At 65.1% G+C, this 55,494-nt stretch carries 58 protein-coding genes and 1 tRNA gene (2 of these 59 cut by a window edge); 37 read left to right on the top strand and 22 right to left on the bottom strand.

What is annotated here, in order from left to right; all coding sequences use genetic code 11:
• The 9 genes from P2PM1_RS10275 to P2PM1_RS10315 all read left to right on the top strand — a co-directional run.
• Positions 1 to 148 carry the 3' portion of a L,D-transpeptidase family protein gene (locus P2PM1_RS10275; RefSeq protein ID WP_186390074.1) on the top strand. 1,136 nt of this gene lie to the left of the window's left edge, so 148 of the gene's 1,284 nt are visible here — the last part of the coding sequence; its start codon lies beyond the left edge, outside the window; it ends in the stop codon at positions 146 to 148.
• Between the two features lie 157 nt (positions 149 to 305).
• Positions 306 to 509 carry a hypothetical protein gene (locus tag P2PM1_RS10280; RefSeq protein ID WP_208985235.1) on the top strand — a complete coding sequence of 68 codons (204 nt, stop codon included), beginning with the start codon at positions 306 to 308 and terminating at the stop codon, positions 507 to 509.
• Between the two features lie 231 nt (positions 510 to 740).
• The gene (gene glyA / locus P2PM1_RS10285) at positions 741 to 2,051 is read left to right on the top strand and encodes a serine hydroxymethyltransferase (RefSeq protein WP_208985245.1); all 1,311 of its coding nucleotides are present in this window, start codon (positions 741 to 743) and stop codon (positions 2,049 to 2,051) included.
• An 88-nt stretch (positions 2,052 to 2,139) separates the two neighbouring features.
• Positions 2,140 to 2,616 (top strand): transcriptional regulator NrdR, encoded by a 477-nt coding sequence (gene nrdR, locus P2PM1_RS10290; RefSeq protein WP_186395779.1) that lies wholly within the window; start codon positions 2,140 to 2,142, stop codon positions 2,614 to 2,616.
• Between the two features lie 50 nt (positions 2,617 to 2,666).
• Entirely contained in the window at positions 2,667 to 3,761 is a 1,095-nt protein-coding gene (gene ribD / locus P2PM1_RS10295) for a bifunctional diaminohydroxyphosphoribosylaminopyrimidine deaminase/5-amino-6-(5-phosphoribosylamino)uracil reductase RibD (RefSeq protein WP_208985236.1), read from the top strand.
• 1 nt (position 3,762) lies between these two features.
• On the top strand, positions 3,763 to 4,365 hold the full coding sequence (locus P2PM1_RS10300; protein ID WP_186395777.1) for a riboflavin synthase: 603 nt from the start codon (positions 3,763 to 3,765) through the stop codon (positions 4,363 to 4,365).
• A gap of 205 nt (positions 4,366 to 4,570) precedes the next feature.
• Positions 4,571 to 5,017, top strand: coding sequence for a 6,7-dimethyl-8-ribityllumazine synthase (gene ribH, locus P2PM1_RS10305; RefSeq protein ID WP_186389562.1), 447 nt, complete (start codon positions 4,571 to 4,573; stop codon positions 5,015 to 5,017).
• Position 5,018: 1 nt separating this feature from the next.
• A complete protein-coding gene (gene nusB, locus P2PM1_RS10310; RefSeq protein WP_186395776.1) occupies positions 5,019 to 5,546 on the top strand; it encodes a transcription antitermination factor NusB in 528 nt (175 codons plus the stop codon).
• 395 nt (positions 5,547 to 5,941) lie between these two features.
• A complete protein-coding gene (locus tag P2PM1_RS10315; RefSeq protein ID WP_186389560.1) occupies positions 5,942 to 8,077 on the top strand; it encodes a sodium-translocating pyrophosphatase in 2,136 nt (711 codons plus the stop codon).
• A gap of 115 nt (positions 8,078 to 8,192) precedes the next feature.
• Here the strand turns inward: P2PM1_RS10315 and P2PM1_RS10320 are convergent, their stop codons facing one another.
• On the bottom strand, positions 8,193 to 8,630 hold the full coding sequence (locus P2PM1_RS10320; protein WP_186389559.1) for an outer membrane protein assembly factor BamE: 438 nt from the start codon (positions 8,628 to 8,630) through the stop codon (positions 8,193 to 8,195).
• Positions 8,631 to 8,741: 111 nt separating this feature from the next.
• On the opposite strand from P2PM1_RS10320, the gene P2PM1_RS10325 reads away from it, so the two are divergent.
• The 6 genes from P2PM1_RS10325 to P2PM1_RS10350 all read left to right on the top strand — a co-directional run bounded on the left by P2PM1_RS10325 (position 8,742) and on the right by P2PM1_RS10350 (position 13,428).
• Complete coding sequence (locus P2PM1_RS10325) at positions 8,742 to 9,311, top strand: ubiquinol-cytochrome C chaperone family protein (protein WP_244301462.1); 570 nt, start codon at positions 8,742 to 8,744, stop codon at positions 9,309 to 9,311.
• A gap of 18 nt (positions 9,312 to 9,329) precedes the next feature.
• Positions 9,330 to 9,887, top strand: a complete 558-nt coding sequence (locus tag P2PM1_RS10330) for a DUF177 domain-containing protein (RefSeq protein ID WP_186398992.1) — start codon at positions 9,330 to 9,332, stop codon at positions 9,885 to 9,887.
• 313 nt (positions 9,888 to 10,200) lie between these two features.
• Positions 10,201 to 11,262, top strand: a complete 1,062-nt coding sequence (plsX, locus tag P2PM1_RS10335) for a phosphate acyltransferase PlsX (RefSeq protein ID WP_186389556.1) — start codon at positions 10,201 to 10,203, stop codon at positions 11,260 to 11,262.
• Positions 11,259 to 12,236 carry a beta-ketoacyl-ACP synthase III gene (locus tag P2PM1_RS10340; protein WP_186398993.1) on the top strand — a complete coding sequence of 326 codons (978 nt, stop codon included), beginning with the start codon at positions 11,259 to 11,261 and terminating at the stop codon, positions 12,234 to 12,236. Before plsX ends, P2PM1_RS10340 begins: the two co-directional genes overlap by 4 nt.
• Before the next feature lie 169 nt (positions 12,237 to 12,405).
• Positions 12,406 to 12,726 (top strand): integration host factor subunit alpha, encoded by a 321-nt coding sequence (locus tag P2PM1_RS10345; protein WP_186389554.1) that lies wholly within the window; start codon positions 12,406 to 12,408, stop codon positions 12,724 to 12,726.
• A 33-nt stretch (positions 12,727 to 12,759) separates the two neighbouring features.
• The gene (locus P2PM1_RS10350; RefSeq protein ID WP_186389553.1) at positions 12,760 to 13,428 is read left to right on the top strand and encodes a MerR family transcriptional regulator; all 669 of its coding nucleotides are present in this window, start codon (positions 12,760 to 12,762) and stop codon (positions 13,426 to 13,428) included.
• Positions 13,429 to 13,468: 40 nt separating this feature from the next.
• Here P2PM1_RS10350 and P2PM1_RS10355 read toward each other — a convergent pair whose 3' ends face one another.
• The 12 genes from P2PM1_RS10355 to P2PM1_RS10410 all read right to left on the bottom strand — a co-directional run bounded on the left by P2PM1_RS10355 (position 13,469) and on the right by P2PM1_RS10410 (position 24,665).
• On the bottom strand, positions 13,469 to 14,104 hold the full coding sequence (locus tag P2PM1_RS10355; protein WP_186389552.1) for a cytochrome c: 636 nt from the start codon (positions 14,102 to 14,104) through the stop codon (positions 13,469 to 13,471).
• Positions 14,105 to 14,106: 2 nt separating this feature from the next.
• The gene (locus tag P2PM1_RS10360) at positions 14,107 to 15,360 is read right to left on the bottom strand and encodes a sorbosone dehydrogenase family protein (protein ID WP_186389551.1); all 1,254 of its coding nucleotides are present in this window, start codon (positions 15,358 to 15,360) and stop codon (positions 14,107 to 14,109) included.
• A 236-nt stretch (positions 15,361 to 15,596) separates the two neighbouring features.
• The gene (locus tag P2PM1_RS10365) at positions 15,597 to 17,168 is read right to left on the bottom strand and encodes a GMC family oxidoreductase (RefSeq protein ID WP_186398994.1); all 1,572 of its coding nucleotides are present in this window, start codon (positions 17,166 to 17,168) and stop codon (positions 15,597 to 15,599) included.
• Between the two features lie 14 nt (positions 17,169 to 17,182).
• Positions 17,183 to 17,707: a Twin-arginine translocation pathway signal gene (locus P2PM1_RS10370; RefSeq protein WP_186398995.1), complete on the bottom strand. Its 525-nt coding sequence runs from the start codon at positions 17,705 to 17,707 to the stop codon at positions 17,183 to 17,185.
• A gap of 30 nt (positions 17,708 to 17,737) precedes the next feature.
• Positions 17,738 to 18,133, bottom strand: coding sequence for a VOC family protein (locus P2PM1_RS10375; RefSeq protein WP_186389548.1), 396 nt, complete (start codon positions 18,131 to 18,133; stop codon positions 17,738 to 17,740).
• A 167-nt stretch (positions 18,134 to 18,300) separates the two neighbouring features.
• Positions 18,301 to 18,591 (bottom strand): ribbon-helix-helix domain-containing protein, encoded by a 291-nt coding sequence (locus P2PM1_RS10380; protein WP_186398996.1) that lies wholly within the window; start codon positions 18,589 to 18,591, stop codon positions 18,301 to 18,303.
• Positions 18,592 to 18,740: 149 nt separating this feature from the next.
• Positions 18,741 to 19,631 (bottom strand): DUF930 domain-containing protein, encoded by an 891-nt coding sequence (locus P2PM1_RS10385; RefSeq protein ID WP_186398997.1) that lies wholly within the window; start codon positions 19,629 to 19,631, stop codon positions 18,741 to 18,743.
• Between the two features lie 119 nt (positions 19,632 to 19,750).
• Positions 19,751 to 19,827: transfer RNA gene (locus P2PM1_RS10390), tRNA-Pro, on the bottom strand.
• A gap of 70 nt (positions 19,828 to 19,897) precedes the next feature.
• Positions 19,898 to 21,190 (bottom strand): O-antigen ligase, encoded by a 1,293-nt coding sequence (locus tag P2PM1_RS10395; RefSeq protein ID WP_186398998.1) that lies wholly within the window; start codon positions 21,188 to 21,190, stop codon positions 19,898 to 19,900.
• Positions 21,187 to 22,728 carry an undecaprenyl-phosphate glucose phosphotransferase gene (locus P2PM1_RS10400; protein WP_244301463.1) on the bottom strand — a complete coding sequence of 514 codons (1,542 nt, stop codon included), beginning with the start codon at positions 22,726 to 22,728 and terminating at the stop codon, positions 21,187 to 21,189. Before P2PM1_RS10400 ends, P2PM1_RS10395 begins: the two co-directional genes overlap by 4 nt.
• Positions 22,729 to 22,742: 14 nt before the next feature.
• Positions 22,743 to 23,981 carry a glycosyltransferase gene (locus tag P2PM1_RS10405; protein ID WP_186398999.1) on the bottom strand — a complete coding sequence of 413 codons (1,239 nt, stop codon included), beginning with the start codon at positions 23,979 to 23,981 and terminating at the stop codon, positions 22,743 to 22,745.
• Between the two features lie 126 nt (positions 23,982 to 24,107).
• Complete coding sequence (locus P2PM1_RS10410) at positions 24,108 to 24,665, bottom strand: polysaccharide biosynthesis/export family protein (protein ID WP_186389543.1); 558 nt, start codon at positions 24,663 to 24,665, stop codon at positions 24,108 to 24,110.
• A 158-nt stretch (positions 24,666 to 24,823) separates the two neighbouring features.
• Between P2PM1_RS10410 and P2PM1_RS10415 the strand changes: the two genes are divergently transcribed.
• Positions 24,824 to 27,046: an exopolysaccharide transport family protein gene (locus P2PM1_RS10415; protein WP_186399000.1), complete on the top strand. Its 2,223-nt coding sequence runs from the start codon at positions 24,824 to 24,826 to the stop codon at positions 27,044 to 27,046.
• 83 nt (positions 27,047 to 27,129) lie between these two features.
• Here P2PM1_RS10415 and P2PM1_RS10420 read toward each other — a convergent pair whose 3' ends face one another.
• Positions 27,130 to 28,344, bottom strand: a complete 1,215-nt coding sequence (locus tag P2PM1_RS10420) for a GNAT family N-acetyltransferase (protein ID WP_186389542.1) — start codon at positions 28,342 to 28,344, stop codon at positions 27,130 to 27,132.
• Between the two features lie 587 nt (positions 28,345 to 28,931).
• Here P2PM1_RS10420 and P2PM1_RS10425 point away from each other — a divergent pair.
• Complete coding sequence (locus tag P2PM1_RS10425; RefSeq protein ID WP_186399001.1) at positions 28,932 to 29,135, top strand: hypothetical protein; 204 nt, start codon at positions 28,932 to 28,934, stop codon at positions 29,133 to 29,135.
• Here P2PM1_RS10425 and P2PM1_RS10430 read toward each other — a convergent pair.
• Positions 29,110 to 29,340, bottom strand: coding sequence for a DUF2842 domain-containing protein (locus tag P2PM1_RS10430; RefSeq protein WP_186399002.1), 231 nt, complete (start codon positions 29,338 to 29,340; stop codon positions 29,110 to 29,112). The genes P2PM1_RS10425 and P2PM1_RS10430 overlap by 26 nt on opposite strands.
• A 208-nt stretch (positions 29,341 to 29,548) precedes the next feature.
• Here P2PM1_RS10430 and P2PM1_RS10435 point away from each other — a divergent pair, with 208 nt between their 5' ends.
• The gene (locus P2PM1_RS10435; RefSeq protein WP_186399003.1) at positions 29,549 to 30,655 is read left to right on the top strand and encodes a COX15/CtaA family protein; all 1,107 of its coding nucleotides are present in this window, start codon (positions 29,549 to 29,551) and stop codon (positions 30,653 to 30,655) included.
• A 70-nt stretch (positions 30,656 to 30,725) separates the two neighbouring features.
• On the opposite strand, the gene P2PM1_RS10440 is transcribed toward P2PM1_RS10435, so the two are convergent.
• From P2PM1_RS10440 to P2PM1_RS10455, 4 genes are all read right to left on the bottom strand, one after another.
• Positions 30,726 to 32,009 (bottom strand): O-acetylhomoserine aminocarboxypropyltransferase, encoded by a 1,284-nt coding sequence (locus tag P2PM1_RS10440; RefSeq protein WP_186399004.1) that lies wholly within the window; start codon positions 32,007 to 32,009, stop codon positions 30,726 to 30,728.
• 124 nt (positions 32,010 to 32,133) lie between these two features.
• The gene (locus P2PM1_RS10445) at positions 32,134 to 32,316 is read right to left on the bottom strand and encodes a hypothetical protein (RefSeq protein ID WP_186389537.1); all 183 of its coding nucleotides are present in this window, start codon (positions 32,314 to 32,316) and stop codon (positions 32,134 to 32,136) included.
• A 52-nt stretch (positions 32,317 to 32,368) separates the two neighbouring features.
• Entirely contained in the window at positions 32,369 to 32,890 is a 522-nt protein-coding gene (locus tag P2PM1_RS10450; RefSeq protein ID WP_186399068.1) for a CoA-binding protein, read from the bottom strand.
• Between the two features lie 17 nt (positions 32,891 to 32,907).
• Positions 32,908 to 33,738 (bottom strand): enoyl-CoA hydratase, encoded by an 831-nt coding sequence (locus tag P2PM1_RS10455; protein WP_186399005.1) that lies wholly within the window; start codon positions 33,736 to 33,738, stop codon positions 32,908 to 32,910.
• A 160-nt stretch (positions 33,739 to 33,898) separates the two neighbouring features.
• Between P2PM1_RS10455 and P2PM1_RS10460 the strand changes: the two genes are divergently transcribed.
• The 3 genes from P2PM1_RS10460 (at position 33,899) to rpsI (ending at position 35,488) form a co-directional block, all read left to right on the top strand.
• Positions 33,899 to 34,312, top strand: a complete 414-nt coding sequence (locus tag P2PM1_RS10460; RefSeq protein ID WP_186399006.1) for a PaaI family thioesterase — start codon at positions 33,899 to 33,901, stop codon at positions 34,310 to 34,312.
• Positions 34,313 to 34,540: 228 nt separating this feature from the next.
• Positions 34,541 to 35,008: a 50S ribosomal protein L13 gene (rplM, locus tag P2PM1_RS10465; protein ID WP_120268039.1), complete on the top strand. Its 468-nt coding sequence runs from the start codon at positions 34,541 to 34,543 to the stop codon at positions 35,006 to 35,008.
• 3 nt (positions 35,009 to 35,011) lie between these two features.
• Positions 35,012 to 35,488 carry a 30S ribosomal protein S9 gene (rpsI, locus tag P2PM1_RS10470; RefSeq protein WP_186389534.1) on the top strand — a complete coding sequence of 159 codons (477 nt, stop codon included), beginning with the start codon at positions 35,012 to 35,014 and terminating at the stop codon, positions 35,486 to 35,488.
• 67 nt (positions 35,489 to 35,555) lie between these two features.
• Here the strand turns inward: rpsI and P2PM1_RS10475 are convergent, their stop codons facing one another.
• Complete coding sequence (locus P2PM1_RS10475) at positions 35,556 to 35,978, bottom strand: Lrp/AsnC family transcriptional regulator (protein WP_186389533.1); 423 nt, start codon at positions 35,976 to 35,978, stop codon at positions 35,556 to 35,558.
• 188 nt (positions 35,979 to 36,166) lie between these two features.
• Here P2PM1_RS10475 and rocF point away from each other — a divergent pair, with 188 nt between their 5' ends.
• A complete protein-coding gene (rocF, locus tag P2PM1_RS10480) occupies positions 36,167 to 37,120 on the top strand; it encodes an arginase (RefSeq protein ID WP_186399007.1) in 954 nt (317 codons plus the stop codon).
• A 25-nt stretch (positions 37,121 to 37,145) separates the two neighbouring features.
• Positions 37,146 to 38,360: an ornithine--oxo-acid transaminase gene (gene rocD / locus P2PM1_RS10485; RefSeq protein ID WP_371636615.1), complete on the top strand. Its 1,215-nt coding sequence runs from the start codon at positions 37,146 to 37,148 to the stop codon at positions 38,358 to 38,360.
• A 48-nt stretch (positions 38,361 to 38,408) separates the two neighbouring features.
• Here the strand turns inward: rocD and P2PM1_RS10490 are convergent, their stop codons facing one another.
• Together P2PM1_RS10490 and P2PM1_RS10495 are read right to left on the bottom strand one after the other, a co-directional pair.
• Positions 38,409 to 39,023 carry a DUF6653 family protein gene (locus tag P2PM1_RS10490; RefSeq protein ID WP_208985237.1) on the bottom strand — a complete coding sequence of 205 codons (615 nt, stop codon included), beginning with the start codon at positions 39,021 to 39,023 and terminating at the stop codon, positions 38,409 to 38,411.
• A 149-nt stretch (positions 39,024 to 39,172) separates the two neighbouring features.
• Entirely contained in the window at positions 39,173 to 40,978 is a 1,806-nt protein-coding gene (locus P2PM1_RS10495; protein WP_186395759.1) for an alpha/beta hydrolase, read from the bottom strand.
• 228 nt (positions 40,979 to 41,206) lie between these two features.
• Between P2PM1_RS10495 and P2PM1_RS10500 the strand changes: the two genes are divergently transcribed.
• The 14 genes from P2PM1_RS10500 to P2PM1_RS10565 form a co-directional block, all read left to right on the top strand.
• Complete coding sequence (locus tag P2PM1_RS10500; RefSeq protein WP_186399009.1) at positions 41,207 to 41,665, top strand: hypothetical protein; 459 nt, start codon at positions 41,207 to 41,209, stop codon at positions 41,663 to 41,665.
• Positions 41,666 to 41,860: 195 nt separating this feature from the next.
• Entirely contained in the window at positions 41,861 to 43,078 is a 1,218-nt protein-coding gene (locus tag P2PM1_RS10505; RefSeq protein ID WP_186389528.1) for an LL-diaminopimelate aminotransferase, read from the top strand.
• A 51-nt stretch (positions 43,079 to 43,129) separates the two neighbouring features.
• Complete coding sequence (locus tag P2PM1_RS10510) at positions 43,130 to 44,452, top strand: homoserine dehydrogenase (protein WP_186389527.1); 1,323 nt, start codon at positions 43,130 to 43,132, stop codon at positions 44,450 to 44,452.
• Between the two features lie 37 nt (positions 44,453 to 44,489).
• Positions 44,490 to 45,488: a class II fructose-bisphosphatase gene (gene glpX, locus P2PM1_RS10515; protein WP_186399010.1), complete on the top strand. Its 999-nt coding sequence runs from the start codon at positions 44,490 to 44,492 to the stop codon at positions 45,486 to 45,488.
• A 23-nt stretch (positions 45,489 to 45,511) separates the two neighbouring features.
• A complete protein-coding gene (gene recJ / locus P2PM1_RS10520; protein ID WP_186399011.1) occupies positions 45,512 to 47,341 on the top strand; it encodes a single-stranded-DNA-specific exonuclease RecJ in 1,830 nt (609 codons plus the stop codon).
• 108 nt (positions 47,342 to 47,449) lie between these two features.
• Positions 47,450 to 47,653, top strand: a complete 204-nt coding sequence (locus tag P2PM1_RS10525) for a hypothetical protein (RefSeq protein WP_186389524.1) — start codon at positions 47,450 to 47,452, stop codon at positions 47,651 to 47,653.
• Positions 47,654 to 47,738: 85 nt separating this feature from the next.
• Positions 47,739 to 48,650, top strand: coding sequence for a nitrilase-related carbon-nitrogen hydrolase (locus tag P2PM1_RS10530; RefSeq protein WP_186389523.1), 912 nt, complete (start codon positions 47,739 to 47,741; stop codon positions 48,648 to 48,650).
• 5 nt (positions 48,651 to 48,655) lie between these two features.
• A complete protein-coding gene (locus P2PM1_RS10535; protein WP_186399012.1) occupies positions 48,656 to 49,069 on the top strand; it encodes a DUF423 domain-containing protein in 414 nt (137 codons plus the stop codon).
• 173 nt (positions 49,070 to 49,242) lie between these two features.
• A complete protein-coding gene (locus tag P2PM1_RS10540) occupies positions 49,243 to 50,496 on the top strand; it encodes a sarcosine oxidase subunit beta family protein (protein ID WP_186399013.1) in 1,254 nt (417 codons plus the stop codon).
• Between the two features lie 8 nt (positions 50,497 to 50,504).
• Positions 50,505 to 50,861: a cupin domain-containing protein gene (locus P2PM1_RS10545; protein ID WP_186389520.1), complete on the top strand. Its 357-nt coding sequence runs from the start codon at positions 50,505 to 50,507 to the stop codon at positions 50,859 to 50,861.
• 10 nt (positions 50,862 to 50,871) lie between these two features.
• Entirely contained in the window at positions 50,872 to 51,177 is a 306-nt protein-coding gene (locus P2PM1_RS10550; protein ID WP_186395751.1) for a sarcosine oxidase subunit delta, read from the top strand.
• Complete coding sequence (locus P2PM1_RS10555) at positions 51,174 to 54,194, top strand: sarcosine oxidase subunit alpha family protein (RefSeq protein ID WP_186399014.1); 3,021 nt, start codon at positions 51,174 to 51,176, stop codon at positions 54,192 to 54,194. Before P2PM1_RS10550 ends, P2PM1_RS10555 begins: the two co-directional genes overlap by 4 nt.
• Positions 54,187 to 54,762 (top strand): sarcosine oxidase subunit gamma, encoded by a 576-nt coding sequence (locus P2PM1_RS10560; protein WP_186399015.1) that lies wholly within the window; start codon positions 54,187 to 54,189, stop codon positions 54,760 to 54,762. Before P2PM1_RS10555 ends, P2PM1_RS10560 begins: the two co-directional genes overlap by 8 nt.
• Positions 54,763 to 55,003: 241 nt before the next feature.
• Positions 55,004 to 55,494: the 5' portion of a DEAD/DEAH box helicase gene (locus P2PM1_RS10565; RefSeq protein ID WP_186399069.1), read on the top strand. Its footprint extends 1,327 nt past the window's final position; the window shows 491 of its 1,818 coding nt (coding positions 1–491); it begins with the start codon at positions 55,004 to 55,006; its stop codon lies off the right edge, out of view.

Consider the following 55,494-nt stretch of genomic DNA (forward strand, 5'->3'; position numbering starts at 1 on the left):
GAAGCTCGGGACCAAGATCCCGATCTACATGTCCTATGTCACTGCCTGGGCGACCGCCGAGGGCGTGGTGCATTTCCGTGAAGACATCTACAACCGCGACGGTCTGCTGATGAGCGACGCGACGATGGGCAGTGCGTCCCTGCAGTGATTGTGAGGCTGCGGCACGCCGCAGCACGGGGGCACGTCGCCTGCCGGCTGCCCTGGGCGGCCTCCGACACGTCGGAGGCCGTAAGTCGTATGGCTGAAGACTGGTGCTTGCAGACGGGGGCCTGAAGCCGGGTACCTGAAGTCGGGCGGGGGAAGTCGTGACCCTGGGAAAGCCGCCGAAAGGCGAGGTTTATTTCGAATTTCATCCCCTCGGGCGCCAGGTCCGGGTTGCGGCAATCGATGGCGATACCGGCACCGAGGTTGTCGTCATGGGGCCGATCCAGGCCTCGCAGGCCGACCTGCAGCAGCTCGCTCTCCGCAAGCTCATGAAGCGTCTGGCCGAAATCGGGCCAACGCGCTGAAGGGCCGGGCATCGTGAGCCGGCGTGATGTCGGGCGCCGGCAATGGCCCTTGGTTCCCGCGTGCGGCTGTGCTATCTGGCGAAGCCTTTCGGATGGACCGGACCGGGCAGCATTCAGCAGCGCTGAGTCCGGTAGGCCGGGCGTTTTCCGTTCGCCTGCGGTTGCGGCGCCTGTGGTCGCGATGCGCGGCTGATCTCACTTCAGGACTGCTAGAGGGGACCGACGATGTCGATGACTGAAACCACGCTCGACACGCCGATTTATCCGGATTTCTTCACCCGTTCGCTTGCGGACGTGGATCCGGATATCAATGCGGCGATCACCAGCGAACTCGGTCGCCAGCGCCATGAGATCGAGCTGATCGCGTCCGAGAACATCGTCTCGCTCGCGGTGCTTGAGGCCCAGGGCACGATCCTGACCAACAAGTATGCGGAAGGCTATCCGGGCAAGCGCTACTATGGCGGCTGCGAGTTCGTCGATGTCGTCGAGACGCTGGCGATCGAGCGCGCCAAGCAGCTTTTCGGCGCACAGTTCGCCAATGTGCAGCCGAATTCCGGCAGCCAGATGAATCAGGCCGTGTTCCTCGCCCTGCTGCAGCCGGGCGACACCTTCATGGGGCTTGACCTCAACTCGGGCGGTCACCTGACCCACGGCTCTCCGGTCAACATGTCCGGCAAGTGGTTCAACGTCGTGTCCTATGGTGTACGGCAGGATGACCATCTGCTCGACATGGACGAGATCGCGCGCCTTGCCGAGCAGCACAAGCCGAAGCTGATCATCGGCGGCGGCACGGCCTATTCCCGAATCTGGGACTGGAAGCGCCTGCGCGAGATCGCCGACTCGGTCGGCGCCTATCTGATGGTCGACATGGCTCACATTGCCGGCTTGGTCGCCGGCGGCGCGCATCCTTCGCCGCTGCCGCATGCCCATGTGGTCACCACCACCACGCACAAGTCGCTGCGTGGTCCGCGCGGCGGCCTCATTCTCACCAACGACGAGGCGATCGCCAAGAAGGTGAACTCGGCCGTTTTCCCGGGGCTGCAGGGCGGGCCGCTGATGCATGTGATCGCGGCCAAGGCGGTTGCGCTCGGCGAGGCTCTGCGCCCCGAATTCAAGACTTACGCGCACGCCGTTGTCGCCAACGCCAAGGCGCTTGCCGCCAGCCTGCAGGAGCAGGGGCTCGACATCGTCTCCGGCGGCACCGACAACCACCTGATGCTCGTCGACCTGCGCCCGAAGAACGCCACCGGCAAGCGCGCCGAGGCGGCTCTCGGCCGTGCCAACATCACCTGCAACAAGAACGGCATTCCGTTCGATCCGGAAAAGCCCTTCGTCACCTCCGGCATTCGTCTCGGCACCCCGGCGGGAACCACCCGTGGCTTCGGCCAGGGCGAGTTCCGCGAGATCGGTCGCCTGATCGGTGAAGTGCTCGACGGTCTGCGCAGCGCCAACAGCGAGGATGGCAATGCGGAGGTCGAGGCGCGGGTGAAGGAGAAGGTGATCGCACTCACCGATCGTTTCCCGATCTACCCGACTCTCTGAGCGCGAGCCGGCGCGCAGGTCGCGTGCCGGCAGCCAGTCTCCGTGGATCGCCTCTTGCAGGGGTCCGCCGGCCCGGAGCCAAGACAGCATGAAGTGCCCGTATTGCGGGTGTGACGACACCCAGGTGAAGGACTCGCGTCCCACGGAGGACAACACCGCGATCCGCCGCCGTCGGATCTGCACCGCTTGCGGTGGCCGCTTCACCACGTTCGAGCGGGTCCAGTTGCGCGAGTTGACCGTGATCAAGCGCAGCGGCCGGCGTGTTCCCTTCGATCGTGACAAGCTGATGCAGTCGGTGCGCATCGCCACCCGCAAGCGTCCGGTTGAACCGGAGAAGCTGGAGCGGATGGTGAGCGGCATCGTCCGGCAGCTCGAAAGCTCGGGAGAAAGCGACATCAAGGCGAGCGACATCGGCAACCTGGTCATGGAGGGCCTGAAGGTGATCGATGATGTCGCCTATGTCCGCTTTGCTTCCGTCTACAAGAATTTTCGCGAAGCCAAGGATTTCGAGGCGCTCCTCGACGAGATGAGCGGGCCTGACGCCGCTCCCGTCGGCGAAGGCTGATCCTTGGACATGAACTGACCATGCCGGACAGTTGGGACGATGATCGTTTCATGGCCGCCGCCGCCTCTTATGCGCGGCGAGCGCTGGGACGCGTTTGGCCCAACCCGGCCGTCGGAGCGCTGATCGTGCGCGACGACGGCGACGGCCCCGTTGTCGTCGGACGCGGCTATACCCGTCCGCCGGGAGGTCCCCACGCGGAAGTGGTCGCGCTCGCACAGGCAGGAGAAGCGGCCCGGGGGGCTACCTGCTACGTGACGCTGGAGCCGTGCTCCCATCACGGGCGGACGGGGCCGTGCTGCGTGGCGCTGGCCGAAGCGGGTGTGCGGCGTGTGGTGATTGGTCTGCTCGATCCCAACCCGCGCGTCGCCGGGCGCGGCGTCGCCATGTTGCAGGCGTCCGGCGTCGAGGTTCGCTCAGGGGTGCGGGAGGATCTGTGCAGCGCGCTCCACGCAGGTCATGTCAGCCGCCTGACCCGGGGTCGTCCGCTGGTCGTGTTGAAGCTGGCGGTATCGCAGGACGGGTTCATCGGCCGGCGCGGCGCCGGCCAGATCGCCATCACGGGGGACGATGTCTTCCGCCGTGTGCATGTTCTTCGGGCCGAGTGCGATGGGATCCTGGTCGGGATCGGCACGGCGCTCGCCGACGATCCGATGCTGAACTGCCGATTGCCGGGGCTGTCCCATCGCTCGCCCGTCCGCATCGTTCTCGACACGACCGCGCGGTTGCCGCTGGAAAGCAGGCTGGTGAAGAGCGCGGGCGACATCCCGCTCTGGCTGCTGGTGGCGGCCGATGCGGAGGTCGAAAAGGTCGACGCGCTGAGCGCGGCGGGCTGCACGGTGATCCGCCTGGCGCGAGCCAAGGGAGAGCCGATCGACCCGCGGACCGCCGTTCGCGCCCTCGGCCAGCGCGGCATTACCAAGCTGATGGTCGAGGGAGGCTCGGCGGTCGCCCGTGCGTTTCTCGATGCCGATCTGGCCGATGAAGTCATCATCTCGCAAAGCGATCTGACCATCGGCGACGGCGGCATCCTTCCCTTCGGGGAACGCGGGGTCGACCTGGTGACCGCTAGCGTGTTTTTCCGCAAGGTCGGGGCAAGGCGGTTCGGTGCCGACACCATGACCCATTTCCTTCGTGAAAGGAGCTGAGATGTTCACCGGGATCGTCACGGATATGGGGCGGATCGCGTCGGTCGCGACGATTCCGGCCGGACTGCGCACGCGGATCGTCACCGCCTATGATCCCGAGGGGATCGAGATCGGCGCGTCGATCGCCTGCGACGGGGTGTGCCATACGGTCACCGCGCGCGGCCGGGACGGCGGCGAGAACTGGTTCGAGATCGAGTCGGCGGCAGAGACGTTGCGTCTGACCACCGTCGGAAGCTGGACAGCGGGCGACCGTGTCAACCTGGAGCGCTCGCTGAAGATTGGGGATGAACTGGGCGGACACATCGTCCAGGGCCATGTCGACGGAACGGCCGAGATCATCGAGCGGGTCGACCACCCGGACTCGGTGTTCTTCCGCTTCCGCGTCCCGGCGGATTGCGCGCCGTTCATCGCCAGGAAGGGCGGCGTGGCGCTGCATGGCACATCGCTGACCGTCAACGAGGTGGAAGGGGACACATTCACCGTGTTTCTCATCCCGCATACCCTTGCGGTCACCACCTGGGGCGAGCGCAAGCCCGGCGACAGGATCAATCTCGAAGTCGACATGATGGCCCGCTACGCGGCCCGGCTCGCCGAGTATCGCTGACCTTCGTCCCGCCCGGTCTGCACCTTGCGCGGCTATCCCGCGGCGGCATGGCCGCCCCCGGCAATCCGCGCTGGACAAACGCGGCCCGGCATGGTTCCTACCGGCACCTTGACGCCGGCTGGACCGGCTTTCGGAGTGGCGATCTGTTTCGTCCCGCATGCGCCCGGCGACCGGGCCGCAACGATATGAAAGCGAAGAGAGCGACATGACGACTCCCCGAATCCTGATCATCGACGCCCGCTTCTACGAAGACATTGCCGATGCCCTGCTTGCCGGCGCCATGGAGGTGCTTGAAGGGCAGGGGGCGGATGTAACCCGTGTCTCCGTGCCTGGGGTCCTGGAAATCCCGGCCGCCCTCGCGATGGCGCTGGCCGCCATGGAGGCCGGAACCGCCGACTATGACGGCTTCGTGCTGCTCGGCTGCGTGATCCGCGGCGAGACCTCCCATTATGACATCGTCGCCAACGAATCCGCCCGCGCCGTGATGGAACTGGTGATCGATGCGGCGCTGCCGCTCGGCAACGGCATCCTGACCGTCGAGAACGGCGAGCAGGCCTGGGTGCGCGCCGATCCGGCGAAAAAGAACAAGGGCGGTGCAGCGGCGCAGGCCGCGCTCGACATGATCGCGATCAGGGACCGCTTCGGGATCTGACATGACCGAGGACAACGAAGCCCGGACGGAGCCGCTGGTGCGCCCCGCCAACAAGCGGGGGGCTGCCCGTCTGTCTGCCGTGCAGGCACTGTACCAGATGGATGTCGGCGGCTCGAACCTTGCCGATGTTCTGGCGGAGTTCGAGGCATTCCGTCTCGGGGCCGAACTCGACGGCGAACAGTACCGGGAGGCGGATGCGAGCTGGTTTCGCGACCTCGTCAAGGGCGTGGTCTCCGAGCAGCGCTATCTCGACCCGGTGATCCATCGCTCGCTGGTGGCCGGCTGGCCGCTGAAGCGGATCGACACGACCTTGCGCGCCATCCTGCGCGCCGGTGCCTTCGAGCTGATGCGGCGCAAGGACGTGCCGGCCCGCGTCGTGATCAGCGAGTACATCGATGTTGCCCGCGCCTTCTACGAGAAGGACGAGCCGCGTATGGTGAACGGCGTGCTCGACAAGCTGGCACGGGAATTCCGCGCGGCGGAGTTCGACGGGCCCGGCAAACCGGAGCCGGCGGAAGACGACGCCTGATCTGCCTGCCCTTGCGTGAGGAGTGAGTCCGTGGAGCTGCGGCGATTCGTCGTGGCTTGCGCCTCCTGCGCGATCCTGCGGCCCTGGCACAACTTTTCTAAATGGAAATGCCATGAGGCGGAACCGGATCAAGTGCCGGTGGAGCCGTCCGTGGAGCAGCTCCTTGCACCCGCCGGTGCGGCTCGTTCCGGGCGATTCCGGTAAATCTTCCGCAACGTAAGGAATGGCGGGCCGGCCTTGCGGGCAGGGCAGGGCCTGATGCTGCTGGTCGTGTCTCCTTCCGCAACAGGGTGGAAACTCGTCCTTGACGGGACGCACAGGACAGATACCGTTCCTCCCGCAGGACCAGACAAGAACAAGAAAAGGTCCTTTCGCGTCCTTCATTGGGGGGAAGTATGCTCGAGCTCGTAATCGTAATCCTGTGTGGCCTACTGTCCATCGCCTATGGCGCGTGGGCCATTCAGTCCGTCATGGCGGCAGATGCCGGCAATGCGCGCATGCAGGAAATCGCCGGCGCCATCCAGGAGGGCGCGCAGGCCTATCTCAACCGTCAGTACACAACGATTGCCATCGTCGGCGTTGCCATCTTCGCAGTGGTCGCCTGGTTGTTGGGCATGCTGGTCGCCATCGGCTTCGCCATCGGCGCGATCCTGTCGGCCGCCGCCGGCTATATCGGCATGCACGTCTCCGTGCGCGCCAACGTGCGCACCGCGCAGGCGGCCAGCACCTCGCTTGCCGCGGGCCTCGAGATCGCCTTCAAGGCTGGCGCCGTCACCGGTCTGCTGGTCGCGGGCCTTGCCCTGCTTGGCGTCGCTGTCTATTTCACGATCCTCACCGAAATCCTCAACTATGAGGCTCAGAGCCGGGTCGTCATCGACTCACTGGTGGCGCTCGGCTTCGGTGCGTCGCTGATCTCTATCTTCGCCCGTCTCGGCGGCGGCATCTTCACCAAGGGTGCGGATGTCGGCGGCGATCTCGTCGGCAAGGTCGAGGCCGGCATTCCGGAAGACGATCCGCGCAACCCGGCCACCATCGCCGACAATGTCGGCGACAATGTCGGCGACTGCGCCGGCATGGCGGCAGACCTGTTCGAGACCTATGCGGTGACGGTGGTTGCCACCATGGTGCTGGCATCCATTTTCTTCACCGGAGCGGCGGCACTGGAACTGATGCTTCTGCCGCTGGTGATCGGCGGAGCCTGCGTCGTCACCTCGATCGTCGGCACCTTCTTCGTGAAGCTCGGCGCCAGCAACTCGATCATGGGCGCCCTCTACAAGGGCTTCGTCGCAACCGCCGTGCTGTCCGCTGTGGCCCTGTTCGGCATCGTGTTCTTCTGGCTCGGCTTCTCGACCGAATACACCACCTCCGGCGGGCTGACATTCTCCGGCCGGCATCTGTTCTATTGCGGGCTTGTGGGCCTTGTGGTCACCGGCCTGATCATCTGGGTGACGGAGTATTACACCGGTACAGATTACCGGCCGGTCCGCTCCATCGCCCAGGCTTCGGTTACCGGCCACGGCACCAACGTGATCCAGGGCCTTGCCGTTTCGCTGGAAGCGACGGCACTGCCCGCCATCGTCATCATCGCGGGTATTCTCGGCGCCTACAACCTGGCAGGTCTCTTCGGCATCGCCATCGCGGTGACGACGATGCTGGCGCTGGCCGGCATGGTGGTTGCGCTCGATGCCTTCGGCCCGGTGACGGACAATGCTGGCGGCATCGCCGAAATGGCAGGGCTCCCGAAGGAGGTGCGGGTCACCACCGACGCACTCGATGCTGTCGGCAACACGACCAAGGCGGTCACCAAGGGCTACGCCATCGGCTCGGCCGGTCTGGGTGCGCTGGTGCTGTTTGCGGCCTACACGGAGGATCTCAAGTTCTTTGCGGCGAATGCGACGCCGGGCTCCTATTTCGACGGGGTCGTCGTCGATTTCTCGCTGTCCAACCCCTACGTGGTGGTTGGCCTGCTGTTCGGCGGCCTGCTTCCCTATCTCTTCGGCGGCATCTCGATGACCGCCGTCGGCCGCGCCGCCGGCTCGGTCGTCGAGGAGGTGCGTCGGCAGTTCCGCGAGAAGCCGGGCATCATGGAAGGCACGGAGAAGCCGGACTATGGCCGCGCCGTCGACATGCTGACCAAGGCGGCAATCCGCGAGATGATCATCCCGTCGATGATGCCGGTCCTGTCGCCGATCGTGGTGTTCTTCGTCGTCACTGCCATTGCCGGCAAGTCTCAGGGCTTTGCCGCCGTCGGCGCCATGCTGCTCGGCGTCATCGTCACCGGCCTCTTCGTCGCCATCTCGATGACGGCGGGTGGCGGTGCCTGGGACAATGCCAAGAAGTCCTTCGAGGATGGCTTCGTCGACAAGGACGGGGTCCGGCACATGAAGGGCTCGGAAGCGCATAAGGCCTCGGTCACCGGTGATACGGTCGGCGATCCCTACAAGGATACGGCTGGTCCTGCGGTCAACCCGATGATCAAGATCACCAACATCATGGCGCTGCTGTTGCTGGCCGTGTTGGCGCATGCCTGACCAAACTGGGGCCGTCGCTTGCCGGCGGCCCTGCCGCTTCCATGCCGTGCCGCATGACAAAAAACGCCCGCAGCCTCGGCTGCGGGCGTTGCGTTTGAAGAGGCCGAACGGGGCTCTAGAGGTTGAGGCTCGGGTTCTGGGCGCCGCGCAGGATCTGCGACAGGAAGCCGTAGTCGGAGCCGCCGGTGCGGGTCTTGCGGTTGAGGATGTCGACGACCTTGCCGTCCTCAAGGCTGTAATAGGCGGTGTCGCGAACGAAGCCGTCCTCATCGAAATAGACCGCAACGACCCGCTGTTCGACCGTCCGCGGGCTCATGAAGGCCGTGGTCCGCTTCACCTGCGAGATATAGTAATAAGCCTCGCCGTCGAGCCGTGAGGCGGTCGAGGGCGAACCAAGCAGCAGTTCGACCTGCTCACGGCTCGATCCCACCTGGATGTCCCGCACCCGGTCCGGCGGGATGACATGGCCGTGATTGAGCGTCGTGGTGAAGCAGCCACCGAGCGGCAGCGCCAGAACGCCTGCCAGCAATGCTCCGCGAATCCATGTCTTCATATGAAGCGTATCCTGTTGCTTTCTGGCAGCTCTCACGACCGGAAGGCAGCCGTGCGCCATCTTTATCGCTCCGCGCGTCCTTGGCAAAGTCCCTAACCTGCGTTAGGCCACTTGGCAACCTTCGTCCAAGCGAGGCAACCCATGGTCTTCGGTCTCTTTCGCCGGCGTCAGCGTCCGGAAGTGCTCGCCGCATACACCTCGATCGTGGCACAGGCGCGGCAGCCTTGGCTCTACGTCCGCTATAACGTGCCCGATACCGTCGATGGCCGTTTCGAGATGGTCATGCTTCATACGATCCTGGTGCTCAACCGGCTCCGGGGCGAGGGAGGGGAAGTCGCCAGTTTCTCCCAGGAGCTTTTCGACACGTTTTTCGCCGACATGGACGGGTCGCTGCGGGAAATGGGTGTCGGCGATCTTGGGGTTCCGAAAAAGGTGAAGAAGATGGCCGAGGCCTTCTATGGTCGCGCCGCGGCGATTGCCGAGGCTCTGGCCGCCGACGGCTTGCAGGAGCTTGCAAGCGTCGTTGACCGCAATCTTTTCGCCGGCGCGTCGGACATGGGTGCCGCGCATGCGATTGCCCGCTACCTGCGCGAAGCTGCGGACGGGCTGGACCGCCAGCAGGCATCGCAGATCGTCGCCAGCGGCCCCAAGTGGCCGGGCGAGCCGGTCGACATAGGGTAAAGCTGGAAGGAGACGTTCATGGCACTCGCTGACTTCCCTCTGTCGCACCCGCAGGACATCCAGCATCTGACCGACAAGCCGTTGGTGGTGGATCTGCGGCCGGACGAGGCGCAACTCCAGCGCCTGACCAAGGCCTACTCGCTGCTCGCCTTGGAAGATCTCGTTGCGCGGTTCGAACTGCGCCGATGGCGCCGTGACGGCGTTGCGATCGAAGGCCGGCTCCAGGCGCGGGCGACTCAGGCTTGCGTTGTCACGCTGCAGCCGGTGGAACAGCAGATCGAGGAGGTCTTCACCATGCGGTTTGACCCCGATGCCGCAGCCCTGTCCGGCGTCGAGGAGGAGGGCGAGATCGACATCGATGCCTTTGCCGAAGACCCACCGGATCTTTTGGAGGGGGGAAGGCTCGATCTCGGCGCGATCCTGTGCGAGCAACTGGCGCTGGCGCTGGATCCCTTTCCGCGCGCGCCCGGGGCGGAGCTCCCGGAGGGCTATGGCGAAGACGGCAAAGTCGATGCGGACGACAAACCGCCGTCGCCATTCGCCGTTCTGGAGCGGTTCCGCAAGCATGAGGAGTAGGCCGCACATCTTGCGCGCGGCTGAAGGCCAGAAAGCTGTTGTCTCTCCGTTGTAAACAGGTATGTTCCCCAACGCCTCGGATGAAGGGGAGTCCAACCACTCTTTCGTGTGTCGCGGCAACGGCTGCCCGCAAGTCATGAGGTTGCACGACCTTGTGAAACGACCCGTCGGGCGGCGCAGGCAACAACAAGACAAGACGGCAGCATTGTCGTCCCGGGCCCGGGCGGTCTGGAGAATTCGGGACAGCAATGCCGATCGGCGCGCTCTCTTCCCTTCGGGTGGGGCGTCGCCGCCGATCCAGAAGACACGGACGATGGCTCAGACGGTTCGAATCTCGCTGGATGCAATGGGCGGCGACAGGGGGGCGGAAGTCGTCGTTCCTGGAGCCGCATTGGCGCTGGAACGGCGTCCCGACATCAGCTTTTCCTTCTACGGCAACTCGGATGCGGTGGCGCCGCTGCTGCAGGCGCATCCGCGTCTGCGCGACGCCTCGACGCTGCATCACTGCGAGGTCGCCGTCGCCATGGACGCCAAGCCCAGCCAGGCGCTACGCCAGGGGCGCTGGAAGTCGAGCATGTGGCGCTGCATCGAGGCGGTGAAGACCGGTCATGCGGATGTCGCCGTCTCGGCGGGCAATACCGGCGCCCTTATGGCCATGTCGAAATTCTGCCTGCGCACCATGGCGAATATCGAGAGGCCGGCGATCGCGGCGATCTGGCCGACCACACGGGGCGAATCCATCGTCCTCGACGTTGGCGCGACCATCGGCGCCGATGCCCAGCAACTGATCGACTTCGCGCTGCTGGGCGGTGCGATGGCCCGCATCCTCTTTTCCATCGAACGCCCGACCGTCGGCCTTCTCAACATCGGCGTCGAGGAGGTGAAGGGCCTGGAAGAGGTGCGCACCGCCGGCCGGCTGCTGCGCGAGGCCAACCTGCGATCGCTGACCTATGCCGGCTTCGTCGAGGGGGACGACCTCGGCAAGGGCGTCGTCGATGTGGTGGTGACGGAAGGGTTCGCCGGCAATATCGCCCTGAAGACAGCGGAAGGGACAGCGCGCCAGATCGGCAGCTACCTGCGCTCCGCCATGAACCGGACCTGGCGGGCACGGCTCGGCTATCTGCTGGCGAAGGATGCCTTCGACCGGCTGCGGGAGAAGATGGATCCCCGAAAGGTCAATGGCGGCGTCTTTCTCGGCCTCAACGGCATCGTCATCAAGAGCCATGGCGGAACCGACGCGGAAGGCTTTGCCGCCGCCGTCGAACTTGCCTACGACATGGCCCGCAACGATCTGATGAACAAGATTTCCCAAGACCTCAAAAGCTACCATCGCGGCCGGTTCGCGCCGCGGGACGGATCGGAAGGTGATCAGTGACAGTCAAGCGATCCATCGTTCTTGGGACCGGCAGCTATCTTCCGGCCCGCCGGCTGACCAATGACGATCTCGCCAGGATGGTGGACACTTCCGATGAATGGATCGTCCAGCGCACTGGTATCCACGCCCGGCATATCGCGGCGGACGGCGAGTTCACCTCCGATCTCGCGGTCGCTGCTGCCCGCAAGGCGCTTGAGGCGGCAGGGTGCGAGGCGACGAGCATCGATCTGATCATTCTTGCCACAGCAACACCGGACAATACCTTCCCGGCGACTGCCGTCACGGTCCAGCACAGGATCGGCATCGCCAGCGGATTCGCGTTCGATGTGCATGCGGTCTGTTCGGGCTTCGTCTATGCGCTGGCAACGGCGGACGCCTATCTGCGGGCCGGCATGGGAAAACGGGCGCTGGTGATCGGCGCTGAGACCTTCTCCCGCATCCTCGATTGGGAGGACCGCACCACCTGCGTGCTCTTCGGCGATGGGGCAGGCGCCATTGTCCTGGAGGCAGCGGAGGGGGAGGGGACCACGGCCGATCGGGGTATCCTGACCTCGCACCTGCGCTCCGACGGCGCCCACAAGGACAAGCTCTATGTCGATGGCGGTCCGTCTTCGACCCAGACCGTCGGCCACCTGCGCATGCAGGGCAAGGAAGTCTTCCGCCATGCGGTGTCGATGATCACCGACGTGGTCGAGGCAGCCTTCGAGGCAACCGACACCAGCGCCGAGTCCCTTGACTGGTTCATTCCCCATCAGGCCAACCGCCGCATCATCGACGCCAGCGCCAAGAAGCTCGGTGTCGACCCCGCCAAGGTGGTTGTGACTCTGGAGGATCACGGCAACACCTCCGCGGCCTCGATTCCCCTGGCGCTCGACCAGGCGGTGCGCGACGGGCGGGTGAAGCGCGGCGACCTGATCATGCTCGAGGCGATGGGCGGCGGCTTCACCTGGGGAGCGTCGCTGCTGCGCTGGTAGCCATGCAAAGGCTTGAGCCTTGTGAACTTTTACGAACCGGAGCAAGGTCAGACTGTTGACCGTCTGCGCGCGAGCCAATAGGCTGTCTTCCGGGTTCGGTGGGCCCCGAAGGGTCAAAGAAGAATATCCCTGACACCGTCGAACCACGAGGTTCGGCCAAGGAGGGACTATGAGCGGCAGGACAGTTACGCGGGCCGATCTTTGTGAGGCGGTCTACCAGAAAGTCGGCCTTTCAAGATCGGAATCATCGGAACTCGTGGAAAAGGTCCTGTCGGAGATCGCGGACTGTCTCGTTGCCGGAGAGTCGGTGAAACTCTCGTCATTCGGGTCCTTTGTCGTGCGCTCCAAGGGAGAGCGCATCGGACGAAATCCGAAGACCGGCGAGGAGGTGCCTATCCTCCCGCGCCGAGTGATGGTGTTCAAACCGTCGAACGTGCTCAAGAAGCGCATCAACGAGACGATGATGGGAGCGTCCGGGAGCGGCGACTGAGACAGCGCCGGCGGACGATGAAGCACCATTTCAGTGACCGTCGAAAAAAGCCCTGACGCCTTTCGCACGATCAGCGAGGTCGCCGACGATCTCGACTTGCCGCAGCACGTCCTCCGTTTCTGGGAAACCCGCTTCACCCAGATCCGCCCGCTCAAGCGCGGCGGCGGTCGTCGCTACTATCGTCCCGACGATATCGATCTGCTGCGTGGCATCCGGCATCTGCTCTATGGCGAAGGCTATACGATCAAGGGCGTGCAGCGCATCCTGAAGGAACAGGGCCCCCGTTTCGTCATGCAGGTCTGGCGCGAGGATGGTATCGCGCTCGCGGCCCTTGCCGCACAGCCGGGGACGGACGAACCGGAGGTCGAGGACGTGGTGCCCCCGCCGGCTGCTCCGCCAAGGTCGCAGCCGCGCACGCCGGATTTCGCGCCGAGCATGCAGGCACCTCGAGCACGCCAGGCGGAACCGCAGTTCGTCGATCCGGACGATGATGGAGAGCCGATCCCGCGCGGCATATTGCCCGAGGGGGCCGTGCCGCCGGAGATGCCGACGACGCGCGCCGGGTTTCGTCTCATGGAGCGGCTGCTCGGCGAGCGTGTCGAGGCTCCGTCCGGCAATCTGTCGAAGGACGATATCCGCCGCCTCCAGGCGACGCTTTTCGAGCTGCTGGAATGCAAGCGCATCCTCGATCAGGCGCGGTAGATCGGCGGAAGCGAGTGCCTGCTAAACACCGCGCCGGCGGCTAGCGGGTTTCTGGCGGTGCGATCTCCAAGGTTATCGCCGCATACCAGTCCGCAACGCGGCGCATGTCCTCGTCGCTCATGTCTGCCGCTATCGCCGACATCACGTCGTGTTGGCGCTTCCCGAGCCGGAACGCCTTGAGCTGGGTATCGATATAGATCGCGCTCTCTCCGGCGAGGTTTGGCACGCCGTCCATCTGCCCGATTCCCTGGACGCCGTGACACGTGCTGCACTCGACAGGGGCGTCATTCTCCGAAACTCCGGCGGGAAGGACCGCGCTGGCCTGCTGCGCCCCGTACCAGGCGGCAAGATTGGCAATCGCTGCGTCGTCGAGCGACTGAGCCACCACGCTCATCATTTCATGCGTGCGCCGGCCGTCCCGGAACGCGCTGAGCTGAGACTCGATATAGGAGGCAGGCTCGCCGCCAATGTGAGGTGCGATCGGTATTCGGGCCATGCCCTCAAGGCCGTGGCAAGTACGGCACTGGCCGGCCTGTTTGCGACCAGCTTCCGGATCACCGAGAGTGCCCTCGGCGACGGCGGGTGAGGAACCGGCAACCCGGGCAGGAACAATCCCGCCCGGGTTCGGACCAGCGAGGAGCATGGCGCAGGTGAGCACCATCGCAGGTCGCTTCATTCTCAGTTCCCCTCGTAGGAGATTCGGTAGAGCGCTCCGGCCAGATCGTCGGACACCAGAATAGAACCGTCACGCAACTGGGCGACGTCGACCGGGCGGCCGAGATACTCTCCGTTCTCATCGATCCAGCCTTCGGCGAAAGCCTCCGTGGTGGCATTGCCCTCACTATCGATGAAGGTGACCATGACGCGCGCGCCGACGGGCTCCGTGCGGTTCCATGAGCCATGCTGGGCAGAGAAGATCGCGTTCCTGTACTTCTCCGGGAATTGGCGGCCAGTATAGAAGGACATTCCAAGATCGGCTGCGTGGGCGATCGTCTCCACGGCCGGCATGACCACCTCCACCGGCACTTCCTCGTTCGCGTATTCGTTGGTCCGCACGTCGCCGCCGCCGTACCAGGGATGCCCGAAATGCTGTCCGGCCGCAGTCTGTCTGTTGATCTCGCCCGGAGGGATATCGTCGCCCATGCCGTCCACCTGGTTGTCGGTAAACCAGAGTTCTCCGGTCTGGGGATGGAAGTCGTGTCCGACAGAGTTGCGAATGCCGTAGGTGTAGACCTCGCGCCCGGTTCCATCGGTGTTGATGCGGATAATGCCGCCAATGCCGAACTCGTTGTACAGATCCAGCTTCTCTGCTGGCGCCACGTTGAACGGCTGGCCGAGCGAGATATAGAGCTTTCCATCGGGACCGATCCTGCAGACCCGTGCAGTGTGATTGTAGCTCTCCTCGGATGGCGGAACCAGTTCGCCCTGCTTGATCACGTTGAAGGCGGCGACGTCAGGGCTTTCGTAAAAGAACTCCGCAGCCGGATAGACCAGCACCCGGTTCTGCTCGGCGATGTAGAGGAAGCCGTCCTTCGAGAAGCACGGACCATTGGGGATCGCAAACTTGAGCGAGGGAGCGAAGTCCTTCACCTCGTCCGCGACACGATCCTTGTTGCGATCAGTCACGGCCCAGACCTTGTCCTTGCGCGTGCCGACGAAGGTGACGATGCCCTGCGGACCGACGGCAATGTGGCGCGCATCGGGGACCACGGCATAGAGGTCGATCTTGAACCCGGCCGGAAGCTTGATGCGCTTCAGCGTTTCACGGATGCCGTCGGCATAGGCGCCGCTCTGCTCCACAAAGGTGAACTCCGTGGTGCCGGTGCTCTGGAAATTCGACAGTTTCTCGAGGTTGTCCGGCACCGGCGCCTGCGCGGCGGCGAGGGATGTCGCGGCCAGCAGAGCCATGCTTGCAAGCAGGAAGGTCTTCATGCGTTTCCTCCGGTGGTGATGGTTGGACCGCGGGAGCGGTCGCAATGCACGGGATCTGCGTCCCGATTGACGCTCGAAAGACCCCGGACGGTCGCGCCCCAGGAACAGGCGGTCTCGTCCGGACAGGTGAGCGGGAAATATAAAATCATACATATGACAAATGATGCAATCTTTGCGAGAAGGGCGGGTCTATTACCCCTTGTCTCTGCCCGCCCTCTCTCGTCCGGGGCTGCTGGCTACAACTGTCCTTGCGACATCTGCGAGGCGATATGGTCGGCCTGACGGATCGCCAGCGCCACGATGGTCAGCGTCGGGTTCTCCGCCGCGCCCGTGGTGAACTGGCTGCCGTCCGACACATAAAGGTTCGGGACATCGTGCGCCCGGCCCCAGCGGTTGACCACGCCGTCCCTCGGGTTTTCCGACATGCGGTTGGTGCCGAGATTATGCGTGGAGGGGTAGGGCGGTGTCGGGAAGGTGCGCGTCGCGCCGACCGCCTCGTAGATCGCGATGCCCTGCTTGTAGGCATGGCGGCGCATCGCGATGTCGTTGGGGTGGTCGGTGAAATGCACGTTCGGCGCCGGCAACCCGTACTGGTCCTTGAGCTCGTGATTGAGCGTGATCCGGTTGGTCTCCTGCGGCATGTCCTCGCCGACGATCCACATGCCGGCCATGTTCTCGTAGGAATCGAGCGCGGTGGTGAACTCGCGGCCCCAGGCACCCGGATCCAGGAACGCTGCCATGAACGGCAGTCCGAGGGCGAGTGTCTCGAGTTCGTAGCCGCCGACGAAGCCGCGCGAGGGATCGTGCCTCGCCTCGTCCTGGACGATGCCGGCCATCGTCGTGCCGCGCCACATGCGCACGGGCTTGTCGAACACGGCATAGACCGATCCGGTCATGTGCCGCATGTAGTTGCGTCCGACCTGGCCGGAGGAGTTGGCAAGCCCGTCGGGGAAGAGGCTCGAGGCGGAGTTGAGCAGCAGGCGAGGGCTCTCGATCGAGTTGCCCGCGACGCAGACGACGCGCGCCTTCTGCAGGTGCTGGTTACCGTCCCTGTCGGCATAGAGCACGCCGGTCACCTTGCCGCCGGCATCGTGCTCGATCCGCAGAACATGGGCGCGCTCGCGCACCTCCAGATTGCCGGTGGCTTCGCCGCGCGGGATGTCCGTATAGGCGGCGGACCATTTGGCGCCCCATTTACACCCCTGGAAACAGAAGCCTGTCTGCTGGCAAGCAAAGCGGCCGTCGTTCTCCGCCGAGTTGATTGCCATGCGTCCGGTATGGACTTCCGTGTAGCCGAGCTTGCGCGCGCCGGCTTCGAAGACCTTGAAATTGTTGTTGCCGGGCAATCCTTCTCGACCGCCGGTGCGCGTGACGCCCAGCTTCTCCTCCGCCTTCTCGTACCAGGGTTCCATCTCGGCAAGGTCGATCGGCCAGTCGAGCAGGTTGGCACCCTCGACATTGCCATAGGTGCTGCGGGTCTTGAATTCGTGCGCCTGGAAGCGCAGCGACGCACCCGCCCAATGGGTGGTGGTGCCGCCGACAGCCTTGACGATCCAAGCCGGCAGGCCGGAGAAGTCCTTTGCAACGCGCCAGTCGCCGGAGGTCGAACGCGGGTCGAGCCAGGCCAGTTGCCCGAAACTCTCCCACTCGTCGTTGATGTAGTCTTCCGGCAGATAGCGCCCGCCGGCTTCCAGCGCCACCACGCTGACGCCCTTCTGGGCCAGTTCATTGGCCAGGACACCGCCGCCGGCGCCTGTCCCGATGACCACGACGACCGTGTCGTCGTTCAGGTCGAATGGTGCGGCCATGACAGCCTCCTCCCTCAGAGCCAGTTGATGTCGTCGAAACCCCGGTCGATGTAGCCGCCCAGCGAGTAGCTTTCCCCCTCGTAGCCGAAGAGGGGCCACACGGCCTTCTGGTTGTAGAGCCCGGTGACCAGCCCGCCGCGCACGGTCTGGAAGAAGGGGCTCTCCTCCATCGATCGCAGGAGGTCGACGCGCTCGCGCTCCCAGCCCATGGCGAGATATCCGGCATGCCCCTTGCCCTGGGCCGCCGCGTCGAGCGCGGCAATGCCGGCCTCGATCATCGCCGCGTTGTCGGGGGCGTCATATCCCTTGACGGCGATGGCGTAATACTCGTCCGCCACATGATCGTGCGGATAGATGTCGCGGGCCATGCGGATCAGGGTTGCCATGGTCTGCGGCTTCAGATGGGCGACCTCCATTGCCCATGCCGCGGTGTTGGCGGCAAGAAAGCCCGGTCCGATGACGAATGCGGCGCCAACTGCTGCGCTGCGTGCCAGCAGTTGCCGTCTGGTCATGTGTCTGTGGGTCAGTGTTTCGGTCATTTTCCTCCCTCCCGAAACGGTGTGCCCCGTTCAGCGATAGCGACCGTGGCGCTGCAGCACCTCGATCTGATAGCCGTCCGGATCCTGAACGAAAAAGAAGCGGGCCAGCAGAGCGCCGTCGCGGTTGAACTCCACGATCTTGCGCGGAGCGAGTCCGGCCTGCTCGAAGCGGGTGTGTTCCGCATCGAGATCGTCGACGCAGAAAGCCAGATGTCCGTAGCCGTTGCCGAGGTCGTAGGGTTCCGTGCGTCCCTTGTTGACCGTCAGTTCGACCTCGAAATCCGCGTCGGCATTTCTGAGATAGATGAGGATGAAGTCGTCGAACTCGAGCCGTTCGGCAATGTCGAGCCCGAATGCCGTCTTGTAGAAGCCAACGGAACGCGTTTCATCGAGCACGCGGATCATCGCGTGTATGCATTTCGCCACGAGTGTTCTCCTGGATCAGTCCTGACGGCGGTGCCGGCAGCTTTCTTCAATCGGACAGCCCTGGCCGCAAGACCGCGGCCAGATGGCTGATGCCCAGTTCTTCCGATAGAGAAAGGATGCGTCCGGGATTCACTTCATGGGTAGTAAAGTTTTACTACAGGCGCTTTTTACTCCGCAGCTTCCAGATGCATCTGAGGAACCGTCTGGCGAAGCCGAACGAGACAGGCACAGCGCAGCAGCGAAGTGAAGTTGCGCGTCTCGCCCCGCAGTTCCAGCACCTCGGAATGCAGCTTCGAGATGAAGGCCGGCGTGCTCACGCCTTCGCTCTGCGCGATCTCGTCGATGATCTCCCAGAACGAGCGTTCGAGCCGGATGCTGGTGCTCTGTCCGTTCAGTCGCAGGCGCCGCGTTTCGGGCTCGTAGTCGCCCGGGTCCTGTCCGGCAAAGATGTGGCACATATGCGTTCCTCCCACCTGGCGGCCGGATTCTTTTTGGGGTGATCCGGTCCTCAACGAGCATGGTAGCGCTGTTCGCGGATCGCACAAGTGGACCAGCGACGGAGCTTGTCGGCCGGCTATGCGCCTGAGGGAAGCGGTCTCTCTCCAGCTCAATGGATGGGGCCGTCAGTGGGCAGGTCGAGGTCGTCGCGCTCCGGGCGGGTGATCTCCGGTCCCAGGGCGAAGGCAAACCCGGTGACCCCCATGAGATCTTCCGCCACCTCGCAGCGGAAGGAGAGGTCGTACCAGCGTCCGCGTCCCTGGATCGCCGCTCCCTTTGCCTCCAGCGCCAGGCCCGTCAGCGTCGCTTCCTCGCGTGCCTCGGCGATTGCGTATTCGAACCGCAGGTCCGGATGTTCCCGGCGCAGTTGCTCGACCGCCTCATAGGTGCACAACTGAAAGATCCGCTCTTCCGGGTCGGCCAGGTCCAGTTCGGCGAGCGCCGCGCGGCCGAGCGCGGTGTCGCGCAACCGCGAGGTGTAGAGGGTGCGCGCCTCGGTGAGTTCAGGGACCCGTCGCCGGGGAGGGGCGGGCGTGATGCGGGCGGCATCCTTGGCCGTGGGCGAAGGCGGGGCGTCCGTTGACGCCCGATCGGTTGGCAAGTCTGCTGGCACCTGCTCGTCCTGCGTCCGATGTTGCTGCAATGGCGCAGGTGCTGCGGAAGACACATCGTCTGCGGGCTGCGTCGTCGTCCCCCGGGGGGCGTCCGCAACCTCCCCCAGCCGAGGCTCGGCTCGCGTTTGCAGCGGTACCAGCACCACTTCGACCGCATCGTCATACGATACGCCGTAGGGCTGCGGAGGATCCGAGAGCAGTGCAAGCATTGCGAATGCCGCGACGTGAAAGGCTGCCGACAAGGCAAGGCCGAGCGTCAGGTCCCAACGCTCCGGAGGGGCTGGGGGCTGATCGGCAAAAGCAGGTGTCGAGGCCCCCTCAGTGTCGATGGGACCTGCCCGAACGTCTTCAAGATCGGCCTGGGTCGCGATCTCGCGCGCGCTCATCGCACGACCGGCTTTGCTGCTTGGCGTCTATGGATGATGGGGCTGAGCATGTCACGCATCGGCCCGGATATTCCGGCCACTGCATGACGATCTGAACGCCAAGCAGGGCGAGATGCGAATGGTCGGGCAGGCCGGATTTGAACCGACGACCCCTTCACCCCCAGTGAAGTGCGCTACCAGGCTGCGCTACTGCCCGACTGCCCGCTTCGCGAGCCCGTTCTTCCTATCCGCTTCGCAAGGGGCACGCAAGCGCTTAAGAACCGCAATCAACGCTCGCGAGCGGCCTTCATCCCGGCGGAAGACAGGCGCTTGGCGGCCGAGGTCCGCCACGCATATTCACAGGCGATCAGACCCCAGGCGAGGCCGTAGAGCAGATAGAGATGGCGCCAGCGGTCGGTATCGATGATCGCCGACATCAGCATGTGACCGAACAGCACCACGAACACGCATTGCGCGGCCCACGTCCACGGGCGGCGCTGGTAGACCAGCGGGAACAGCCGGATCGCCGTGAAGGCGACGAGCGAGAGATAGGCGACGCCGCCGAGCCAGCCGTAGGTTGTGAAGGCTTTCAGATAGGTATTGTGCTCGTCTTCGGGGAAGAAATTGCGGAACTGCAGGGGACCGAGCCCGAACGGCCGGTCGAGCACCATCTGGAAGCCGAGCGTATAGCGCGCGAAACGGCCGAGCCGCGCCGTGTCGTAGTCCTGCACCAGCCTGGCACGCTGCAGCAGCATTCCGGAGATGGACTCGACCGACAGCGCGACAGCGATCAGCGCAAGGACGGCGAGAACGCCGGCGGCTCCGAACAGGATCAGCCGCGCGCGTTCCCCGCGCTCCCGCGTCATGCAGAAGAGGATCACGTAAAGGCCGATAGCGGCAAACGCGGCAAGCCCCCAGGCCGCGCGCGAGAAGCTGAGCAGGATACCGAAGCTCAGGACACCGAGCACCGCGATTGCGATTCCCGAGCGGGCAAGCGGGCGGGTCAGCACCGTGTGCAGGGCGATGGTCCAGGGCAGCACCAGGAAGGGACCGAAGACATTGGGGTCCTGGAACGTGCCTTTGGCGCGGCCGTACAGGGTGAAGAGGCTGCCGGGAAGCAGGCCGAAATAGCCGCCGATGCCGAGGAGCGCAACGATGACCGCGCTCGCCGTGTAGGCATTGGCGATGGTTGCCAGACGGGAGGGATCGCTTGCGACCACCGAGGCGAAAAAGACGGAGGTCAACGCCAGGAAGCCGGTGACGGCGATATACATGATCGCAATGCCGAAATTGTCGGACATCAACGTTCCGAGCAGACCGCCGCAGACGAAGAGCACGATCACCAGCAGAAGAGGGCCGAGGGCGGGGGAGAAGCGCGGGCCGGACAGCAGCCAGCCCGACAGCACGACCACCATCGCCAGCTCGTAAGGGGCGGGCTCGCGCAGCACGAATCCGCCAAGGAAGGTCACCAGCCAGAGCGCGAGCGTGCCGATCAGCCGCGTATCGATGCGCAGGCCGCCGCTACGCCGGATCGGAGCGGTGGGAGCTCCGGCAAGTCCGCGATGGGCGGCCGTGCTCAATAGGCGTTCTCCGACTTGAACAGGGCGAAGGGCGTTGCCAGCAGGATGCGGATATCGAACAGGATCGACCAGTTCTCGATATAATAGACGTCATATTCGACGCGCTTCTGGATCTTTTCCGGCGTGTCGACCTCGCCGCGCCAGCCGTTGATCTGGGCCCAGCCGGTCACGCCGGGCTTGACCTTGTGGCGCGCGAAATAGCCGTCGACCACCTCGTCCCACATCTTCTCGTTCGTGTGGGCATTGACCGCATGCGGGCGCGGCCCCACCAGCGACAGATCGCCTTTGAGAACGTTGAAAAGCTGGGGCAATTCGTCCAGCGACGAGCGGCGGATGAAGCGGCCGACGCGGGTCACCCGCGGGTCGTTGCGGGTCACCACCTTCTTCGCGGCCGGGTCCGCCATCTCGTGATACATCGAACGGAATTTGAGGACTTCGATCACCTCGTTGTTGAAGCCATAGCGCTTCTGGCGGAAGAGGGCAGGTCCCTTGCTGTCCAGCTTTACCGCCAATGCGGTGGCGATCATGACCGGCGACAGCAGCACGATCATCAGGCTCGCCACGATGAGGTCGAAGGCGCGCTTGGCGATACTGTCCCAGTCGGCAAGCGGCTTGTGCACCACGTCGACGATCGGCACGGTTCCGATGAAGGAAGACGCGCGGTCGCGGAAGGTCAGCTTGTCGGTATGGGCGGACAGACGGATGTCGACCGGCAGGACCCACAAGGTCTTGAGGAACTCCAGCAAGCGCTTCTCGGCTCTCAGCGGGATCGTGACGATCAGCATGTCGATGCGAGCGATGCGGGCGAACTCGACAAGGTCGCTCACCGTCCCAAGCTTCGGATAGCCGGCGACGATATCCGGCGAACGGTCGCCCTTGCGGTCGTCGAACAGGCCGCAGATGCGGATGTCGTTGTTCGGCTGCCGCTCGATTTCGTGAATGAAGTCTGCGGCAACCTGACCGCCGCCGACGATCACCGCCCGCCGCTCCAGCCGGCCTTCGCGCGTCCATTTGCGCACGAAAATCGTCACCAGCGTTCGCGCCGTCAGCAATGTGGCCAGTCCGAACCCGTACCAGAGGATCAGCAGATCGCCCGGCACGCCCCGCATCACGTTGCCGAATGTCTTGGCCATGAACATGGTCACGAAAACCAGGGTCCAGGCGATGACCATGCGTGCGGCCTGGGCCACCATGTTGCGCATCAGCGGGATCTGGTAGCAGTCCGAGGCCTGGAAGAAGGCGGAGGAGAGCAGCAGCGCCGCAGCGACCGACAACAATGCGGTCGACGAGACCACCGGAATGCCGCCTGAATGCAGGGAGGCAAAGCCGAAGGCCGCCACGATGGCAAGGTCGGCCAGTCGCACGGTGCCGCCCAGCACTGTCGGCGAGACCACGGAGGTCTGCAGGCCGCTGGCGATCTTGATCGCGAGCGGCGACAGTTTGCTGGTGTTCGTCAGCGGGGTGCTGTTCTCGCCCTCCGTCTCCGGCGTGCTTGGCATGACGTTCTGCAGCAGTTGCGCGGTATGATGCGGGGGCATTTCCTTCGCCTCTTTCATTCGCGCCTGCCCGGCGCGCCGGCATCCCGGTTCGCCAGGGCGCTGGCGGCAGCCAGCGTCGGCGCGTCCGGGCTCCGTCCCGCCTTGTCCTGCCGCTTCACCCCGCGCGTCTCCAGATAGAGCGAGGTGATGCGATCGTTCATGAGTTCGACGTTGAAGGTCTCGGACAGGCACTTGCGCTGCCCTTCCGCGCGCCGGCACATGGTATCCGGATCCCGGAAGGCCGCAGCCATGGCGCTGGCCAGTTCTTCCGCATCGCCCGGCGTTACCAGCTTGTCGGCGAAGCGGCCGAAGATCTCCGGAATGCCGCCGACGCGGGTTGCGATCAGCGGCATCTGGGCCGCCACCGTCTCCAGCACGATATACGGCATGGCCTCCGCACGGGAGGGAACGACGACACAGCGTGCGAGACGGAAGGCTTCGCGGGCGGGCATGGCGCCGAGGAAGCGAACGCGGTCGGTAAGGCCGTGCGCCTGGACCATCGCTTCGTAGCGCGAACGATCTTCGCCCTCGCCAACGATATCAGCCCGGGCCTTCATGCCGTGGACGCTCTCCATATGCGCCAGCGCCTGAATGAACAGATCCGGCCCCTTGAGGTCGCGCAGCATGCCGATGAACAGGAAATCGGCGGCGTCGGCCTGCGGCCGCACTTGCGAGAACTCTTCCGGTGCCAGCCCGTTATAGACGACCCGAGCGGCCACCTTGGGCATGGAGACCTTTGATTCGTAGGCAGAGTACTCGTAGTCCGAGACGAAGATGAGTCCGTCGGTGAAGCGCTCCTGCAAGCGCTCGAGCGCGAAATAGATGCGTCCTTCGATCCCGCGCGGATCGTAGTGGAGGCTGCCACCATGCGGGCAGTAGATCCGGGTGACCTTGCGGCCGCGCAGCCGCAGCAAGGTGCCGATCGAACGGGCGAAGACCCCGCCCTTGGCGCCATGGCCATGCAGGACGTCGGGCTTGAGATCGCGCACATGCCGAAACAGCGACAATGCCGCACGCAGGTCGCCGGGGGTTACCTGGCGACGCATCGGAAAGCGCGCGATGCCGAGGGCAAGCTGCGGGGCAAGACGTGCGATGGCCTCGGCTTCGAACGGGCCGCCGGTGGAGGCGTCGCAGATCACTCCGACCTGATGACCGGCCCGCGTCTGGGCCAGCGAAAGGTCGGAGATATGTCGGAAAATCCCGCCGATCGGGGCGCGGACGATGTGAACGATGCGCAAGGGCGCGGCGGTCATCTGGAAACTCCCTGGCTCAACGCGGCTGCCCGTCCGGATTATCTTTCCGGATCATGCAACCTGAACCTTAGCAGACAGGGATGAGTCGCAGGTTAATCCGCCAAAAATGCGAAACCCTCGGGTGGGTTAGAAGAATCGCTCCCGCACATAGATCGTGTCGCCCGGTCGGACCGGGTCGGTGATCGGCACGCGCCCGCTGATCACCTCGCCGTTGATCTGGCGGGTGATGTCGACCGAGGACTGCTGACCGCGGGGCGTGAACCCGCCCGCCGTTGCGATGGCATTCTGCGCCGTCATGCCCGCCACATAAGGGTACTGGCCGGCGGCGGCGACTTCGCCCATGACGAAGACGGGACGGTAGGTGGCAACTTCAACCGAGACGTCTGGATCGCGCAAGTATCCGTTTTTCAAGCGATTCGTGATCTGGGCCTCAAGCTCGCGGACGGTCAGTCCGCGTGCCGCGACACTGCCGATGAGAGGCATCGCGACATAACCGGCCTGATCCACCGTGTAGGTGTTGTTGAGATCCTGCTGACCGAACACGATCACCCGCAACACATCACTGGAGTCAAGCCTGTAGGGCTTGGTGAGGATGTCGTGGAACGCCGTTGGCGGTTGCCGGTATCCGCTGCACGCGGCGACCGTCAGGGCCAGGCAAAGAACGGCGATGAGGCGCGTGAACATTCCGATCTCCTGAAGCGACTGCGCCATTCTTTTCCGCAACGTGGTTAACTTGGGGTGAATCGGGCAAGCGCGATGCTGTGCGCACGGTTCGGGAGGTTAACTCTCCGCTTACCATGAATCGTCATCATCCTCGCAGACACCCTTCCGGAGTAGCGAGCATGAACCAGCCGCACGCACCTGACGCCCGACCGCCCGGCGTCGACGAGCGCGTCGAGATCGACCTTTCGGCGATCCTTGGCGCCTTGCGCCGGTCGCTTCGCTGGCTGCTGCCTCTTGTGGTCGGCGCCGCACTCGTGACTTTCCTGGTTCTGCAAGTCGTGCCCTCCCGCTACCGGGCCGAATCGAAGGTGCTGATCGAGACGTCGAACGTCGTCTATCCTGGGGAAGCGCGCGGCGCAGAGGAGGAGCGGGCGCTTCTCGACAACGAGGGTGTCGCCAGCCAGGTCGAACTTTTGCAGTCGCGCGATCTGTTGCGCCGGGTGGCCAAGCGGCTCGATCTTGCCAGCATTCCCGAGTTCGAAGCAGGCTCCAGCAGCCTGATCCAGGACATGTTCGTCGCGCTCGGCGTGATGCGCGATCCCGGCAGCAATACCCGCGAAGAGCGGGTGCTCAAGGTCTTCTATGACAATCTCGAGGTGTTTCGGGTGGATGGCTCCCGGGTCATCTCCGTCCGCTATGTCTCCAAGAATCCCGAGCTCGCCGCCAGGGTCGCCAATGCGGTGGTCGAGGAGTATCTCGACCTGCAATCATCGGTGAAGCGCGAGACGACGGACATGGCCGCTGCCTCGCTGGAGCCGCAGATCGAGCGGCTGCGCGAGGAGGTTCAGGCGGCGCAGAAGCGGGTCGAGGATTTCCGTTCGCAGAACGATCTCCTGCTCGGCGCCGACAATCAGACGCTGGATCGCCAGCAACTCGGGGAGATTGGAACACAGCTTTCCGACGCCCGCGCGGCCCAGTCGCAGGCCGAGGCGCGGGCGAAGCTGATCCGCGCCCAGCTCAGTGGCGGCGGGTCGCTCGACGGCATGCAGGACGTGCTGAACTCCCAGCTTATCCAGCGTCTGCGCGAGCGTCAGGTGGAACTCCAGGCCCGCATTGCCGAGCTCTCCACCACCTTGCTGCCGAACCATCCGCAGCTCCGGGCGCTGCGGTCCCAGCTTGATGACTTCGATCGGCAGATTCGCCAGGAGGCGGGACGTGTCGCGGCGGGGCTGGAGAACGAGGCGCGTATCCAACAGGAGCGTGTGGCCTCGCTTCAGGCAACGCTCGAGGAATTCAAGACGCGCGCGGCCCGTTCCAACGACGATCAGGTCCGCCTGCGCGATCTGGAGCGTGAGGCTGCGGTCAAGACGACACAGCTCGACCAGTTGATGACCCGTTACCGCGAGGCCGATACGCGCCGCAACGCCAGCGTTATTGGCGCCGACGCGCGCGTCATCTCGCGAGCAACCGTCCCGCTGGAGCCCTTCTCTCCGAAGGTGCCGCAGACGGTGGCGATCGCCGCTTTCGTCACCTTGATGCTGTCGGCGATGTCGGTGATTCTCGGCCAGTTCGTCTCCGGGCGCGCTTTCGTGACCCGTATCGTGGAGACGGAGGAGGCGGACCATCCCGTTGCGGCTGCATCCGCTTCGCAAACGCGCTCCGCGTCAACGGGGCGGGGAGGGGCAGCCTATGGTGCCGGCACGCCGACCTTCTCCTATGACTGGACGCCAAGCGCAGCGGTGGGCGCTTCCCTTGCCGTGAAGTCCCAGTCGACCGCGGAAGAGACGCCGTCCGACATCGCCAGATCCGCCCCGGCGTCTGGTCTCGACGGGCCGCTTGTTGCGCCCAGCCGAGAACGGCCGCGCCGCATCGCCGTGCTCAGCGTCGACAGCGACGAGATCTCGCAAAGTGTCACGTTCCGTCTCGTGCGCGCCGCGGCGGAGGAGGGCGTCATGCCGTTGTTCCTTGAGGTCCGCCCGGATCTCGCCGATCCCCAGGCGGTGCCGGGGTTTGCCGAGCTGCTCGACGGCAGCGCCTCGTTCGCCGGCGTGATCTATCGCGATGCAGCCTCGCGCGCGCATGTCATCGAGGCGGGGCGACGGGCGATTGACGACGATCTCGCTCAGAACGAGCGGTTCGAAATGCTGATGGAAGCGATCGACCACACCTACGATCAGGTGTTCTTCGACCTCGGGCTGATCGACGATTCGCTGATCAGCGCCCAGATCCTGGCGATGGCTGATCAAGTCGTGGTGGCGTCGGGCGGATCTCCTGCCGATCCCGAGATGGAAGACGCAATGCGCATGCTCGAGGACCAGACCGGCGCTCCGGTGATCGTGGAAACCGTTAGCGATGGCGCAGGAAGGTCCGCCAGCGTCGGGCGAGCGGATATGGCAGCGTGAGGCGGTAGCGCGGCACCAGGATTGGCAAAGCAAGAGGCCGGGGCGATGCCCGGCCTTTCTGCAACTCCTGCCGGGTGGTTGCGTCAGCCCTTCAGCCTGCGCATCATCCGTACCGCCTGCCACAGCTTGGGCGAACTGCGGATCCGCCGTTTGAAGGCGCGCATCTGCTTGACGCCGTTCTGTGCGATATAGCCCTTGATCGTCACCGGAATTTCGACGTCCATCAGGACTTCCTTGTCCGCCCAGGCCGTCTTGTACCGTTCTGCGCCGAGGCCGAAGTCGAACGTGTGGGCGCCCAGGCGGCAGGCATCTGCAATCACATGGTTGAGCAGGATATCGCCGGGGCTGCAGGCGGCGACGTCCTCGTCGATGCTGTTGGTATAGGCGTGGTAGCGGCCATATTGCAGGCCGCACAGATAGGTCGCCCGAATCCGCCCGCCAGCTTCCAGGGCATGGATGGTCACGTGCTCGGAGCGATCGCGGATCGCGCTTGTGATCTGATCGGCGAGGAACCCTCTGACATCCGCCGGCTCGAAGACGTTGGGAATGCCGTGCGTGGCTTGACGGGCGCTGCGTTGCGCAACCAGCGTGTCGAGGAAGTGCAGGGCCGTTTCCGTGTCGACCGCCTTGCGCCAGGCCAAGCCTCCCAGTTCCGCGAGCTTCTTTTCCTTGATCCTGAGCTTCTTGCGGGCGCTGGAACTCCGGCGTTCCTTGTAGAGCGTGTCGAAGTCGGCCTTGAGCGGGAAAGCATGAACCGCGTTCAGGCTTTCGATCGCGGTGCGGTCTATCAACGGATGAACCCGCTCGTCCAGGGTGGCGGGAATGTACTTGAGGTCGAACAGGTCGATCCGGTGTTCGCGCCCGATGCGCAGGAGCGCGCGGTGCAGGCTCTTGCCATGGATGCCCGCGAACACGTCGCGGCGCCAAAGGCCACTGTTCTGATTGCCGTGAAAGTCGCCGAGGAACCGGCCGAGACGCAAGGTGCCGCCGAAGATCTTCATCACTCCAAGCGGCAACAGGAAGCCGGGCTCGCCGTCAATCTCGCCGAGGACGATGATCGGCTCGATGCCGCGCGCGCGGCCGACGTGGTCGTACCACGACGCGAGCCAGTCATAACTCGTGAACAGCGTACCGAAGGCGTTTTCTTCGAGATGGCGCCAAGCGCAGGCCGCCTCCGCCGGATCGCGAAGGGCACGCACGGAAAATTCGCCGTTCTCGAGCATGGCATCCAGCCTCATCGCCTGAAGGTCCATCTGATCCCAGTCATTCGACTGGAGCAACCCGACCGGCCTGACCATCGTCTCCCCCAGATTCGCGATGCTCTCGTTGCTGCTGCCCCGATGGCATTCTCATTCGATTGCCAGTTTCACTAGCAAGGAGTTCTAAAGAAACCGTCGATATGCCGCTCCCAGTTGAAAAAGCTGGCGACTGTCACCGGCTTCAGGCGGTTGTCAAAACATGGATCTGCAGCGTCACCTGCTGGCTGGACGCTGTAAGCTGCTGCATTGGAGCGGGAGCGGCCACCTGCTGCCGCCACTGACTGGCGGGCGAGGTGTGATCTTTACTTGCACAGCATGCGACCTTCTGGCGCGCCGCGTCAGTTCCCCCAAATGCCCGTCTCACCGTCACATCGGAGTTTCTGGACCATACGATCCGCCAGATACGTGCTGCCGGTATGGAGATCGTGCCGCTGGAGACCGCCGTGGCACGCATGCAGGAGCCGGACAGCGGGGGCGCGTTTCGCCGCGCTGACCTTCGACGACGGGTATCGCGACAATCTCGTCCACGCCTGACCGGTGCTGAAGCGCCACTCTGCACCCTTCACCATCTTCGTGGCGTCCGGTTTGTCGACCGCAGGTCCGGGATCTGGGGGGACTCGCAGCGGTTGGAACTGGAACTGCGCCGGCTGGCATCTATCCACGGCGTCGACCTGCCGGCCCTGGCCGAGGAACTGATCCTGAGCTGGGACGAGTTGCGCGAGATTCTGCGCGGTCCGCTGTTTTCAGTAGGCGCTCGCACCCACGACCATTATGCGCTGACGCGCGAGCGCCTGCGCGACACGATCAATCCGAATCCCGCCTGCGGCTGATCCGGAAGCCGTGCTCCATCCACCAGATGATGGCGCCGGCAGGGAGCGTCCAGGCAATTCCAGCAATCCCGAAATACAGGAGCTGCACGGCGAGCGAGGCGTGCTGCAACGTCATGTCGCCAATGACCATCGCCACGAAGGCATAGACGATCACGAAAGTGACCAGCACCAGCATGCCGATGAATTTGCGCAGCGGATTTCGCATCTGCTCTCCGGATCGGTGTGGAAGCGGCCTGTCGCCCGCACCCAATCGCAAGGGGTAGGCCAAGCGTCCAAACGATATGTTCTGAGTGCATGTGTCACAGCGACCCCTGCCGTCAAGACCTTGTCTTTCGCCGCCCATGCCTATAACCCCGCTCAGTCTCGCGGTGCCGCTGGCGCCGTTCCTTCATTTGACGATATGGTGCCTCCCCATGTCCGACACGACGGCAGCCTCGCTCGGCGCTCCGATGGATGACGCCAACGCTCGCATCGCGGCCGACCGCCGGGCGATCCGGCTCTGGCTTTATGCGATCTGCGTGCTGATCTTCGCCATGATTGTCGTCGGCGGCGCGACCCGTCTTACCGATAGCGGCCTGTCGATCACCGAGTGGAAGCCGATCCACGGCGTCATTCCGCCGCTTTCCGTTGCCGAGTGGGAGGAGGAACTGGAGAAGTATCGCCAGATTCCCGAATACCAGCTCATCAACAAGGGCATGTCGCTGGACGAGTTCAAGTTCATCTTCTGGTGGGAGTGGGGACATCGCCTGCTCGGCCGGGTGATCGGCGTTGCCTTCTTCGTGCCTCTCGTATGGTTCTGGTGGCGCGGGCGCATCGAAAAATGGCTGCTGCCCTGGCTGGTCGGGGGCTTCGTACTCGGCGGCATGCAGGGCGTCGTCGGCTGGTGGATGGTGGTCTCCGGGCTTGCCGAGCGTGTCGACGTCAGCCAGTACCGCCTTGCCACCCATCTGACGCTTGCCTGCCTGATCTTCATCTATCTCTTCGCGCTCGCCCGCTATCTCGCGCAGGTTCCGGTCGATCGCGAGGCCGCCGCCCGGCCGCAAGGGGCGCGGCCCTTCGTGGGAACGGCAAAGCTCCTGCTGGCCCTGCTGGTGCTGCAGATATTCCTCGGTGGTCTGGTGGCCGGGCTCAAGGCCGGGCTTTCCTTCAACACCTGGCCGCTGATGGACGGCGCCCTCATCCCCTCCGGCCTGTGGCTTATGACGCCGGCCTGGATCAATCACTTCGAGAACGTGCTGACCGTGCAATTCCAGCACCGCCTGACCGCTTATCTGATCGTCGGATTCGCGCTATGGGCCATGTGGGCGGTCTATCGCTGCGAAACCGCCCGCCATCTGCGCGGCGCGGCGCATGCCGTGCTGGTCGTCCTCCTCGTCCAGATGGTCATCGGCATCGCCACCCTGCTTGGCCATGTGCCGTTCTGGCTGGCGCTTACCCATCAGGGCTTCATCGTCGCGGTGATGATCGCCGCCGTGGAGTTCTGGGTGCGGGCGCGTTTCAGCGAGGCCCTTCGCACGTGATGGTGCCGGCGCAGATATGAAAAAGCCGGGCGACATGCCCGGCTTTTCCGTTCTTCACACCGCTTTTCGATCAGACCGCGGCCAGTGCCTGGTCGAGATCGGCAATGATGTCCTCGACATCCTCGAGGCCGATCGACAGACGGACGACGTCCGGACCGGCACCGGCCGCCGTCTTCTGCTCGTCGGTGAGCTGACGGTGAGTGGTCGAAGCCGGATGGATGATCAGCGAGCGCGTATCGCCGATATTGGCGAGATGCGACAGGATCTGGCAGTTGGAAACGAGCGCGACGCCCGCCTCGTAGCCGCCCTTGACCCCGAAGGTGAAGACCGCACCTGCACCCTTCGGCATGTATTTCTGCTGTTTGGCATGGTTGGGGTCGCCCGGCAGGCCGGCATAGGACACCCAGGCGACCTTGTCGTGACCGGCCAGGTGCTGTGCCACCTTGAGCGCGTTGTCGCTGTGGCGCTGCATGCGCAGCGGCAGCGTCTCGATGCCGGTCAGGATCATGAAAGAGTTCATCGGCGAGATCGCCGGACCGAGGTCGCGCAGGCCGAGCACGCGGCAGGCGATGGCGAAGGCGAAGTTGCCGAAGGTCTCGTGCAGCACCATGCCGGAATATTCCGGGCGCGGCTTCGACAGCATCGGATAGCGGTCGGTCGACGACCAGTCGTAGCTGCCACCGTCGACGATCACGCCGCCCATCGAGTTGCCGTGTCCGCCCATGAACTTTGTCAGCGAGTGCAGCACGATGTCAGCGCCGTGCTCGATCGGCCGGCACAGATACGGGGTCGCCAGCGTGTTGTCGACGACGAGCGGGATGTTGCGGGCCTTTGCGACCTTCGAGATCGCCTCGATGTCGACCACGACGCCGCCGGGATTGGCGAGGCTCTCGACGAAGATCGCGCGGGTGCGGTCGTCGATCAGCGCGGCGAAACTCTCCGGATCCTGCGCGTCAGCCCACTTCACTTCCCAGCCAAAGCTCTTGAATGAGTGGTTGAGCTGGTTGATCGAGCCGCCATAGAGCTTGTTGGCGGCGACGATGTTGTCGCCCGGCGTCATCATCGTGTGGAAGGCAAGCAACTGCGCCGAGTGGCCCGACGCCACCGCAAGCGCCGCCGTGCCGCCTTCCAGGGCCGCGACGCGCTCTTCCAGAACAGCCGTCGTCGGATTGGTGATACGGGTGTAGATGTTGCCGAAGGCCTGCAGCCCGAACAGCGACGCGGCATGGTCGACATCGTCGAAGACGAAGGACGTGGTCTGGTAGATTGGCGTCACTCGCGCGCCGGTCGACGGGTCGGGCTGCGCGCCGGCATGGATCGCCAGCGTCGAAAAACCGGGAATGCGGTCGCTCATGAATTCCTCCTAGACTGCAAGCGGCGGCATACTGGCCGATGCCCGCGAGGAGGTCAAAGGAAAGCGATTTCGTTTCAGGGATCTGAGGAGAATGGGTTTTGCGAAACGCGGCTCCCCGCGCGCTTCAGTCTCCGTCGCAGCCGCCTGCGTCGGCATCTGATGGGCCCGCGTCATAGCCGATATGATAGGAGCGCTCTCCCCGTCTTCCGGTGGCGATCATCGCGAAGCCGGCGATGACAAGCACCATGATCGCTCCCAACAGGGCGAGCGTAAGGGGGGAGGCAAGGGGTGCGAGCAGCGTTTCCATACCCTCCTTTTAGGGGAGGGAGGGAAAGATTCCCTGAATCTCGCCGTTAGCTTCAGTCCTTCCGCAGCCCGCGGTGCTGGAAGCCGCCTTTCAAGGCCGGACGCTTTGCCGACAGGGTGCGGGAATTGACGCCGGTCCAGCCGATTTCGCCCGACAGGCGACCATACTCGATCTTCGGGCAGCGGTTCATGACGACGCGCACGCCGGCGGCCTCCGCCAGGCTGGCCGCTGCGTCGTTTCTGACCGAAAGCTGCATCCAGATGACTTTTGGTAGAGGGGATAGCTGCAGCGCTTCCTGCGTCACGGCGAGCGCGGCGTCCGAATTGCGGAAGACGTCAACCATGTCGATGGGCGATGGCACGTCCGCGAGGCTGGCATAGACCTTCTGCCCGAGGATCTCCTTGCCGGCATGACCGGGGTTGATCGGGAAGACCTCGTAGCCCTTCGACAGCATGTATTTCAGCACGAAATAGGAAGGCCGGACGGCGTTGGGGCTCGCGCCGACCATGGCGATGGTCTTCACGTCGTCGAGGATCGCCCGGATATACGCATCCGGATAGGTGTCGTGCTGGATCTTGCTCACGGTCTCTCTCATTCGCCGCTCCACTGGGGCGTCCGCTTTTCGATGAAGGCGCCGATGCCTTCCTCCGCATCGCGGGCCAGCATGTTCTCCACCATGACCTGGGCGCAATGGCGATAGGCGTCGGCGAGCGACATCTCCGCCTGGGCGTAGAAGGCTTCCTTGCCGATCTTCAGCGTCAGCGGCGACTTGGAGGCGATGGTCTCCGCGTATTTCGCCGTCACCTGGGCGAGGTAATCGGCCGGCACGACCCGGTTGACGAGGCCGAATTCGCGCGCTGTCGAGGCGTCGATGATCTCGCCGGTGAGCAGCATCTCCATCGCCTGCTTGCGCGAGACGTTGCGCGACAGGGCCACCATGGGAGTGGAACAGAACAGGCCGATATTGACGCCGGGCGTGCAGAAGCGGGCGCGGTCGCTGGCGATCGCCAGGTCGCAGGACGCGACAAGCTGAAGCCCCGCAGCGGTTGCCATGCCGTCGACCTCGGCGATCACCGGCTTGGGGTGCGTGACGATGGTCTGCATCAGCCGGGCGCAGCGGTTCATCACCTCGGTGAAATAGATGCGGCCGCGATCCGAGTGGCTGCGGGCGGCGGTCATCTCCTTCAGATCGTGGCCGGCGCAGAAGACTTGACCTTCGGCACGCAGCAGGATCACCCGGACGGCGGCATTCTCGGCTGCGGCGTCGAGCGCGTCCTGCAGCGCCGCCATCATCTCTTCGGAGAGCGAGTTGCGTCGCTCGGGCCGGTTCAGCGTCAACCGCAGTACTCCCAAGGACAGGTCCTGGGCGGTCGGCTCACTCTCGCTGGTCGCCGCAGCTTTTGCCGCTGTTGCATCGGTCATGGCGCTTTCTCCCTGTTTGACCTCGTTATAGGGCAAGCCGCAGGCCCGACAAAGCGGACCTTCGTTCCCCCTGGCACTTGTCGCTTTTTCCGGCTTACGTTAACGAAAGCGTCAAAACAGCAAGGCCTCCAGGGAAGGAACCGGATCCGTGCAGCCGATCATGACCGTAGCCGAGCTCAACGCATTTCTGGATCGCGAGTTTCCGCAGATCCATGCGGACGGCCGCATCTACGAAATCGAGGCGGTGACGCCGGGCGAGGCGGTCTTGTCCGTGAAGGCTACGGACAAGCATCTGCGGCCCGGGGGAACGATCTCCGGGCCGACCATGATGGCGCTCGCCGATCTCGCCGCCTATGCGGTGATCCTGGCGCATATTGGTCCCGTCGCGCTGGCCGTCACCACCAATCTCAACATGAATTTCCTGCGCAAACCCGAGCCCGGCGACCTTGTCGGCACCTGTCGGCTGCTGAAGCTCGGCAAGCGCCTTGCCGTCACCGAATGTGGCATTGCCGGCCGGGCAGGGGGCGACCTGGTGGCCCACGCAACAGCCACCTACTCGATTCCGCCCCGCTGACGGGCGGAAAAGCCTTCGATTTTGTGTGGTATATATATACCGTTTTTGTAATGCATTGTTTTTAATGATATATTTTTGGAGATGACGTTTTTAAGTGCATTGACAGTGCCTGCGAAGCCGCGTACATCCTCCGCCGACAGGAAGCGGGCCCGTTTCGGGGCCCGTTTTGCTTGACCTCGGGTGATCCGCACTGATCGCGGCGCCCGCGACCAAAGACGGACCACAGCGATGAAGACCTATTCTGCCAAGACGGCCGAGGTCGAGAAGAAGTGGATCTTGATCGACGCAGAAGGCGTTGTCGTCGGCCGCCTGGCCGCCTTCATCGCCAACACGCTGCGCGGGAAGACCAAGCCGACCTTCACGCCTCATATCGACTGCGGTGACAATGTCATCGTGATCAACGCCGACAAGGCGGTGCTGACCGGCAAGAAGTACTACGACAAGAAGTACTACTGGCACACCGGCTTCCCCGGCGGCATCAAGGAGCGCACCGCCCGCGCCATTCTCGAGGGTCGTTTCCCCGAGCGTGTGCTTGAGCAGGCTGTGAAGCGCATGATGCCGGGTGGTCCGCTGAGCCGCGCCCAGCTCAAGAATCTCCGGATCTATTCCGGTGCCACGCATCCGCATGAGGCCCAGTCGCCGGTTCCGGTCGACTTCAAGGCTTTCAACGCGAAGAACGACGGAAAGAGGGCCTAATCCATGGCTGAGCTCCAGTCCCTCGAAGATCTCGGCGGCGCTCTGGGCACTGCCCAAGCCGAAGCCCCGGTGCATGTCCAGAAGCTGGACGCCCAGGGCCGCGCCTACGCCACCGGCAAGCGCAAGGACGCCATCGCGCGCGTCTGGATCAAGCCCGGCACCGGCAAGATCACCATCAACAAGAAGGACTACTCCGCGTATTTCGCGCGTCCGGTCCTTCAGATGATCCTGCGCCAGCCGATCGTCCTGACCAACCGCGACGGCCAGTATGACGTCATCGCCACCGTGTCCGGCGGCGGTCTGTCCGGCCAGGCCGGCGCGCTGCGCCACGGCATCTCCAAGGCTCTGACCCATTACGAGCCGGAACTGCGCGGCATCCTCAAGAAGGAAGGCTTCCTGACCCGCGACAGCCGCGTCGTGGAGCGCAAGAAGTACGGTCGCCGGAAGGCGCGCCGGAGCTTCCAGTTCTCCAAGCGCTGATCTTTACCGATCACCTTGCGATATTCGACGGCCCGCCCTTGGCGGGCCGTTTGCGTTTGAGGTTGGGTCACCCTTTGCGTGACGACAACAGGATGCTGGTTTCGGAACCGGCGATGCCGTCGAGCAAGCGGACGGTGGAGAGCAGCCGATCGAACGCCTCCAGCGTGTCGGTTTCCAATTCCGCGACCACATCCCAGCGACCGTTGGTCGTGTGCAGCGCGCGGACTTCCGGAAAGCCCTGCAGCCGCCGCACCACCGATTCCGCCCGGTGCCCCTCTACCTCGATCATCATGATCGCCCGCACCCGCCCGCCCGCCTCGTGGCTGCGCAGGCGAACGGTGAAGCCTTGAATGACGCCGGTTTCCGTCAGCCGGTCGATACGGGCCTTCACCGTTGCCCGCGACACGCCGAGATCGGCGGCAAGCGAGGCGACAGGAAGCCTCGCGTCGTGGCGCAACAAGGCAATGAGTCGGCGGTCCAGGTCGTCCATCTTATCACTTTGCTAGGTAGATCTTATCAGATCGTCGGATCATACCGACAATCTGACGAATTTTCACCTGTTCGCTCACTCTTCATGCGGACATCATCCATCCTGAGCTACGCTGTTGCTGACGGTCGCTGGATCCATTCGCCCGGCGGATCGTTGATGGATGAAACAGCAAGGCAGGAGGCAGACGCATGTCGACGGACAGGACCCAACCGATTGCACTTCTCGGCGTACCGCTTGAGGCCGGCACAGGGCGACGCGGCGCGGCGATGGGGCCGGCTGCCCTGCGCGTCGCGGGGCTCGCCGAGCGGCTCGAGGCACTCGGCTGGTCCGTCAAGGATTTCGGCGACGTGACGCAGCTTGCCCTCAAGACGATTGCTCCGCTTCACCTGCCGGGCAAGGCGCATGTGCCGGAGGTCGTCGCTTCCTGGGTGCGGCCGCTGGCGCGCGAGGCACGGCGTCTTTGCGACGAAGGCTATCTGCCCGTGTTCATGGGCGGCGACCATTCGCTCTCCATGGGATCGCTGTCGGGCGTCGCCAGCTACTGGCAGGAGAAGGGGCGGCCGCTCTATGTGCTCTGGCTGGACGCCCATGCCGATTTCAACACGCCGTCCATCTCGCCCTCCGGCAATCTGCATGGCATGTCATTGGCGCTCGCTGCCGGCGAGGAGGAGTTGTTCCCCGTGATGGGGGACGCTCCCCGGGCGGTCGTGGATCCGTCCCGCATGTGCGTCTTCGGCGCCAGGTCGATTGATCCGCAGGAGCGCGAACTGCTGCGCCGCCGTGGTGTCACCGTTTGCGACATGAGGCAGATCGACGAGAACGGTGTCTCCCTTCTTATGCGTGACTTCCTGAAGAAAATCAGTCAAGACCACGGCGTTCTTCACGTATCGCTTGATGTGGACTTCCTCGATCCCGGCATCGCGCCCGGCGTCGGAACCACAGTGCCGGGCGGCGCCACCTATCGCGAGGCGCATCTGGTGATGGAACTGCTGGAGGATGCCGGCGTCACCGTGTCGCTCGACATCGTCGAGCTCAACCCTTTCCTCGACGAACGCGGCCGCAGTGCCATCGCGCTCGCCGAACTGGTCGCCAGCCTCTTCGGCCAGGACGTCATGGACCGCCCGACCCAGGCTTTTGCCTGACGCTGCCCAATCAATGGAGACGAATGTGACCCGCCTGCCCGAAGACTATATCGCCGCCGAACACCAGCTCGGAGCGCATAACTACAAGCCGATCGACGTCGTGCTCACCCGCGGCGAGGGCGTCTGGCTGTGGGACGTCGACGGCAACCGCTACATGGATTGCCTTGCGGCCTATTCGGCGGTCAATCAGGGACATTGCCACCCGAAGATCCTTGCGGCCATGACCGAACAGGCAGCGAAGCTGACGCTGACCTCGCGCGCCTTTCGCAACGACCAACTGGCGCTTCTCTACGAAGATCTGGCAAGGCTCACGGGAGCTCACAAGATCCTGCCGATGAACTCCGGCGCCGAAGCCGTGGAAAGCGCCGTCAAGGCAGTGCGGAAATGGGGATATGAGGTCAAGGGCGTACCGCGGGAGAAGGCCGAGATCATCGTCTGCGCCAATAACTTCCATGGCCGTACCCTCGGCATTGTCGGCTTCTCGACCGATCCGGTGGCGCGTACCGGCTTCGGCCCCTTTGCGCCGGGGTTCCGCGTCGTACCCTTCGGCGATGCCGATGCGTTGGAACAGGCGATCACCCCGAACACCGTCGCTTTCCTCGTCGAGCCGATCCAGGGCGAGGCCGGCATCCTGATCCCGCCGGCCGGCTATTTCGCCCGTGCCCGCGAGCTCTGCACCGCGCATAACGTCACGCTGATCCTCGACGAGATCCAGACGGGACTGGGGCGGACCGGCAAGTTGCTGGCCGAGGAGCACGAAGGCATCGAAGCGGACGTCACGCTGGTCGGCAAGGCGCTGTCCGGCGGCTTTTATCCGGTGTCGGCCGTGCTCTCCAACTCGGAAGTGCTGGGCGTCCTGCAGCCGGGCGAGCATGGTTCGACCTTCGGCGGCAATCCGCTTGCCTGTGCCGTGGCCCGCGCCGCGCTCAAGGTGCTGGTCGAGGAAGGCATGATCGAAAACGCCGAAAGGCAGGGGCAACGCTTCATCGAGGGCCTGCGCTCGATCCGCTCCAACGCGGTGCGCGACGTGCGCGGGCGCGGCCTGATGCTGGCCGTTGAGCTTCATCCCGAGGCTGGCGGCGCGCGCGGCTATTGCGAGGAACTGAGGGCCCAGGGGATCCTGGCGAAGGACACCCACGACCATACGATCCGCATCGCTCCGCCGCTGGTGATCACGGCCGACCAGGTCGACTGGGCGCTGCAGCGCTTCGACACGGTGCTGACGCGCGCCGCCCACTGAAGCGGTTGCGTGCCAGCGCGTGTTGGCGGCCCTGAACGAGGTGAACGGTCACGATGCCGTGCGGCGATCGAGATCCTGGCGCGAGGCGTTGTCGTTGTCGGGAACGACAGTCCAGGAACGATAGACCGGATGGGCGTCGCGCATCCGGTCGTAGAGCGCCACCATGCCTGCAAGGAACGCGATCTTCGCCACGTAGGTCACGATAGTGCCGGCGATGAGCACCGGCAGGTTCTGTGTGAAGGCGCCCCACATGCCCATCGCGAAGCCGACCGCAGTCGCCAGCGACAGCAGGATGGCTCTGCGGTTGTCGTCGGTCGGGATCGGTACCACGGCCCGGTTGAGCCAGACCCGCTCGCCGAAGGTGGCGCGTGCGTGCCAGGTGTTCAGCCGGCGCGGCGGCGGAAAGATGCGCGGGTTGAGCCACAGCCACAGACAGACGGTGGCGATCGACAGGCCGGCCAGCGGCCAGCCGAACCAGCCATGCGACCAGACGGCGAGATAGAGCAGGGGCAGAGTGGCAAAGCGTGTCCACACGCTCCAGCCGCTCGCGTGCCGGAGCCAAACGTCCGCATCCATGCCAAGCATGCGCAGACGTCCGGCATTCATCGGCCGATAGACCGAATAGCGCCCCGATCCCGGCCGTGTTCTGGCCTGTTGCCTCATCTCTTGTGTCTCTCGCGGACCCGGGCGACTAGCCCCTGCCAGGGGATGCGCGGGTGCGGGCCAAGCGTTTCCTCAAGCTTGGAAGTCTAGCGCAGGTGGCCGCCGCGTGCCACCGGGGATGCCCGATATGGTTTCGAAAAGCTGCAGCTTCAGGAAAGCGTCTTGACGTAGCTGCCCGGTGCATCCTCGATGATCTTGACCCTGTTGGCGCCGGGTTTGCGGGCTTTTGCGGTATTGCCGTCGAGCTTGCGGATCCAGCCGTCCCAATGTGGCCACCACGACCCGGGGTGCTCCTTCGCCTTGGCGAGCCAGTCCTCGTAGACCCCCTTGGGGCGCGCGCCGGTCCAGTATTGGTACTTGTTCCTGGCGGGTGGATTGACGACGCCTGCAATGTGCCCGGATCCCGACAGCACATAATCGACAGGTCCACCGAAGCACTGCGATCCGACGAACACCGATTGCGGCGGAGCGATATGGTCCTCGCGGGTGGCAAGGTTGTAGATCGGGATCTTCACCTTGCCAAGGTCGAGCTTTTCGCCGCCAATCTCCATCGTGCCCTTGCTGAGCCGATTTTCCAGGTAGCAGTTGCGCAGGTAGAATGAGTGGTTCGCCGCCGGCATGCGGGTGGAATCGGAGTTCCAGTACAGCAGGTCGAAGGGGAAGGGCTCGCGGCCCTTCAGATAGTTGTTGACCACATAGGGCCAGATCAGGTCGTTGGAGCGCAACAGGTTGAAGGCCGAGGCCATTTTCGAGCCTTCAAGATACCCCTTCTCCCCCATGCGCCGCTCCAGCGCCTGGATCTGCTCTTCGTCGACAAAGACCTTCAGGTCGCCCGCATGGGTGAAATCCACCTGCGTGGTGAAGAAGGTGGCGCTGGCAATGCGATCATCGCCCGTTGCCGCCATATAGGCGAGCGTCACGCCCAGCAGCGTTCCGCCGACGCAATAGCCGATGGCGTTCACCTGCTCCTCGCGCGTCGCCTTTCGGATCACGTCGAGCGATTCCAGAATGCCCTCGCGCATATAGTGCTCGAAGCTTTTCTGCGCTTGTTTCTCGTTGGGATTCACCCAGGAGATGACGAAGACCGTATGTCCCTGGTCCACCGCCCATTTGATGAACGACTTCTCGGGGGTCAGGTCGAGGATGTAGTACTTGTTGATCCAGGGCGGCACGATCAGCAGCGGCCGCTTCAACACCGTCTCGGTCGTCGGCGTGTACTGGATCAACTGGCGCACGTCGTTCTGCGCGATGACCTTGCCCGGCGTCAGCGCCAGGTTGGTGCCGACGCGGAACTTGGTCGGATCGGACTGGCGGATCTTCAAGTCGCCCTTGCCGGCCTCGATATCCTCGGCCAGCAGCTTCATGCCGCGCACGAGGTTCTCGCCGTTCGACTCCAGCGTTTCGCGCAGCAGTTCCGGATTGGTCAGCACGAAATTCGACGGCGACAGCGCATTGGCGATCTGCTTGACATAGAAATCCGCCTTGTGGCGGGTGTGCTCGTCGAGATCCGCCGCCTCGACCACCATCTGCTCGGCCCATTGCGAGGTGATGAGATAGAGCTGCTTCACGAAATCGAAGAACTGGTTCTCGCTCCATTCCGGATCGCCGAAGCGCTTGTCGCGCGGGTCCGGGCTCGCGGCGGGGGCGGCCTGCTCTCCCATCATTCGCTTCAGGGACGAGTTCCACAGGTCGATATATTTGCCCCAGAGCCGCGTCTGCGCTTCCAGCGCACGCTGCGGGTCGGACATCCAATATTCGCCGACCTGCGCCAGGGTCTTGAAGATCACCGTCAGTTCGTCGCTGGTCTCGGGCTTGATCTCGCCCTTTTCGCGCGGCTCCACATAGGCCGCCATGGCGCGCCCGGCATTCTCGATGATGCGTCCCAGGTTCTGCGCAAAAGCCTCCGGATTCTTGACGATATATTGCAACAGCGGACTGGTCTTCTCGTCAGTCATCCCTGGCGTATCCTCCACTTCGGGTCCCGGTCGTCTTTGTGTCCGCAACCCAGGCGGGTCTTGGCGGACCTCATTTGCGGCCTTCGTTTGCACCCCGTGTCCGCTTGACCCCATAATAGTTCTTCATGACGCAAGACTGACAAGTTGGACAAGGCGCTTACAATGTCGTACGTCCCGGTCAGCTTGCAAGCGGTGACATTCGCGAAATTCGTGCAGGACCACGGTTACATGCGTGCAACGGTCTTCACCACTGTTTTGACCTCGGCGCTTCTCGCCGGGTGCGCTTATGCGCCCTCCGGTACGCTGGTCGACGCTCTGGAGCCGGAAGGCGTCTCCCGCAGCGGCATGATGGCGCCCGCGACCACTGCGCGTGTACCCTCGCCGGAGGTCGCGATCCCCGGCACGGGCTTGCCGGCCGCGACGCCTCCGGTCGCCTACGGGCCGACGGGGACGATCGAAGGGGTGGGGCAGGGCGCTGCGGTTGCGGCGCCGATCCGCAGCCCCGATGGGCTGCTCACCGAGGATGCGGCGGCGGCAACCCGGACCCGTCTCCAGGAGATTGCCCGCTCGCGCGGCGGGGCATCCCGTCCGGCAAACTCCAGTAGCGTCATCCAGCTCAAGAAGCTTGGCGAAAGCCACGGTGCCCGTGCCATTTCCGAGATCGAGGCGGACGGCAGCAGCGATTGATCCCGCTTCGTAAGGCAGCCGGCGTCTTCGGTCGCAGCAGGCGCGGATATTTTGGCGCGCAGGCCTTTTTGCCGATGCGCGGCGGCGCGGCCACTGGTATGTAGCCGGCGTTCGGCGTCGTGCACAGGCCGATGCCGCATATGCGCCCGGACGAGAGGCGCGCGCAGACCACGCTTTGCGGGTGAGGATTGGACCATGGAAGAGTTCTACCAGACGCGGCGCTTGCCGCCCTATGTCTTCGAACAGGTCAACCGGCTCAAGGCGAAGGCACGCGCGGCAGGCGCAGATATCATCGATCTCGGCATGGGCAATCCTGACCTGCCGACGCCCAAGCACATCGTCGACAAGCTCACCGAGACCGTCCAGAATCCCCGGACCCATCGCTATTCGGCGTCCAAGGGCATTCCCGGGTTGCGGCGGGCGCAGGCGGCCTATTACGAGCGCCGGTTCGGGGTGAAGCTCAACCCGGAGACCCAGGTCGTCGCGACCCTCGGCTCCAAGGAAGGCTTCGCCAACATGGCGCAGGCGATTTCCGCGCCGGGCGATGTGGTGCTGGTGCCCAATCCCAGCTATCCGATCCACGCCTTCGGCTTCCTGATGGCCGGCGCGGTGCTGCGGTCGATCCCGTCCGAGCCCGGACCGGAGGTGTTTCACGCGTTGGAGCGGGCGCTGATCCATTCGGTCCCCAAGCCGATCGCGATGATCCTGTGCTATCCGGCCAATCCGACGGCCTATGTGGCCGATATCGAGTTCTACCGCGATGTCGTCGCCTTCGCGAAGAAGCACGACATCTTCGTGCTCTCCGATCTCGCTTATTCGGAGATCTATTTCGGCTCGACGCCGCCGCCCTCGGTCCTGCAGGTGCCGGGTGCCATCGATGTGGCGGTGGAATTCACCTCGCTGTCGAAGACCTTCTCCATGCCCGGCTGGCGGATGGGCTTTGCCGTCGGCAACGAGCGGCTGATCGCCGCACTCGCCCGGGTGAAGTCCTATCTCGATTACGGCGCCTTCACGCCGATCCAGGTTGCGGCCTCCGCCGCGCTGAACGGGCCGGACGACTGCATCGTTGCGGCGCGCGAGACCTATCGCAAGCGGCGCGACATCCTGGTCGAGTCCTTCGGCCGCGCCGGGTGGGAGGTGCCCGCGCCGGAAGCGTCCATGTTCGCCTGGGCGCCGATCCCGGAGAAGTTCCGTCACCTCGGTTCGCTGGAGTTCTCCAAGCTGCTGATCGAGCATGCCGACGTCGCCGTCGCCCCCGGTCTCGGTTTCGGTGAGTATGGCGACACCCATGTCCGCATAGCTCTGGTGGAAAACGAGCAGCGCATCCGCCAGGCGGCGAGAAGCCTGCGTCGCTTCCTTGAAACGGCGGACGAAAAATTGCACAACGTCATCCCCATCGGAGCCTCGGGTTAAGGGCGTGTCGCGTCTTGCGGCGCGCCACTCCTCAAACGGATCGCGATCTTCATGAAAGCTGAATTGCGCGTCGGCGTCGCCGGCCTAGGAACGGTTGGTGCCTCTCTCGTCCGCCTGCTTGGCCGCAAGGCAGACACTTTCGCCGCCCGTTGCGGTCGTCCCGTCACCGTCACCGGCGTCTCGGCGCGCGATCGCTCCCGTGATCGCGGCCTCGACCTGTCCGGCATCGTCTGGCATGACCGGCCGGAGGACCTCGCTGTTTCACCGCAGATCGACGTCTTCGTCGAACTGATCGGCGGCGACAGCGGCCCGGCCGAGACGAGTGTCCGCGCCGCTCTGGCCGCCGGCAAGCATGTCGTCACCGCCAACAAGGCGTTGCTCGCCCGCCATGGGGTGGAACTGGCCCGTCTTGCTGAGGAGAACGGCGTCAGCCTGGCTTTCGAGGCGGCGGCAGCCGGCGGCATCCCGGTCATCAAGGCGGTGCGCGAGTCGCTCGCCGGCAACGACATTTCGCGCGTCTATGGCATTCTCAACGGCACCTGCAACTACATCCTGACCCGGATGGAGCAGGAGGGGCTCGACTTCTCCGCATGCCTCGCCGACGCCCAGCGCCTTGGCTATGCCGAGGCGGATCCGACCTTCGACATCGAAGGCTTCGACACGGCCCATAAGCTGGCGCTGCTGACCTCGCTTGCCTTCGGCAGCGAGATCGACGTCGATGCAATCTACATAGAGGGCATTTCCTCGATCACCCGCGCCGATATCGAGGCGGCAGGCGAACTCGGCTACCGCATCAAGCTCCTGGGAGTTGCCCAGAAGACCGACAGCGGCATCGAACAGCGCGTGCATCCGACCATGGTGCCGCGTGCCTCGGCCATCGCCCGCATCGACGGGGTGCTGAATGCGGTCGCCATCGACGGCGACGCGGTCGGCGAAGTCGTGCTGGTTGGGCCCGGTGCCGGCGGCAACGCCACTGCCTCGGCGGTGCTGGGCGACATCGCCGACATCGCCCGGGGCCTTGCCATTCCTGCTCTCGGCCGCCCGGTCGGCAGGCTCTCGCCCTACAAGGCGGCGCGCATGCGTATGCATGAGGGCGGCTACTACATCCGCCTTGCGGTCTATGACCGTCCCGGCGCCTTCGCCGAGATCGCCCGGATCATGGCCGGCGAGGGAATCTCGCTGGAGTCCATCGTCCAGCGCGACCGAACCCGCCGCGTCGGCGACCAGACCCCGCACGGCGACACTCCGCAACCGGTGATCCTGATCACCTATGAAACCACCGAGGCCGCGGTGAAGCGGGCGCTCGCGACGATCTCCGCGCAGAATGTCGTCGCCGGCACCCCGCAGCTCATCCGCATCGAGAAACTCGGCTGACCGAACCGCCCCGCCAAGCGCCTTTCGAGGAAACCTGATGCCCAGCACCGCAGACCTTCACAGCGAAGCACTCGACCGTATCCTGACCCTGGAACTTGCCCGCGTCACCGAGCGTGCGGCCGTTGGCGCTGCCCGCCTGCGCGGCCGCGGCGACGAGAAGGCGGCCGACCAGGCCGCGGTCGATGCCATGCGCCGGGAGCTGAACCGCCTGCCGATCGACGGCACGGTGACAATCGGCGAGGGCGAGCGTGACGAGGCGCCGATGCTCTATATCGGCGAGAAGGTCGGCACGGGCGAGGGACCGGCGGTCGACATCGCCCTCGATCCGCTCGAGGGTACAACGATCTGCGCCAAGAACCTGCCGAACTCGCTGGCCGTGATCGCGATGGCGCCGAAGGGCGGTCTGCTCAACGCGCCTGACAGCTATATGGAAAAGATCGCCATCGGTCCGGGCTATCCGGCCAATCTGGTCGATCTCGACGCGCCCGTGGCCGACAACATCAACGCGCTGGCCAAGGCCAAGGGCGTGCCGGTCGCCGAGATCACCGCCTGCGTGCTCGACCGTCCGCGCCACGCCCGGCTGATCGAGGATCTGCGCGCCACCGGCGTCGCGGTGCGTCTGATCGGCGACGGCGACGTGGCCGGCATCATTCATACGACCGATCCGGACGAGACAGGTATCGACATCTACATGGGCATCGGCGGCGCGCCGGAAGGCGTCCTGGCGGCGGCAGCGCTGCGCTGCATTGGCGGCCAGATGCAGGGGCGTCTGGTGATCACCCGCGACGAGCAGGTCGAGCGGGCCCACCGCATGGGCATCGACGACATCCACCGCAAGTACACGATGGAAGAGATGGCGCGCGGCGAGGACGTCCTCTTCGCCGCAACCGGCGTCACCGATGGCAACTTCCTGCAGGGCGTGCGCTTCGGGCGCGGCGAGATCACCACGCACACGGTGGTGATGCGCGCGGCGACGGGCACGGTGCGCTATATCAAGGCGCGCCACACCCAGCTCGACAAGTTCCACCTCGATTGAAGGACGGAGGCTGATCCCGCCAGATGCCCGGCATCGACCAGACCGACCTGACGGATGACGGGCGCCGCCGCGTTCTCGGCGTTGCCCGCTCCGCCGGCGAGCGGACCTGGCGGGAGCGGCTGACACAGGGGCAGGGCGCGACGGCGCTGGCGATCGCGCAACGTCTCGGCGTTCCGGAAGTCGTCGCACGGGTGATGGCCGCCCGCGATGTCCAGCTTGAGGCGGCCGAGCGGTTTCTCGACCCGACCATCAAGGACCTGATGCCGGATCCTCTGTCGTTGCGCGACATGGAACCGGCCGTCGCCCGCGTCGCCGATGCAGTGGCCGCCGGCGCGCGCATTGCGATCTTCGGCGATTACGATGTGGACGGCGCCACTTCGTCCGCGCTGCTGTCGCGCTATCTTGCCGCCATCGGCATCGCCAGTCGCATCCATATTCCTGACCGCATCATCGAGGGCTACGGTCCTAATGGACCGGCCATCCGTATGCTGCGGGAGGAGGGGGCGGGGCTGCTGGTCTGCGTCGATTGCGGCAGCGTTTCCTTCGAGGCCTTCGCCGAGGCCCGCGCTGTCGGCCTCGATGTGGTGGTGCTCGACCACCATCAGGTCGGCGAGGAACTGCCCGCCACAGCCGCGCTGGTCAATCCGAACCGGCAGGACGATCTCTCCGGCCTCGGCCATCTTGCCGCCGTTGGCGTCACCTTCCTCTTTCTCGTCGGTCTCAATCGCGAGCTTCGCCGCCGCGGCCTCTTCCGCGCCAGGCGCGAGCCGGACCTGCTGGCGCTGCTCGATCTCGTCGCCGTCGGCACGGTCTGCGACGTGGTGCCGCTGAAAGGTCTGAACCGCGCCTTCGTCCGCAAGGGGCTGCTCGCGATGCATGGCCGGGCCAATGCCGGCCTTGCCGCGCTTGGCGACGTGTCGCGCGTCCACGGCCGGGCGACGCCCTATCACCTCGGCTTCATGATCGGCCCGCGCATCAATGCGGGCGGACGTATCGGCGATGCCGCACTCGGCGCGCGGCTGCTCACCACCGACGATATGGACGAAGCCCGCGCGATCGCCGAGCGGCTCGACGGGTTGAATGCCGAGCGTCAGGCCATCGAGGCGGAAATGCTGCTGGAGGGCGACGCCCAGGCCACGGTCGCCCTTGAGCGGGACGATCCGGCAGTGCTCCTGACCGGCTCGCCGGACTGGCATCCCGGTGTCGTCGGCCTCGTCGCCGCGCGCCTCAAGGAACGCTACCGCCGTCCGGCCTTCGCCATTGCCTATGATGTCGACGGCAAGGGAACCGGCTCCGGACGGTCCATTCCCGGTGTCGACCTTGGCGCCGCCGTCCGCCGCGCCGTCGACGAGAGGATCCTGGAAAAGGGCGGCGGGCATGCCATGGCCGCTGGCCTCACCGTACGCCGCGAGAGGCTGGACGACCTTGCCGCCTTCATGCAGACAGCCCTTGCCGAGGATGTCGCCGCCGCACGCTCGGCAACTGAGTTGAAGATCGATGGCGCCCTGACGGCGGGAGCGGCCAGTGCCGATCTGCTGCATATGCTGGAGACCGCCGGCCCGTTCGGTGCCGGCCATCCCGAACCGGTCTTCGCCTTTCCCAGCCATCGCGTCACCTTCGCCGACACGGTCGGCAAGGGCCACGTCCGCCTGACGCTCGCCGATGGTGGCGGCAGCACGCTGAAGGCCATCGCCTTCAAAGCCGCCGACACACCGCTCGGCCAGGCGATCCTGGGCGGGCGTGGCGGCGCGCTGCATGTTGCCGGGGCGTTATCCCTGGACACCTGGCAGGGCCAGGAGCGGGTGCAACTGCGCGTGATCGACGTCGCCGACCCGCAGCGTTCGAGACTGTAAGCGCATCCGAGGCGGAATCTTCTGCCCATCGGCATTTCCTGCCCTGTTAAGGAAGGCGAAACCCCGCCCGCGCTAGCGTGCGCCAGGATGGAATTGCGGGATGGAATCATGTCACCTCGGGCCCAGTTGCGTCATTTGATGGCCGAAGTCGATACTGCTGCCGACAACGCGGAACGGGCGCTGCGGCGCCTGCAGGCGCAGGGCGTCACCGCCGTGGCGCCGGAGCGTGCGCCCGCTGTGACCCCGCTGCGCGCGGGTCTCATTCTCGTCAGCCTGCTGATGGCGGCCAAGGTTATCATCTCCAACGACTGAGCTTGCGCTCGTCGCCGGTATTTTTGATCGCCGGCGCAAATTGTCGCCTTGATTGTGGCAGTCGATGGGGCCAGCATCCGGCTCCATGAACACGCCTTCCTCTCCCGACACCTTCCGCCTTGCGCTTTGTGCCTTCAATCTCGGCCAGGGCGGTCGCAGCCGCGAGGATTTCCTCGCCGGCATCTCGCAACGGCTCGCCCGCGCCCATGCCCAGGGCGCCGAGCTCCTGGTACTTCCCGAATATCTGAGCGAAGCCTTTCTCGCCTGGAAGCCGAAAGGCCTGAAACCGACATCGGAACTCGCCTTTATGGCCGGTGAGGCCGAAGCCCTGATGCCCGACCTGAAGGCTCTGGTTGCCGAACACGCGGTCACCCTCGTGGCGGGCTCCATGCCGGCAGCCGATGGCCGGGGCGGCTTCGTCAACCGTGCCGTCGCATTGATCGCCGACGGTCGGAGCATCTCCCACGACAAGCTGGCATTGACGCCTTTCGAACTGGACCGCGAAAGCTGGTATGTCACGCCGGGCGACAGGGTGATCCGCTTCGAGGTCGCCGGCCTGTCGATGATGATGCTGATCTGCCTCGACGTCGAAATGCCGGCGCTCTCCTGCCTGATCGCCCGCGAGGCGCCAGACCTTCTCATCGTGCCCTCAATGACATCAAGCCTCGCCGGCTACAACCGGGTGTTCGGCTGTGCCAAGGCGCGCGCGGTCGAACTCATGTGCTCGGTCGCCGTTTGCGGCGTTGTCGGCGCCTCGCCCGGCACGACCCAGAACGACAGCAACGTTTCGGGCGCGGCGCTCTATGTGCCGTGCGAGCCGTCGCTCGGCTATCGCGGCGTGGTCGCGGAAATCGCTCCTGTGGGCGGCACGCGCGGCGAAGAGCCGTTCCTGGTTGCCGATGTCCCGGTCGCGGCGATCCGGGCATTGCGCGCGGGCGGCGCCGAGGTCTGGCCGGGCCACTGGTCGGCCGATCACATCACCCTGTCCCGCGAGTGACCGTCATGAGCGCTCCCGATATTTCCGCGTCGTTTCGGGGCGACCGGGCGACTGGCGTTCTCCTGCTGCTGGCCGGCCTTTCCGGCGGACTAGGCGTCGCCCTGTCGGCGATGGCAGCGCATGTGCCGGGCGGCGAACTGCTGTCGAGCGCGGCCAACATGCTGCTGTTCCATGCGCCGGCCTTTCTGGCGCTGGCGGCGCTGGCGGCGCTGCGTGCCACCGGTCCGCGCGGCGTTCTTGCGGTCGCAACGCTCGCGCTTGCAGTTGGTCTTGCGCTGTTCGCCGGGGATCTGACCTCGCGGGTGATGCTGGGTGATCGGCTGTTCCCGATGGCGGCGCCGACGGGCGGCAGCTTGATGATCCTCGGCTGGGCGGGCATCCTGCTGGCTGGAGCCGTTCGGCTGGTGAGAAGGGCCTGACCTGCGGTCTTTTGCCACTGTCGCGCATGCGACGCAAAGCCTCGACGGGATGTCGTTTTTCCGCAAGACCGGCCGCCGGATCGGTTGCACAACAGAGCGGATGGCGCGCAGACGTGGCCTGTCGGCGACCGGCATTCCGCCTCCGCATGAGCCGCCACCGGCAAGAGGACCGCATGACACGTTTCTCCTTCTGGGACCTGGCCTTGAAGGCCCTCAACGCCCATCAGGACTGGGGCCACCAGTGGCGCAAGCCCGATCCGAAACCGGAGTATGACGTTGTCATCATCGGCGCCGGCGGTCATGGTCTTGCCACCGCCTATTATCTCGCGAGCGAACACGGCATCACCAACATCGCCGTGCTGGAAAAGGGCTGGCTCGGTGGCGGCAATACGGGCCGCAACACCACCATCGTGCGCTCCAACTATCTCTGGGAGGAGAGCGAGGCGCTCTACGACCACGCGATGGACCTGTGGCAGGACCTGTCGCAGAAGCTGAACTACAACGTGATGTACTCTGCCCGCGGCGTCATGATGCTCGCCCATACGGTGCATGACATCCAGGTCTTCAAGCGTCACGTCCACGCCAACCGCCTCGCCGGCGTCCAGAACGAGTGGCTGAGCGCGGAGGAGGCCAAGGCGTTCTGCCCGCCGCTCAACATCGGTCGCAACATCCGCTATCCGGTTCTGGGTGCAGCGCTCCAGCGCAAGGGCGGCGTTGCCCGTCACGACGCGGTCGCCTGGGGCTATGCGCGCGGCGCCGACCAGCGCGGCGTCGACATCATCCAGAACTGCGCCGTGACCGGCATTCGCCGGCACCCGGATGGTTCGGTCGCCGGGGTCGAGACCTCGCGCGGGTTTATCGGTGCCAAGAAGATCGGCGTCGTTGCCGCCGGCCATACCTCGGTCGTCATGGACATGGCCGGCGTGCGGATGCCGCTGGAATCCAACCCGCTGCAGGCGCTGGTGTCCGAGCCGGTGAAGCCCTGCTTCCCCTGCGTGGTCATGTCCAACACGGTGCACGCCTATATCTCGCAGTCGGACAAGGGCGAGTTGGTGATCGGCGCCGGCACCGACCAGTATGTCTCCTACAGCCAGACCGGCGGGTTGCAGATCACCACGCACACGGTTGATGCGATCTGCGAACTGTTCCCGATGTTCCGCCGCATGCGCATGATGCGCAACTGGGGCGGCATCGTCGACGTCACGCCGGATCGCTCGCCGATCATCGGCAAGACCCCGGTGCCCGGCCTTTATGTCAATTGCGGCTGGGGCACCGGCGGGTTCAAGGCGACACCCGGTTCCGGCCACGTCTTCGCCCACACCATCGCGCGCGACGAGCCGCACCCGATCAACGCCCCCTTCACGCTGGACCGGTTCCGCACCGGCCGGCTCATCGACGAGGCGGCTGCCGCCGCCGTCGCGCATTGAGGCCCGACATGACGCATCAGGCAGTGAATCTTGCCGGGAAGCTCGCTCTGTTCTCCGAACACTGGTCGCCCAAGATCGTCGGCTCGTTCAACGGTCACGACCTCATGGTGGTGAAGGTCAAGGGAGAGTTCACCTGGCATTCGCACCCCGACACCGACGATTTCTTTCAGGTGTTGTCGGGCCGGTTGACCATTCGGATGCGCGACGGCGATGTCACGCTCGGGCCCGGAGAACTGTTTGTCGTGCCCAAGGGCGTCGAGCATTGCCCGGTCGCCGAAGTTGAAACCCACCTGTTGCTGATCGAGCCTTCCGGGACGCCGAACACCGGCGATCCGGAGACCGCGGCACACAAGACCGAGATCTAGGGGCGAGCCGATGCTTCTGATCCACTGCCCCTGCTGCGGCGTCGACCGTCCCGAAATCGAGTTCCGCTATGGCGGCGAGGCGCATATCGCCCGTCCCGTGCAGCCGGCCGATTTCGACGATCGTCAATGGGCCGAGTTTCTCTACATGCGGACCAACCCAAAGGGCGTGATGGCCGAGCGCTGGCGCCACGTCCATGGCTGCGGCCGCTTCTTCAATGCGCTGCGCGACACGGTGAGCGATCGCTTCATCGCCGTCTACAAGACCGGCGAACCACGGCCCGACCTTTCCGCGACCGGCGGGGAGGGCGGAAGATGACCCGTTCCTTCCGCACCTCGAAAGGCGGGCGCATCGACCGCGCCGTGCCAGTGACCTTCACCTTCGACGGCAGGACGCTCACCGGCCGGGCCGGCGATACGCTTGCCTCGGCCCTGCTTGCCAACGGCATCCATCTGGTCGGCCGCTCCTTCAAGTATCACCGCCCGCGCGGCATCCTCACCGCCGGCTCGGAAGAGCCCAATGCGCTGGTCGGGGTCGCGAAATCCGCGGCGGCGGCCGCGGCCGGCCAGAGCGTGCCGAACCTGCGCGCCACCCAGGTCGATATCCACGAGGGGCTGGTGGCGGTCAGCCAGAACCGCTGGCCGTCGCTCGGCTTCGATATCGGCGCGGTCAACGACCGTCTCTCGCCGCTTTTCGTCTCCGGCTTCTACTACAAGACCTTCATGTGGCCGAAGAGCTTCTGGAACCGGGTCTATGAGCCGTTCATCCGGGCGGCTGCCGGCCTCGGCAAGGCGCCGACCGCACCGGATCCGGATCGCTACGCCAACCGCTACGCGCATTGCGATGTCCTCGTCGCCGGCAGCGGCCCGGCGGGCCTTGCCGCCGCGCTCGCCGCTGCCCGCGCCGGCGCGCGGGTGATCCTGGCCGACGAGCAGGCCGAACCGGGCGGCTCGCTGCTGCATGAGGCGGGGGCCGAGATCGAAGGCCAGCCCGCCACCGCATGGGTATCGGCCGTGATGGCCGAACTTGCCGGCAACGACCGGGTCACCCTGCTGCCGCGCACCACCGTCTTCGGCTATTTCAACCAGAACTTCGTCGCCCTGGCCGAGCGCGTCACCGACCATCTCGCCAGTCCCGACCCGTCGCTGCCGCGCGAGCGCCTGTGGCAGGTTCGTGCCCGTCAGGTGGTGCTCGCCACCGGGGCGATCGAGCGACCGCTGGTCTTCCCGGAGAACGACCGTCCAGGGATCATGATGGCCGAAGCCGGCCGCATCTACGCCAACCGCTACGGCGTTCTGCCGGGCCGTGCGATTGCGGTTGCCACCGCCTGCGACAGCGCCTGGCGCGCCGCCTTCGATATCGCAGCGCTCGGCGGCAATGTGGTTGCGATCCTCGACATGCGCGGCGAGGTCGATCCGCTGCTGAAGGAGCGTGCCCGCGCGCTGGCGATCCGGGTGGAAACCGGCTGCACGGTGACCGGCGTCAAGGGATCGAAACACGTCCAGGGCGTCCTCCTCGGCCGCCTCGTCGGCGAGACGGTGTCGTCCGCCGGCAGTCTCGCCTGCGACTGCCTGCTGATCTCCGGCGGCTGGACGCCCAATGTCAGCCTGCATTCGCAGGCGCGGGGCAAGCTCGACTGGAATCCCGAAAAGGGCGCCTTCCTGCCGGGCGATCCGGTGCAGGCGCAGCGTTCGGCCGGCAGTTGTCGCGGCATCGACGGTCTGGCGCTGGTGCTCGCCGACGGCGCGCGTGCGGGCGCCGAGGCGGCCGAAGCCGCGACCGGAAGCCCGGCGGATGTCCCGACCTTCTCTGCCAGCGGAGGCGACGCGTCGACCGGATGGTGGCTCGGTGCCGTGCCGCATGATCGCAACCCGGCTCGCGTACGCGCCTTTGTCGACTTCCAGAACGACGTCACCGCCAAGGACGTGAAGCTCGCCGTGCGCGAGGGCATGCATTCCATCGAGCATATCAAGCGCTACACCACGACCGGCATGGCGACCGATCAGGGCCGCCTGTCCAACATGAATGCGCTGTCGATCGCCTCCACGGCGCTGGCCAACGAGATCCCGCAGGTCGGTCTCACCACCTTCCGCCAGCCCTACACGCCGGTGACCTTCGGCACGTTGGCGACGACCTCGCGCGGCGATCTGTTCGATCCCGTCCGCCGGACGCCGATCCACGATTGGGCGGCGGCGAAAGCCGCGGCGTTCGAGGACGTCTCGCTGTGGAAACGCGCCTGGTACTTCCCCAAAAGCGGAGAAGACATGCATGCCGCGGTGCTGCGCGAGTGCCGCACCGTGCGCGAGAGCGTCGGTCTCTTCGATGCCTCGACCCTCGGCAAGATCGAGGTGGTCGGACCCGACGCGGCGGAGTTCCTCGAGCGCATCTACACCAATCCGTGGAAGAAGCTCGGCATCGGACGCCTGCGCTACGGGCTGATGCTCAACGAGGCGGGCTTCATCATGGATGACGGCGTCGTCGGCCGTATCAAGGAGGACTGTTTCCACGTCACCACCACGACCGGCGGCGCGCCGCGCGTCCTCGCCCATATGGAGGACTATCTCCAGACCGAATGGGCTGACCTGAAGGTCTGGCTGACCTCCACCACCGAACAGTGGGCGGTGATCGCCGTGCAGGGGCCGAAGGCGCGCGAGGCGATTGCCCCGCTTGTCGACGACATCGACCTTGCCACCGAAGCGATGCCGCACATGTCGGTGCGCGAGGGCCATGTCATGGGGGGCATTCCCTGCCGCCTGTTCCGTATGAGCTTCACCGGCGAGGCCGGCTACGAGATCAACGTGCCGCCGTCTCGCGCGCGCCAGGTCTGGGAGGCGGTTTTCGCCAATGTCGAGCGGCTTGGCGGCTGCGCCTACGGCACCGAGACGATGCACGTCCTGCGCGCCGAGAAGGGCTATATCATCGTCGGCCAGGAGACCGACGGAACGGTGACGCCGGACGATGTCGGCATGGCCTGGGCCATCGGCAAGGCAAAACCCGATTTCGTCGGCAAACGTTCGCTCGCGCGTCCGGATCTCGTCGCGCCGGGCCGCAAGCAGCTCGTCGGTCTGCTGACCAGGGACGGCAGGGCATTGTTGGAAGAGGGCGCCCAGGTCACGGCGGAGGCCGATCCGGCGCCGCGCACGTCCGCACTCGGCCATGTCACCTCGTCCTACATGTCGGCCGCTGCCGGTCGGCCCATCGCGCTCGCGATGATCGCCAACGGCCGTGCCCGCCACGGCGAGATCCTGCATGTGCCGATGCCGAATGGCGCGATTGCCGTCGAGGTGGTCCCGCCGCTCTTCGTCGATCCGGAAGGAAGCCGGCTCAATGTCTGACACCTTGTTTCATGCGCCCGCCGAGGCCCTTGCTCTGCCGCCGCTTGCCGCTGCCGGCACCAGCCTTCACCGCGCCGGTCCGCTGGTCCGCTTCGTGTTCCGGGGCGATGCCGGCGCGGCAGCGAAAGCCGGGGAGGCATTCGGCGTGTCCTTGCCGCAGACGCCGCTTGCGGCCGGCAGGGCAGGTGATCGCGCTGCGCTCTGGCAGGGGCCGGACGAATGGCTTCTGCTCGCCCGTCCGGCCGCCGACGGACCGCAGGCTGTCGATGGGCTCGCCCGCAGTCTTGCCGGCGAGCTTGCCGCCGTGCTCGGCGACACGCCGCACTCGCTGGTCGACGTGTCGGAGCGCAACATCGCGCTGCTGCTGGAAGGGCCGGGTGTTGCCGACCTTCTCAACGCGCATGTCTTCCTCGATCTCGACCCCGTCGCCTTTCCGGTCGGCATGGTGACACGCACGCTCTTCACCAAGGCAGAGATCGTGCTGTGGCGCACCGGCAGCGACAGGTTCGTCCTGGAGTGCTGGCGCAGCTTCGCCCCTTACGTTGAGGGACTGCTGGCGGAGGGGTGATCCGGGTTGCGCTGTTCATGACAACAGGACAGGAACAGCGGCGGCGCCGGCGGCGCCGCCCGTTTTGTTTCGGCCGCGGCACTTGCGCGGGAGCGGCGGTCGTGGTGAATGTGCGGGCCGTCGCCCCTGACCGATGGGAGAGGCCCGTCCACCCCGGGGCGCCGGTGGACGATGATCCCCCAACAATCGCTGCCCAAAGCGCCGACGCTGTGATATTCGGCAGTTCGCAAAGATGGTGACCATGACGCCGAATAACGATCCCAACTCCACATCCCCGATCGCCGGGATACATCCGGCCCTTGCGTCCGCCTTGGCAGCGAAGGGGTACAGCCAACTGACACCGGTCCAGTTGGAGATGACGAACGAGGAGTACGGCGATGCCGACCTTCTCGTCTCGGCGCAGACCGGGTCGGGAAAGACGATCGCCTTCGGCATTGCCATCGCATCGACTCTGCTCGGCAGCGCGACACGCTTTGACGTTGCGGCCGCGCCGCTGGGTCTGATCATCGCTCCGACACGCGAGCTTGCCATTCAGGTTCAAAAGGAACTCGCCTGGCTCTACGCGGCGACGCAGATCAGGATCGCGACCTGCGTCGGCGGCATGGACATCCGTACCGAGCGCCGCGCGCTTGAACGCGGCGCCCACCTCGTCGTCGGCACGCCCGGGCGCCTGCGTGATCACATCACGCGGGGTGCGCTGGACCTTGGCGGTATTCGCGCGGTGGTGCTCGA

Origin of the sequence: Stappia sp. P2PMeth1, assembly GCF_900185735.1 — a bacterium.
Classification (GTDB): Bacteria; Pseudomonadota; Alphaproteobacteria; order Rhizobiales; family Stappiaceae; genus Stappia.

Bases quoted from the DNA above. Each gene is read 5' to 3' on its own strand.
- P2PM1_RS10460 (WP_186399006.1), top strand. From the start codon at position 33,899: ATGACCGTAGCCGAGCTCAACGCATTTCTGGATCGCGAGTTTCCGCAG.
- P2PM1_RS10500 (WP_186399009.1), top strand. From the start codon at position 41,207: ATGCGTGCAACGGTCTTCACCACTGTTTTGACCTCGGCGCTTCTCGCC.
- rpsI (WP_186389534.1), top strand. From the start codon at position 35,012: ATGGCTGAGCTCCAGTCCCTCGAAGATCTCGGCGGCGCTCTGGGCACT.
- P2PM1_RS10560 (WP_186399015.1), top strand. From the start codon at position 54,187: ATGTCTGACACCTTGTTTCATGCGCCCGCCGAGGCCCTTGCTCTGCCG.
- recJ (WP_186399011.1), top strand. From the start codon at position 45,512: ATGCCCGGCATCGACCAGACCGACCTGACGGATGACGGGCGCCGCCGC.
- P2PM1_RS10490 (WP_208985237.1), bottom strand. From the start codon at position 39,023: ATGAGGCAACAGGCCAGAACACGGCCGGGATCGGGGCGCTATTCGGTC.
- P2PM1_RS10365 (WP_186398994.1), bottom strand. From the start codon at position 17,168: ATGGCCGCACCATTCGACCTGAACGACGACACGGTCGTCGTGGTCATC.
- P2PM1_RS10330 (WP_186398992.1), top strand. From the start codon at position 9,330: ATGGCACTCGCTGACTTCCCTCTGTCGCACCCGCAGGACATCCAGCAT.
- P2PM1_RS10505 (WP_186389528.1), top strand. From the start codon at position 41,861: ATGGAAGAGTTCTACCAGACGCGGCGCTTGCCGCCCTATGTCTTCGAA.
- nusB (WP_186395776.1), top strand. From the start codon at position 5,019: ATGACCGAGGACAACGAAGCCCGGACGGAGCCGCTGGTGCGCCCCGCC.
- P2PM1_RS10435 (WP_186399003.1), top strand. From the start codon at position 29,549: ATGTCCGACACGACGGCAGCCTCGCTCGGCGCTCCGATGGATGACGCC.
- P2PM1_RS10315 (WP_186389560.1), top strand. From the start codon at position 5,942: ATGCTCGAGCTCGTAATCGTAATCCTGTGTGGCCTACTGTCCATCGCC.
- P2PM1_RS10380 (WP_186398996.1), bottom strand. From the start codon at position 18,591: ATGTGCCACATCTTTGCCGGACAGGACCCGGGCGACTACGAGCCCGAA.
- P2PM1_RS10430 (WP_186399002.1), bottom strand. From the start codon at position 29,340: ATGCGAAATCCGCTGCGCAAATTCATCGGCATGCTGGTGCTGGTCACT.
- P2PM1_RS10405 (WP_186398999.1), bottom strand. From the start codon at position 23,981: ATGACCGCCGCGCCCTTGCGCATCGTTCACATCGTCCGCGCCCCGATC.
- P2PM1_RS10545 (WP_186389520.1), top strand. From the start codon at position 50,505: ATGACGCATCAGGCAGTGAATCTTGCCGGGAAGCTCGCTCTGTTCTCC.
- P2PM1_RS10300 (WP_186395777.1), top strand. From the start codon at position 3,763: ATGTTCACCGGGATCGTCACGGATATGGGGCGGATCGCGTCGGTCGCG.
- P2PM1_RS10415 (WP_186399000.1), top strand. From the start codon at position 24,824: ATGAACCAGCCGCACGCACCTGACGCCCGACCGCCCGGCGTCGACGAG.
- P2PM1_RS10355 (WP_186389552.1), bottom strand. From the start codon at position 14,104: ATGAAGCGACCTGCGATGGTGCTCACCTGCGCCATGCTCCTCGCTGGT.
- P2PM1_RS10550 (WP_186395751.1), top strand. From the start codon at position 50,872: ATGCTTCTGATCCACTGCCCCTGCTGCGGCGTCGACCGTCCCGAAATC.
- P2PM1_RS10345 (WP_186389554.1), top strand. From the start codon at position 12,406: ATGAGCGGCAGGACAGTTACGCGGGCCGATCTTTGTGAGGCGGTCTAC.
- P2PM1_RS10495 (WP_186395759.1), bottom strand. From the start codon at position 40,978: ATGACTGACGAGAAGACCAGTCCGCTGTTGCAATATATCGTCAAGAAT.
- ribH (WP_186389562.1), top strand. From the start codon at position 4,571: ATGACGACTCCCCGAATCCTGATCATCGACGCCCGCTTCTACGAAGAC.
- P2PM1_RS10420 (WP_186389542.1), bottom strand. From the start codon at position 28,344: ATGGTCAGGCCGGTCGGGTTGCTCCAGTCGAATGACTGGGATCAGATG.
- P2PM1_RS10540 (WP_186399013.1), top strand. From the start codon at position 49,243: ATGACACGTTTCTCCTTCTGGGACCTGGCCTTGAAGGCCCTCAACGCC.
- glpX (WP_186399010.1), top strand. From the start codon at position 44,490: ATGCCCAGCACCGCAGACCTTCACAGCGAAGCACTCGACCGTATCCTG.
- P2PM1_RS10525 (WP_186389524.1), top strand. From the start codon at position 47,450: ATGTCACCTCGGGCCCAGTTGCGTCATTTGATGGCCGAAGTCGATACT.
- P2PM1_RS10385 (WP_186398997.1), bottom strand. From the start codon at position 19,631: ATGAGCGCGCGCGAGATCGCGACCCAGGCCGATCTTGAAGACGTTCGG.
- P2PM1_RS10535 (WP_186399012.1), top strand. From the start codon at position 48,656: ATGAGCGCTCCCGATATTTCCGCGTCGTTTCGGGGCGACCGGGCGACT.
- P2PM1_RS10410 (WP_186389543.1), bottom strand. From the start codon at position 24,665: ATGTTCACGCGCCTCATCGCCGTTCTTTGCCTGGCCCTGACGGTCGCC.
- P2PM1_RS10455 (WP_186399005.1), bottom strand. From the start codon at position 33,738: ATGACCGATGCAACAGCGGCAAAAGCTGCGGCGACCAGCGAGAGTGAG.
- P2PM1_RS10400 (WP_244301463.1), bottom strand. From the start codon at position 22,728: ATGCCCCCGCATCATACCGCGCAACTGCTGCAGAACGTCATGCCAAGC.
- ribD (WP_208985236.1), top strand. From the start codon at position 2,667: ATGGCCGCCGCCGCCTCTTATGCGCGGCGAGCGCTGGGACGCGTTTGG.
- P2PM1_RS10475 (WP_186389533.1), bottom strand. From the start codon at position 35,978: ATGGACGACCTGGACCGCCGACTCATTGCCTTGTTGCGCCACGACGCG.
- P2PM1_RS10440 (WP_186399004.1), bottom strand. From the start codon at position 32,009: ATGAGCGACCGCATTCCCGGTTTTTCGACGCTGGCGATCCATGCCGGC.
- P2PM1_RS10320 (WP_186389559.1), bottom strand. From the start codon at position 8,630: ATGAAGACATGGATTCGCGGAGCATTGCTGGCAGGCGTTCTGGCGCTG.
- P2PM1_RS10445 (WP_186389537.1), bottom strand. From the start codon at position 32,316: ATGGAAACGCTGCTCGCACCCCTTGCCTCCCCCCTTACGCTCGCCCTG.
- rplM (WP_120268039.1), top strand. From the start codon at position 34,541: ATGAAGACCTATTCTGCCAAGACGGCCGAGGTCGAGAAGAAGTGGATC.
- P2PM1_RS10360 (WP_186389551.1), bottom strand. From the start codon at position 15,360: ATGAAGACCTTCCTGCTTGCAAGCATGGCTCTGCTGGCCGCGACATCC.
- nrdR (WP_186395779.1), top strand. From the start codon at position 2,140: ATGAAGTGCCCGTATTGCGGGTGTGACGACACCCAGGTGAAGGACTCG.
- P2PM1_RS10370 (WP_186398995.1), bottom strand. From the start codon at position 17,707: ATGACCGAAACACTGACCCACAGACACATGACCAGACGGCAACTGCTG.
- P2PM1_RS10510 (WP_186389527.1), top strand. From the start codon at position 43,130: ATGAAAGCTGAATTGCGCGTCGGCGTCGCCGGCCTAGGAACGGTTGGT.
- P2PM1_RS10530 (WP_186389523.1), top strand. From the start codon at position 47,739: ATGAACACGCCTTCCTCTCCCGACACCTTCCGCCTTGCGCTTTGTGCC.
- rocF (WP_186399007.1), top strand. From the start codon at position 36,167: ATGTCGACGGACAGGACCCAACCGATTGCACTTCTCGGCGTACCGCTT.
- glyA (WP_208985245.1), top strand. From the start codon at position 741: ATGACTGAAACCACGCTCGACACGCCGATTTATCCGGATTTCTTCACC.
- plsX (WP_186389556.1), top strand. From the start codon at position 10,201: ATGGCTCAGACGGTTCGAATCTCGCTGGATGCAATGGGCGGCGACAGG.
- P2PM1_RS10555 (WP_186399014.1), top strand. From the start codon at position 51,174: ATGACCCGTTCCTTCCGCACCTCGAAAGGCGGGCGCATCGACCGCGCC.